The sequence below is a fragment of the Aquimarina agarilytica ZC1 genome, from assembly GCF_000255455.1.
GTDB classification, from domain to species: Bacteria; Bacteroidota; Bacteroidia; order Flavobacteriales; family Flavobacteriaceae; genus Aquimarina; species Aquimarina agarilytica.
The window spans coordinates 11,289-68,959 of record NZ_JH621264.1 but is presented as its reverse complement, the minus strand read 5'-3'; the positions used below and the strand labels follow the sequence as shown (position 1 = coordinate 68,959).

General features: G+C 32.7%; 36 protein-coding genes (1 of these 36 only partly in view). 7 read left to right on the top strand and 29 right to left on the bottom strand.

The genetic code is table 11. The features are described from left to right. The 5 genes from KQA_RS0211430 to KQA_RS0211410 all read right to left on the bottom strand — a co-directional run. Positions 1-285, bottom strand: the beginning of a protein-coding gene (locus KQA_RS0211430) for a hypothetical protein (protein ID WP_010181243.1). Its footprint begins 561 nt before the window's first position; only the first 285 of its 846 coding nucleotides appear in the window; it begins with the start codon at positions 283-285; the stop codon falls past the left edge of the window. Further along, positions 272-2,212, bottom strand: a complete 1,941-nt coding sequence (locus tag KQA_RS0211425; RefSeq protein WP_010181242.1) for an AbiJ-related protein — start codon at positions 2,210-2,212, stop codon at positions 272-274. The genes KQA_RS0211430 and KQA_RS0211425 overlap by 14 nt, the downstream gene beginning before the upstream one ends. A 123-nt stretch (positions 2,213-2,335) precedes the next feature. Continuing rightward, complete coding sequence (locus KQA_RS0211420; protein WP_010181241.1) at positions 2,336-3,454, bottom strand: PepSY-associated TM helix domain-containing protein; 1,119 nt, start codon at positions 3,452-3,454, stop codon at positions 2,336-2,338. A gap of 84 nt (positions 3,455-3,538) precedes the next feature. Next, positions 3,539-4,906, bottom strand: a complete 1,368-nt coding sequence (locus tag KQA_RS0211415) for a DUF4374 domain-containing protein (RefSeq protein ID WP_010181240.1) — start codon at positions 4,904-4,906, stop codon at positions 3,539-3,541. An 11-nt stretch (positions 4,907-4,917) separates the two neighbouring features. Next, positions 4,918-7,245 (bottom strand): TonB-dependent receptor, encoded by a 2,328-nt coding sequence (locus tag KQA_RS0211410; RefSeq protein WP_232285894.1) that lies wholly within the window; start codon positions 7,243-7,245, stop codon positions 4,918-4,920. Between the two features lie 168 nt (positions 7,246-7,413). Between KQA_RS0211410 and KQA_RS0211405 the strand changes: the two genes are divergently transcribed. Beyond that, entirely contained in the window at positions 7,414-8,412 is a 999-nt protein-coding gene (locus KQA_RS0211405) for a helix-turn-helix domain-containing protein (RefSeq protein ID WP_010181238.1), read from the top strand. 262 nt (positions 8,413-8,674) lie between these two features. On the opposite strand, the gene KQA_RS0211400 is transcribed toward KQA_RS0211405, so the two are convergent. From KQA_RS0211400 to KQA_RS20280, 10 genes are all read right to left on the bottom strand, one after another. Further along, positions 8,675-9,514, bottom strand: a complete 840-nt coding sequence (locus tag KQA_RS0211400; RefSeq protein WP_010181237.1) for a crotonase/enoyl-CoA hydratase family protein — start codon at positions 9,512-9,514, stop codon at positions 8,675-8,677. After that, the gene (locus KQA_RS0211395) at positions 9,511-10,629 is read right to left on the bottom strand and encodes a heparan-alpha-glucosaminide N-acetyltransferase domain-containing protein (protein WP_010181236.1); all 1,119 of its coding nucleotides are present in this window, start codon (positions 10,627-10,629) and stop codon (positions 9,511-9,513) included. The genes KQA_RS0211400 and KQA_RS0211395 overlap by 4 nt, the downstream gene beginning before the upstream one ends. Positions 10,630-10,654: 25 nt before the next feature. Further along, a complete protein-coding gene (locus KQA_RS0211390) occupies positions 10,655-13,033 on the bottom strand; it encodes a GNAT family N-acetyltransferase (RefSeq protein ID WP_010181234.1) in 2,379 nt (792 codons plus the stop codon). A gap of 11 nt (positions 13,034-13,044) precedes the next feature. After that, positions 13,045-15,477 (bottom strand): GNAT family N-acetyltransferase, encoded by a 2,433-nt coding sequence (locus KQA_RS0211385; protein ID WP_010181231.1) that lies wholly within the window; start codon positions 15,475-15,477, stop codon positions 13,045-13,047. Between the two features lie 14 nt (positions 15,478-15,491). Further along, positions 15,492-16,685, bottom strand: a complete 1,194-nt coding sequence (locus tag KQA_RS0211380; RefSeq protein WP_232285893.1) for an MFS transporter — start codon at positions 16,683-16,685, stop codon at positions 15,492-15,494. Further along, complete coding sequence (locus KQA_RS0211375; protein WP_010181227.1) at positions 16,685-18,016, bottom strand: lysine N(6)-hydroxylase/L-ornithine N(5)-oxygenase family protein; 1,332 nt, start codon at positions 18,014-18,016, stop codon at positions 16,685-16,687. Before KQA_RS0211375 ends, KQA_RS0211380 begins: the two co-directional genes overlap by 1 nt. Positions 18,017-18,031: 15 nt before the next feature. Next, positions 18,032-19,537, bottom strand: a complete 1,506-nt coding sequence (locus KQA_RS0211370) for a pyridoxal phosphate-dependent decarboxylase family protein (protein WP_010181225.1) — start codon at positions 19,535-19,537, stop codon at positions 18,032-18,034. 359 nt (positions 19,538-19,896) lie between these two features. Further along, positions 19,897-20,463, bottom strand: coding sequence for a hypothetical protein (locus KQA_RS0211365; RefSeq protein WP_010181223.1), 567 nt, complete (start codon positions 20,461-20,463; stop codon positions 19,897-19,899). A 249-nt stretch (positions 20,464-20,712) separates the two neighbouring features. After that, positions 20,713-21,465 (bottom strand): hypothetical protein, encoded by a 753-nt coding sequence (locus tag KQA_RS0211360; RefSeq protein WP_029209567.1) that lies wholly within the window; start codon positions 21,463-21,465, stop codon positions 20,713-20,715. 166 nt (positions 21,466-21,631) lie between these two features. Further along, positions 21,632-21,790, bottom strand: coding sequence for a hypothetical protein (locus tag KQA_RS20280; protein WP_157366665.1), 159 nt, complete (start codon positions 21,788-21,790; stop codon positions 21,632-21,634). 192 nt (positions 21,791-21,982) lie between these two features. Between KQA_RS20280 and KQA_RS0211355 the strand changes: the two genes are divergently transcribed. Continuing rightward, entirely contained in the window at positions 21,983-25,282 is a 3,300-nt protein-coding gene (locus KQA_RS0211355; RefSeq protein ID WP_010181219.1) for a carbohydrate-binding protein, read from the top strand. Between the two features lie 312 nt (positions 25,283-25,594). Here the strand turns inward: KQA_RS0211355 and KQA_RS18910 are convergent, their stop codons facing one another. From KQA_RS18910 to KQA_RS0211310, 9 genes are all read right to left on the bottom strand, one after another. Beyond that, on the bottom strand, positions 25,595-27,325 hold the full coding sequence (locus KQA_RS18910) for a SulP family inorganic anion transporter (RefSeq protein WP_010181217.1): 1,731 nt from the start codon (positions 27,323-27,325) through the stop codon (positions 25,595-25,597). A gap of 48 nt (positions 27,326-27,373) precedes the next feature. Beyond that, positions 27,374-28,381 (bottom strand): LacI family DNA-binding transcriptional regulator, encoded by a 1,008-nt coding sequence (locus KQA_RS0211345; protein WP_010181216.1) that lies wholly within the window; start codon positions 28,379-28,381, stop codon positions 27,374-27,376. Positions 28,382-28,508: 127 nt separating this feature from the next. Next, the gene (locus KQA_RS0211340; RefSeq protein WP_010181214.1) at positions 28,509-30,242 is read right to left on the bottom strand and encodes a hypothetical protein; all 1,734 of its coding nucleotides are present in this window, start codon (positions 30,240-30,242) and stop codon (positions 28,509-28,511) included. Between the two features lie 12 nt (positions 30,243-30,254). Next, positions 30,255-32,228, bottom strand: coding sequence for a RagB/SusD family nutrient uptake outer membrane protein (locus KQA_RS0211335; RefSeq protein ID WP_157366664.1), 1,974 nt, complete (start codon positions 32,226-32,228; stop codon positions 30,255-30,257). Positions 32,229-32,236: 8 nt separating this feature from the next. Then, positions 32,237-35,623, bottom strand: coding sequence for a SusC/RagA family TonB-linked outer membrane protein (locus KQA_RS0211330; protein WP_232285891.1), 3,387 nt, complete (start codon positions 35,621-35,623; stop codon positions 32,237-32,239). Positions 35,624-35,866: 243 nt separating this feature from the next. Next, complete coding sequence (locus tag KQA_RS0211325) at positions 35,867-39,169, bottom strand: VCBS repeat-containing protein (protein WP_010181208.1); 3,303 nt, start codon at positions 39,167-39,169, stop codon at positions 35,867-35,869. A 55-nt stretch (positions 39,170-39,224) separates the two neighbouring features. Beyond that, positions 39,225-40,718, bottom strand: coding sequence for a hypothetical protein (locus KQA_RS0211320; protein ID WP_010181207.1), 1,494 nt, complete (start codon positions 40,716-40,718; stop codon positions 39,225-39,227). Between the two features lie 5 nt (positions 40,719-40,723). Then, on the bottom strand, positions 40,724-42,514 hold the full coding sequence (locus tag KQA_RS0211315) for a RagB/SusD family nutrient uptake outer membrane protein (RefSeq protein ID WP_010181205.1): 1,791 nt from the start codon (positions 42,512-42,514) through the stop codon (positions 40,724-40,726). An 11-nt stretch (positions 42,515-42,525) separates the two neighbouring features. Further along, the gene (locus KQA_RS0211310; protein WP_010181203.1) at positions 42,526-45,819 is read right to left on the bottom strand and encodes a SusC/RagA family TonB-linked outer membrane protein; all 3,294 of its coding nucleotides are present in this window, start codon (positions 45,817-45,819) and stop codon (positions 42,526-42,528) included. A gap of 408 nt (positions 45,820-46,227) precedes the next feature. Between KQA_RS0211310 and KQA_RS0211305 the strand changes: the two genes are divergently transcribed. Continuing rightward, entirely contained in the window at positions 46,228-47,805 is a 1,578-nt protein-coding gene (locus tag KQA_RS0211305) for a solute:sodium symporter family transporter (RefSeq protein ID WP_010181201.1), read from the top strand. Positions 47,806-47,892: 87 nt separating this feature from the next. Here the strand turns inward: KQA_RS0211305 and KQA_RS0211300 are convergent, their stop codons facing one another. Next, entirely contained in the window at positions 47,893-48,462 is a 570-nt protein-coding gene (locus KQA_RS0211300; RefSeq protein ID WP_010181199.1) for a YceI family protein, read from the bottom strand. Continuing rightward, complete coding sequence (locus tag KQA_RS0211295; RefSeq protein ID WP_010181197.1) at positions 48,443-48,808, bottom strand: hypothetical protein; 366 nt, start codon at positions 48,806-48,808, stop codon at positions 48,443-48,445. The genes KQA_RS0211300 and KQA_RS0211295 overlap by 20 nt, the downstream gene beginning before the upstream one ends. Positions 48,809-48,872: 64 nt before the next feature. Here KQA_RS0211295 and KQA_RS0211290 point away from each other — a divergent pair, with 64 nt between their 5' ends. Further along, positions 48,873-49,763 carry a DUF5777 family beta-barrel protein gene (locus tag KQA_RS0211290; protein ID WP_010181195.1) on the top strand — a complete coding sequence of 297 codons (891 nt, stop codon included), beginning with the start codon at positions 48,873-48,875 and terminating at the stop codon, positions 49,761-49,763. A gap of 178 nt (positions 49,764-49,941) precedes the next feature. Here KQA_RS0211290 and KQA_RS0211285 read toward each other — a convergent pair whose 3' ends face one another. After that, positions 49,942-50,505 (bottom strand): TetR/AcrR family transcriptional regulator, encoded by a 564-nt coding sequence (locus KQA_RS0211285; RefSeq protein WP_010181193.1) that lies wholly within the window; start codon positions 50,503-50,505, stop codon positions 49,942-49,944. A gap of 194 nt (positions 50,506-50,699) precedes the next feature. On the opposite strand from KQA_RS0211285, the gene KQA_RS0211280 reads away from it, so the two are divergent. Further along, positions 50,700-51,152, top strand: a complete 453-nt coding sequence (locus KQA_RS0211280; protein WP_010181191.1) for an RNA methyltransferase — start codon at positions 50,700-50,702, stop codon at positions 51,150-51,152. A 209-nt stretch (positions 51,153-51,361) separates the two neighbouring features. Here KQA_RS0211280 and KQA_RS0211275 read toward each other — a convergent pair whose 3' ends face one another. Further along, the gene (locus KQA_RS0211275) at positions 51,362-53,926 is read right to left on the bottom strand and encodes a carbohydrate-binding protein (RefSeq protein WP_010181188.1); all 2,565 of its coding nucleotides are present in this window, start codon (positions 53,924-53,926) and stop codon (positions 51,362-51,364) included. Positions 53,927-54,158: 232 nt separating this feature from the next. On the opposite strand from KQA_RS0211275, the gene era reads away from it, so the two are divergent. Continuing rightward, a complete protein-coding gene (gene era / locus KQA_RS0211270; protein WP_010181186.1) occupies positions 54,159-55,046 on the top strand; it encodes a GTPase Era in 888 nt (295 codons plus the stop codon). A 133-nt stretch (positions 55,047-55,179) separates the two neighbouring features. Further along, positions 55,180-56,490: a ribosome biogenesis GTPase Der gene (gene der, locus KQA_RS0211265; RefSeq protein ID WP_010181184.1), complete on the top strand. Its 1,311-nt coding sequence runs from the start codon at positions 55,180-55,182 to the stop codon at positions 56,488-56,490. Positions 56,491-56,552: 62 nt separating this feature from the next. Here der and KQA_RS19620 read toward each other — a convergent pair. Then, positions 56,553-57,671, bottom strand: a 1,119-nt coding sequence (locus tag KQA_RS19620; protein ID WP_010181182.1) for a sulfatase-like hydrolase/transferase, incomplete at its 5' end; no start/stop codon positions are given.

Genomic DNA, 57,671 nt, shown 5'->3' with positions numbered 1-57,671 from the left:
ATCCGTGGTTATTTCTACTTTTAATTTTTGAAAAGGCTTTGTTCCATATTTATAAAGCTTTAATAAATCTTGCTTATCCCTACCAGTATAACCAATTGGGTTGATTAATGCTAATTCTCGATTACTAAATTTATCATCATAATTATTAAATAGCCTTTTAATATTAGGTTTAAGTTTTTCTATACGTAATTTGTAATCAGGATCTGAAGAAGAATTTCTTTTTGAACTTAGCACATCATCAAAAAAATCATGAGGATTTATTAAAGAATGTTTAATATTTTTCATCAAATAGACTTTTTAAATAAATATCTGCGTTAATACTCAAAGGGATATCGTTATTTTTCAACTGTTTTTTAATATCTATATATTTTAAACCATCAGATACCATTTTCTTTAAAATTGTTTGATATTGCTTAGGAATACTTTTATTTCCAAAAACCTCTGAAGTAATTACAGATAAATTTTCACCAAAAGATTCTAATCCAATTTTTCTAATTGAAGAATAATCATTTTCTCTTTCAATGATAAAAACGTTCTTAGAAATAATTTCACGAATAATGAGGGGCGAATGAGTTGTTATAATACAATAAGATTGAAATTCTTCTACAAGTTGATAAATTGTATTTATTAATTGCGAAATAGCATTAGGATGAAGATGAGTTTCTGGCTCATCATAAAGTATTATAGAATCAAATCTGATATTAGCAATGATCTCTGTTATTATATATAAAATTATACTTTGTCCAGAGCTTAACTGTTTCCTAATTTTTGTAAATGAATCAATATCGAATTTGTAAATTTCTGGTTCAGGAAGAAAATTATCTTCTTTTTTAATGAATTGATTTATGATTTCTATTTCTAAAAAATTACTTAAAACATCAATCCATTGGCTTGTCCTACCTTTCTCATCTATCTTTTTTCTGGTATTATGAAATCTTAATAATAATGCCCTATCAGATAATTCTTCTTGTTTGTCATTTTTTAAGCCACAGTAATGATAATTAAAAGAAGCTGATTTAGAGGGTATTTCAAAACTATCAAAAGCACTATAAGATACTGCTATAACATTACTAAACAAAGGTGTTTTGGGTTTGAAAGAACTATCAATCTCATTACTAATGTCTAAGGGTAATGATGTGATAAGTTGAGTCTTTCCAGTACCATTTTTACCTATTATAGCAAAAACTCTATCAAATGAATATTTAGAGTTTTTAAAATCAAATTCTATTTCAATTGTGTTACTAGCAAATTTGGGGGAAAAATAATATGTAAAAGAATATAAATTAGAAAGATCATAGTTATAAACTTCATATTTCGCTTGTCGTAATAACCTTTCAGCTTCATTACTTCTAATTAAACACGAATTAAAATTATCTTTATTCTCAAATTTTTCCAGTTTTTCAATAAAAAAAGCAGAGTCATTTATAGCATATAAAATACTTTCGAATTTGTTTCCAAAATAATTACTAAGTTCTTTATAATAAAAAATACTTTGCCCTAAGGAACAAAAATTTATCCCAATATTATAAAATGGACTACCTAATTCATCTATAGTATATGGGTTATTTATGTGTACTATTCTTAACGATCCAAAATTAACTACTTCATCATTTTCATAATACAACAAACTAAAACTCCCCCAAACACCGTAATCATTCCATCTATCATTATAGTCTAACAAAAAATAAGGGGAATTTTCTGGTGTATTTATCTTTTTTTTGTGTTTTGAAACATAGAATGGAATTTTATTACCTAAAGAAGTGTCTAAGTGATTATTCTTATTTGACAGCTTACCTAATTCATATACTGGGATACCATCTTTATTATCAATAAAATTATAACTAAGATTTTCTTTTTCTAAATAAGGCTGAATTAAATAAACATAGTTCATTACTCCATCTTTAGTTAATCTTATATCGGGGTGAATTAGATTATTAAGAAAAAGTTCATACACAGAATCTTCTCCTAATAAATTTAATCTTTGAACAAATAGGTATTCATATTCCCAATCTTCATTATTGACTATATGTTGGTAGATATCATCATAAGCATTAGTAAAACGGATATCGGTCGAAGGCATAGATTTTAAATCCCAAATGGATTCTAAAAAAAACATAATGCTATCATCATAATAAAAGTCACTATTAAAGGGTTTTTCTTGCTTTAAAACCAGTTGTAAAATCTGGTTTTTTATTTGAATGCTTAGTTTCATTTTAAACCTAATCTTTTTGTAGTGAGTCTTTAAAAAAAATATTTTCTCTAATATAATATTCTTCTAAAAACCTTACAATTTCAATATGACTTGCAAGTAGTGGGTGGTTCAAAGTTTGTTATCTTATTTAAACTTCCTGCCATACCAAAGCAAAATTCCACTCATAGGTAAGGAAGCACATATTAAGCTTGTAAAAAAGGCTATAAACTTTCCTAAAATACCACCTATAGAACCTATGTGTATGTCATAATTCATACGTATAACTTTATCTGCAAAATCTGCATTTTCGTATTTGCCATAAATACTATTAGTTTCAATTTCTTCTAATGTATTTTGATCGAAAAATAGATAGTCCATATTGTAATATAAGCCTTCAGAATTACTCATTTCTACCAATATTGAAGTACTATCATTAGCTGGATAATGGAGCTCAAAAGTTTTGGCTTCTTTATGTTTTTTATATAATTGAGGTATCAGCTGATCATAAGTATTTTGATTATTTGCTGTAACTATGTTTTTACTGTTTGGAGTTACAAAACGAGGATCTTTATTCCCTCCCGTAGCTTTATAGGCTATAAAGTAAAACCAGTTAAAAGCCATTACACAGCCTGTAAAAGCAAAAATTAATGAAAAAGAAGAAACATAAAAACCAACAATGGTGTGTAAATCAAAATTCTTTCGTTTCCAACGGGTGGTTTCTTTCCATTGAAATTTAAAACGTTGCGCTCTATTTTTTTTCTTTTTGGGCCACCATAGAAAAAGACCTGTAATTAATATTGTAAAAAATAGTAATATCGAATAAGACACTACTCTGGATCCAATTGCTTCTGGTAACCATAATCTCATATGCCCCTTCAATACAAAAGCAAAAAAACCAGAATCGTGATCTATACGTTTCAGAACTTCACCTGTATAAGGGTTTAAAAATAAACTTTGATAAAAAAGCTTAGGGGTGGCTTCATAAAAAATTACTTCTAAGGCTTCATTTTTAGCACCATAAACCACTCCATGGATTTCTTTATTTGGAATCTCTTTTTCGGCAATAGCCTTAATTGTAGATGCTGATAAAAAATTCACTTCTCTAGAAGTCACATTTTTATATGTGTCACTAAAACCTTCGATTTCTTCTTTAAAAACCCAAAGGCAGCCTGTAATAGCTACTATAAAAAGAACTACACCTGTTACTAATCCTAGAACTTTATGGATTTTTAGAATGGTTTTACGGAGGTTCTTTTTTTTCATAGTAAGAATTAAAAATAGAAGCAAGTACCATTAAAAAGGCACTTGCTAAAATTATTGATTGATCTAAGTCTATGTTTAGGTGTTCTAATTTTGATTATCAATTTTAAAGATTCCTTTAACATACAATCCATTAATCTTTGCACCTTTTGTAGCTGTTGCTGTTGCTGGATCAATAATGTATATGTGCGCTTCTCCATCTGCAACTGTAGTGGCTCCAATACCAATAGGATTACCAACACGTGCGCTTAAATAAGCTTTACCATCTTCTACAAAAAGAGGTGCTGTATACCTATTTGCGTGTGCCGAAATACCTTGAACATCAGTAACTGTTTTGTTATTAAAATCGATTATTGCTAATTTGAAAAAAGGACCTTGCTCAGCAAAAAACGCCCATTCAGGTAAACTATCGTCTTTAATAATTCTTGCTAATGCTTTCCCATTACCTATGTAATCCATCCAAAATATTTTTCCTCCGTTAGGTGCATTTTCAACATCAAAAAAGTAATCTTTATCAAAGTCTGTACTTCCATTCTTTATCCTTATAATTCCAGATGGTTTAGTTCCGTCTGCTTTAGCTCCTTTTGAAGATGCTGCATAAGCATAAATATCTCCTGTCTCTGTTTTTTCTATTCCTGTACTGTGACCATTTATACCTAGTACACTTAATCGGTCATCTTCAATTAATTTATCAAGTTTGAAACTAGGGTAATCAAATACAGCTATATAAGCCTTATCTGGAGCAGCCTGATTGTATTTATTATCTGGAAATAATTTATGATAAGAAACAAACAGTTTTCCATTTCTTAAAACCATTCCAGTTACCCATGGTAAATAAGGAGGATTTTCTAAAGTTCCATCTCCTAAATTACTATCGATAGGATGTTCAACTGTTTTCTGTAGCTTACCTGTCTTAGCATTTACGATATAAAAAGTACGATCTGGAACAGATGTAAACATAGTTCCGGCTTCATTTGTAGGAGCAACACCACTTAATTCAACCCCTATTAAGGTTTCATCATCTACAGCTGAAAAATTATCAAGAGTAGCTTGGTAGGTAAAACTAGAAACCTCTTCTAACTCACCATTATTGTCAAGTTGAAAAGCTATTGCCTTTTTATCTTCAGAATAACCTGGAGAGAAAACAGTATTCCCTGCTTGGTGAAAAAACCTCCAAGCTTTTAATGGAGTACCTTTTCCTTCTATTGATATTTCTCCTTTGGTAAGAGATTCTATATTGGGCAAACTTAATATATAGTCTACTGAATTAGAACCTCCTATTGGTAAGGCAGAAAAACCTAAAACATACTTAGAAATTTTATTTCCTGCTATAGGTGGTGTTTCTGGTGGATTACCATCATTTATAATTTCACTTTTTTCGTCTTCACAAGCTATAAATGCTACAAGCAATAATGAAAACAACATTGCTTTTTTTGTTAATTCTATAATTTTCATGGTATTAATTTTTAATTGTGTACTTGTTGATTTTGAAAAAGGTTATGTCTGAATTTTATAAAGAAAGCCCTACCTGGTTTTTGTATTGTAAAATTGTCGTAAAGTCTTCCGTTTGTGAGATTACTTATTAGAAATGATATATTGTACCGACCATCTTTTAAACTGTATGAAACATTCAAATTATGTGAAAGCTGTCGAGGTATAAATAATCGTTCTTCTGAATTACCATCTGTAAAAGACTGAAAAGGAAACTTTTCTACATAAAAACTATTTAAATTTATATTGAGAATATCTGAACTCTGAAATAGCTTTTTGAAATTATATGCTAAACTAAAATTCCCAAAAGCAAACGGAATATTGGGAATCCTTTGATCTATGTTTTTATCTTCTATATATTGATAGGTTACATTTCCACTAACAGATAATTTATTAAATATTCTAATTAATATTTCTGTTTCAAAACCTGTATTTAAAACTTTTGATAAATTGATGTATTGAGCTACATTTCCTCTGGAAGACAGGAATAATAAATTATTTGTATCTCTTCTAAAAAAATTAGTATCTAAATTTATCTTAATAAGCCTATTTGAATAATTAAATAATAGCCCCGCATTTGTGTTTTTACTTTCTTCTGGTAATAAATTTGGATTAGCAATTAAGTTATTACCATCTCCAAAAAACTCATACCCTTCTGGCACTCTAAGCGTATTTTCATGTGATAGTTTTACTTGAAGTCCTTTGGTAATTTTATAGGAAGAAGCAAATCCATAACCAAAATCTTTGTATCGATTTTTAACAATTGAAAATCGAGTATCAATATTATCATTAAATATATCTTCGTCTACACTTTTAGTATTAATAAAAAAACTTTTGCCAAAAGCTGTTAGCTGTAGATTTTGGTTGAAAAGATTAAATGTATGAGAAGCTCCTATAATATGTTTGTTAATTTTATGTGGAGTTTTAAAGGGTGTTGTAAAAGCATTTAGTGGATCATTACCGCTTCTTTCTAAATAGTTATAAGTATAGTTAATACTTGAAGTATTATTCTTATCCAATTTATAGGTAGAAGATGTATTTATTAGTCTTCGACTATCATCTAAACTTAAAATACTTTTAGAACCACCTCTTTCTCCTCTTGTCTTATCGTTTCTTATGATAAACTCACCAAACCAATTGTATTGCCTAGATGATGTATCAATATTTACAGCTTTTATACTTGCAAGTTCTCCGTATGCTTTTATTTTTAATTTTCCATTTAATAATGAATCCTTAAGGAAATTAATTGATGCTCTGAATACCTCTTCGTTTCGTTCCACTTCACCAAAAGGGATTTCAGGATCCTGAGAATGCTGAATCTCATTTTCATTAGCTGCAGCTGTAATCCCCACAAGAATTTTATCGGCAAACTTTTTATTAATAAATCCTACTCTAGCCTGTATCATTTGCGATTCATAGGCGTCATGAAAACGTTTCGCTGTTTTTTTTCTCAATCCCGTATCGTTGCCTAACTCATCACGAATAGCAAAACCTTCTTTTCCGAATTCATTTCCATTTATGGTATAATCATTATCTGAATAATTAAAAAATGATGAAAGCTGGAATGCAAATCCTTTATCGGTATAATAATGCCCATTTAATGTGGCGCGATGTGTGTTAAAAGAGCCTATATCGTAAGAAACGTCCAGAAAGTTTTTTTGATCTTGATTGGTAATAATATTAATGGCTCCTCCTAAAGCGTCAGCACCTAAAAACAAAGGAACTACACCTTTGTAAACTTCAACACGATCTATTAAAGTGGCAGGGAAATTATTGAAACTTAAAGCAGTACCAAGATTGTCCTGTGGAATGCCATCTACAAAAAATTTCACCTGATTTCCTGAAAATCCATTAAGCGAAAAATTAAATTCAGAACCAAGCCCTCCGCTTTGTCTAATGTTAATCCCTGGTATCTTTGCTAATACGCTATTAATATCTACACTTACGTTTTTAAGTTGTTTTATTTCTACAGCTTCTACTTCAAAAGCTTGTTCTTTAATAAGATCTACTTTTGTTTTTCCATCAATCACAACTTCATCTAAAGCAGTAATATCTTGTTGTAAAACGATTTTCAAAAAATTATTAGAAGAGGTAACTTGAAAAACTACATTTTTACTTTTATAGCCGATAGCTTTAATTTGAAAGGTGTATTTCTTTAATTCTAAATTTTGAAAATTAAACTTTCCGTCAAAATCACTAACTGCATAGTTGTTTTGTTGCTCTAAAACCTGAATTGTAGCACTTGCAATAGGTTGAGATTTTTGATCTAAAATCTGCCCCTTTAATACTGTTTGACAAAACAAAAACAGAGGACTTAATAAAATAGTTATAAATATTAACCCTTTGTTAATTTTCTTGTTGTTAAGGCACAATTTTTTAAAAATCATTCGCTTTAAATAAAGTATTATTTATATTTGATCTAAATAAATACAGGTACAAAATTAAGCCCTATAAAAGGATAAAAATGACGTATGCAGGATAAAAAAAGACGTAATAATTACAATGCTACACTCTTAAAATCTGAAAGAGATTGTAGGGGTTTTTGGTCCTCTTTACTGTTCGAAATTAGCGCTACATCCACTTGTGGTATTACTCATAAAAAGTATCGGTTTAAAGAAGCTTACGGTAAAGGGTATTTTGAGTTTTATACGTTTGACGGATTGTATTTAAGTGTTACTGATGTAAATCTTGTAAAAGACATCAATGTATTAGGACATAGAGCATACAATACACTTGAATTATCTTTTTTATTAGAAGGAGAGCAAATAATTACCCTTGATAATAATTTTGAAGATTTAATTTACGAAAGTGAAGAGTGTTACTTATTATACATTTCTGAAAATTCAGGGGCAATTTCCTATCATAAGAATAAACCTTTTAGAGAAGTTAAAATTCGAATGGATGACAATTTTATTAGTAAGTATAATTTAAATGGAGCATATGATCTCAAAGAAAAATTCACACTAAGTAAGATAAAAAACTTTTCAACAACAATATGCTCCAAAAAACAAAGCATACTGTCTGAAATTTTAACTGATACTAAGGAAGGCCTGTTAAAAAGACTATTCTTAGAATCAAAAGTTTTAGAGCTACTCACTTTACAACTTGACACTACCGAACGATCTTTAATTAAAAATATAAATAGAAACACGATTAAAAAGATGTATGAAATTCAGAAAATCATTCTTTCTGACCTTTCTACTCAACTCTCTATACAAGAATTGTCTCGCAAAGTGGGTTTAAATGATTTTGTAATAAAAAAAGAGTTTAAGCGTATTTTTGATCAAACGATTTTTGAATATGCTTCAGATCAACGTATACTTCTTGCCAAAAAATTATTAAAACATAGCAAAAAACCCATTTACGAAATTTCAGAAACTGTAGGGTATAAAAATGCAACTCATTTCTCCGCTTTCTTTAAAAAAACAACAGGGAAAACTCCTAAAAAATATAGGGATGCCTTGTTATAGAAAATTTCAAAGTTTTCTCTTGTTTTACTTTTATTGCTTGCGGCAGAAAAAAATCACATATCTTAATTACGCTTTCCTAGTAAACTACCTCGGAGCAAGCCCACGAGGCATTCGTTTGAAACAAGCTTTCAATTTCGAGGCAAGCCTAGAGGTATTATACCCTTTGGCGGTGCCGATAAAATTCCTAAAATTTATACAAAAGAAATATTTTGTTGTAGTTGGTTTGTTAATATGAACATGAAATGTCTGATTAACCTTAAGTTTAATGTATAGTCATTGCCTTAGATTTTCTTAATTGCGTATTGCCGAGTATTTCCATTCTTCGCAAGTCAAACTTTTTTACTTTAAAACAAGCTTCCACCCAGATATCAGTAATTTCAAGAAGTTCTTTTTTATGTAACGGGAATATTTTCTTTGTACATAAAGCATGATGATATTCAAAATTAAAATGTTCATTTAATCTTGATACGAAATTGAATGCTGCTAGCTCTCCTTCTTCTTCTTTTTTAGAAAAGACAGTATTTATAAGCCCTAAAGATTTTAAATAATTGACTTCAAAAATACGTCCACTTTTTAAAATTTCTGATGCATCACCAGTACTTAGTTTTCTGTATAATAAACTATAAGCACCCATACCTGGGAAAAGATTAAATTTATTTTCAGGTAAACCAAATTGCGCATCATCCACAGCTAGGATATAATCATGAGCTAAAGCACATTCAAAACCACCTCCGTAAGCTTTCCCTTCGACCAAAGCAATGGTTAACACAGGAAGATCGAAAGAAGTGTAAATATTATAAATAGCATCAACACATAAATGCGCATATTGTCTTAGGTTTTCAATATTCCCTGATTGAATATTCTCAAGAAAAAAAGGCAGATCTCCACCCATATTATAAATACCTTGATGTTCGGAGCCTGAAATGACAAATTTTAAAGGACGGTCAGGATGAGAAAAGTATTCTTTTACCCACGAACAAAATTCTTGAAACTCTCCGAGTCCGTTTAAACAGAAATTAGGCATTCCAGTATTTTTTATTTTCCAAAATAGCGTTTGCTCTTTAGGAAAATATTCCAGATTAATACAATGAAACTGTCTCATCCTCGTAGTGTTTTTAAGACTAATTCTTCTTTTTCTCCTTCAGATAGAACTTTCTTTTTTGGAAAAAATAGCTTATCCAAAATGAATTTCTGAACAAGAAGCGTTACCCCAATTGTAAGTGGCAGTAGTGCTAAAATTCCCATCACTCCATATTGCTGATATCCAAAAATGCTCATTCCCCAACAAATAAAGGTCCATTGAATTATGTAAATAGTAGTTACCCGCTTGCTACAATAGAAGAAAAATTCGAATACCTTATTGTAGCTTATTTTAGTCACCACAATATTTGCTATCCAAAGTAACACAAGGTTAAAACCTGCCAAGTAAATAGTCCCTCCAGGCCCTAAGTGAAAATAATCTCCAAAATGATATTCAAAATTATACACACACAAACTTCCTCCAACAATCATAAGTAGTACACCTGTTATTCCCATTCGCTTAAACATATACTTAATACTTGTGTTTTTTTCTTTATACCATAATCCAAAAAACATCCCAATAAGTATAAAAGAAAACCATGGAAAAACGGCGAAATAAACCGTCCATTCTGCTCCCCATAATAAATCAAAGATGTAGTCAATTCCTGTAATACCAGGACGGTAACCGTGTACTATTTTTGTGGTAAGCACAATTACCAGAGCTATAGCTAAAGGCACATATTTATTTTTAGAAAATCGATTAATTACTCCCATAAACAGTAACGATACTCCTGCTAACTGTAAAATATCACCTGTTCGAAGCATATACATCATATTACTAAACGTAGCCGGAGCTTTCCAACCATAAGCCTCAATAAAGTTATCGGGTACCATCCCTATAGCTGTGGGGATTACAAATTTTAGAAAATTCATAAAATATCCCATTGCTAAAATATACCCTGCTCTTTTTATAGAAAGTATAATGCTTTGGTTTCTTGATAAGGTAAATGATACTCCCATAGCAATTAAAAACATAGGGGTTCCCTTTCCTATAAAATGAATGACTTCTCCCAACCAAGTGTTTGATTGTGTGGGCACATTGGCATACATCCAAAGGGTATGAACGATAATTACCATTAGTACACTAATGCCTCTTGCAAGATCAATAGCAAGAATTCTATTTTGTTTGTTTTCCATGATATTTAATTTTTAAACCCTTTACCTAGTTATGTTGTAGTTGAGGTTTTGGTATACGAAATTTTGTTAAAGGATTTTTTAAGGTTCCGTGAAGTTCTAGACTTTCTATAGGATCTGCTAAATCCAGCATTTGTTTGGTGTTTTTGAGTTGCAATCTATTTAAGCAACAGCGATCGAATTCTGATGCAAACAAATCGTATTGTTCATATTTAGATTGAAATTCGGGATGTGCTTCTTGATAGTTTTTAACACAAATAGCTACTTGATTCCAAAATTCATCTTCTGTACACGAAGTATGTTTGTGAAGTATTGCTGATAAAAACCTAAAGAAGGAATCAAATACATCGGTAAAAATAGAAAGCACTTTCATTTTATCTGAAGTTTTTGTGAATAAACGATCTACATGTTTTGGAAGCACCATATCTTCATTAAATACAATAACTTCTTCTGTAATATCTTTCATTAAAACTTTGACAGGAATATGATTTTCCATGACCATAATTAGGTTTTCGCCATGAGGCATAAATACAAGTTCGTACTTATAAAAGCAGTGTACTAATGGAGCTAGATAACAATCCAAATATTTACTAATCCAAGCACTAATAGTTAACTGGGACTTATTAATTAAATGTGAGATCAAAGCACTGCCTTTAGTATCTACATGAAGGAAAGACGCCATTGCCATTAATTGCTGATTGGATTCAATTTTACTATGAGGACTTTCTCTCCACAATGCCGAAAGCATTTTATTATGTGCACTTGATTTTCCTAAAGCCTCAAAAGTTAAGTTTCGATAACCCACTGTGGCGACTTCTCCTAGCATGGTAAATTTCTTTTCTAATAAATATGCATCATTTTCAAATAGGCTCGTAATCCATTTAGTAATGGGAGGTGTACTTTGCATATAATAAGGAGACAACCCCCTCATAAAGCCCATATTTAATATAGAAAGCGCCGTTTTAGTATATAGTTTTTTAGGATTTGAAATATTATATAACGTTCTTATAGACTGTTGTGCAGAAAATAAATCATTACTTTTTCCTAGATAAACTAAATCAGAATTAGCAATATCAGTTGCAAAAATGTGAATTAGTTTATTATTCCATTGCCAAGGATGTACAGGAATAAAAATATAGGATTCAATATCTAAATCTAATGATTCAAGTCTATTATTAAATTTGGCAATTATTTTAGCACCAAGCTCATTATGCATTAATGTATTGTATGTATAACCTTCTATCGCACTAAAAGTAGTTCGGTCTTTTTTGCCTGCCAGCCAAATAATCTGAAATGATTGATCGGCTTCTGGGGCATATTTACCGTATTCATCTATATTAAAACCAATACGGCCGTTATTTGCTACAAAGCACGGATGTCCTTCTGTTAAGGCATGTTCAATTTCTTGGAAGTCTTGATTTACTAATTCTTCAGATGTATATTTTTGGTGTTTATATTTATAACATGCACTAGAAAGTGTACTTGAAATTTCTTCTAAATAAGTTGGTAACATAGTTGTGGGAATACCTAAAACCTCTTTAAATTCAAGAATGAATTCTATAGCATTAACAGGAATAGAAATTTCGTTTTTTTCTTTTCGCAATGTTTTTTCATCTACCTCCCAATGATCTAAATATAGTCTTTCAGCTTCAAAAAAATAGGTAATATCGGTATTCTCAACATCTAATTTGTAGGTGTTTTTTTTAGTAGTAGAGCTAATTAACTTTGGTTGTAAGAGTAGCTCATGTGAAAATTCGCTAATTGCCTTTTTCACCAAGCTTTTATTCACTTTGTTCCAAATTTTAGCTTTCAGATGATTTACTTTGGGCATCTCCGCTTCTTCATTATTTGAAACTTGAATAAGCGCATTCCTATAACTATTGCGATCACAAAATGCTAATGCTGCTTTTTTATGAGGTAATTGAATTTCTGAATGATACTTAAACCCTGCTTTTTTATTAAGCACATGAATTTTATCATTATTTACATCAGGCTCAACTACTATTCTTTTAATAGCAATATCACTAAAAAAGTACTCTAAAATGGTTGTGAAAATATACCACGTAAAATGGGGTATTTTCCGTTTAAGTGGGGCCACTAAAACATGCATACCATAATCTCCTTCTCTACAATCATAGTACTTAGCTATTTCATCTTCGGAAGCTTTATATTTTTCCATTAAGAAAATAGGGCGATTTTTATACATGCCTATAAATGCTTTATGATCGTTTGATTGTCTTAATGCTTCGTATTCTTTGCATACTTCTTCAATAGTACTTTTTTGCATTCCCCAATATTGAGCATAAGGCAATGTTACCCAACTATGAAGTAATAAAGCATCCTTTTTCAGATCCAGTTCTCGTAACTGAATTTCTCCAAAACCATCAATAATTTTCGAATAAACCATTACGAGATATTTTAAATAGGTTGTTTTACTGCTCCTTCTTTTCTGAAAGAAGCAATAGGGTTTCTTAATATTCCGGCAAATTGTAGTAAGGCCACAGGATCATCTAAATCTATCATTTGTTTATTATCGTTAAGCTGAAGTCTATTAAGACATGAAAGATGAAAGTCTGGAGCAAATAAATCGTACTGAGCAAACTTAGCTTTGTGTTCAGGATAACGATTTTGGTATTCGTGTATAGTTGAAGCTACTAATTCCCAAAATTTATCTTCTGAAAAATTAAGATGTTCTTCTAAAATAGCCGACATAAAACGAAAGAAACCATCAAAAATATCTGTAAAAATTGAAAGTAATTTTACATCTTCAGGAACTTCAGCATACATCCGTTTTAGATGTGGTGGTAAGCTTACTTCGGGACTTAAAATACAGGCTTCTTCAGTAATATCTTTAAGTAAAATTTTAACGGGAATATTATTTTCCATTACCATAATAATATTTTCGCCGTGTGGCATAAACACTAAATCAAAATGGTAAAAACAATGCAGTAAAGGGCTTAAATAAGCTTTAAAATAGTTGCGCAACCAATCCTCTATTGATAATCCAGAAATAGCTATAAATTCAGGCAACAAGGCATCTCCTTTATCATCAATATGTAAAAACGAAGCCATAGTGACAGGCTTTTCATTTTCATTAATAGCAGAAATAGGACTTTCTCTCCACAACGAAGCTAACATTTTGTTATAATCATTGTGTACTCCAAATTCTTCAAAATAAGGGTTGACATAGCTTACAGAAGCAATTTCACTCAACATTCTAAATCCTGTTTCTTGTATAAAAGGATCGGGGTACAATAGTTCTTCTAACCAAACAGCCATTTTAGGAGCAGTACCTAAATAGTAAAGTGGTAAGCCTCTCATAAAGCCCATATTTAAAATAGACAAGGCTGTTTTTGTGTAGAATTTGGTAGGGTAGGAAGTGTTGAATAACGTACGTATAGATTGCTGTGCCATATACTGATCTGGGCCATAGCCTAAGCAAACTAAATTTTGAGTGGCAATTTCTGGAGAAAAAATATTAGCGAGCTTATTAAACCATTGCCACGGATGCATCGGAATAAATAAATAATCTTCAGGATTTAAGCCTTTATTTTTCAATACTGTATTAAAAGTATTAATCGTATCTGAGTCTAATTCTTGTTTTATAAGTGTATCGTATGGTAAATTTTCTAAAGAGGCATACACTGCTTGACTCTTATGACCTGCTAACCATAAAATATGAAATGTGTTTCCCGCTTCAGGAGCATATGATCGATAATCACTACTATCAAAACCAATACGTCCATTGTTAGCTATAAAACCCGGGTGCCCTTCGGTCATGGATTGTTCTATAGTTTGAAAATCGGCATGAGCTAATTCTGAAACCTCTGGATTTCCTTTAATAACCTTAAATGCGCTACCGTAAAGTGTACTAATAATTTCTTCTAAGTAAACAGGCATTTTTTTAACATCGATACCCAATTGTTTTCTGAATTCTTTAATAAAAACAATAGCATCTAATTGTACAGCTATTCCTGATACCTTTTTTTGTAAAGAATTTGTTTCGATTAAAAGGTGCTGTAGCGCTAAAGGTTTTGCTTTAAATGTATAAACTGTATCAGCATGGTCAGCGTGTAAACTATAACTTTTCCAGCCATTAGCTAATACTTCAGTTATAGTCGGTGTAATAAGCAATTCGTGACTAAATTCACAGATTGACTTTTTAATTAAAGCTCTATTTACGGTTTCCCAAACTTTAGGTTGTAAGTGAGCAATAGATTGCTGTGGTGAAACCGAATTGTCTAATGTATTCATAGTGCTTCGTTTATTTATTTTAGATATTTTTTTTAGTTTTTGATACTGTGTTTTTTCTAAAAAAGCTAATTGTGCTGTTTTATGAGGAAGTTCTACGACTTTATCCAGTTGAAAACCGATACGCTGACACAACGCAAACATTTTTTTATTTCGAATATCGGGTTCTACTAAAATCCGAGAGATTAATGGATTTTGAAAAACAAAATCCATTATAAATGAGAATAAATGCCACGTAAAATTGGGTTTTTTATCATTAGAAGGTGGCGCAACGATTACATGAATTCCACAATCTCCTTGTTGAGGTGTATAATATTCATTAATTAGATCGTAATTAGGATTATAACGTTCTAAAACAAAGGCAGGTTGATCTTTATAGGTGCCTATAAAAATATCATAATGCTTTCGTTGTGAGAGTTGTGTATATTCTTTTTCTACTTCAGCTAGTGTAGCATTTTGCATTCCCCAAAAAATAGCATAATCACGATTAACCCAATCGAGAAGCATTTCACTATCCGTCGTAACATTAAAAGCACGAATACTTAAGTTTCCAAACCCCTTCACAGACTGATTATATAAGATATGCTCTTGTTCTTTCATTTATACGTTTTTCACTAATTATTTGGAAGTTTTTTTAAGGAGAGTAAATACTTCCTTGTTTTAGGAATAGTTATTTTAACTTTAAAGAGAAGTATATATGCCAGTGTAGTCAATAGAAACCCTATAATTGCGATTAAAAAAGGAATTTTTAACCCTTGGTTTTCGACCAAAATTCCTACAGAAAAAGAAGCTATTAGGACTCCGAAGCTTTGGCAAAAATGTACTTTACTGTAGTCTAAAGCATAAGATTCAGGAGTACTTACTTCAAAGAGTAATACATCAAATTGTACTACTCCTTGAAAAATAGCCCATCCATAAATTATACGGCCGATAATAACTGTCGCTTCTGTTGGAATTCCTTGAAATATCAATCCGATTACTCCTAAAAGCAATACTGAAACTATACGTTGCCCCTTAGATTGGTTTCTATTATTTAACCATAAAGCTATTAATGCTACAAAACCAGGTATGGCATAGATAAGCCCTGAAATTAACTTACTATCGAATACTGAGATGTTTTCCCAATATCTAGAAAAGAAAGGACGAATTAAGAAGTCACTGAAATACAAAATCATCGTAATTAAACCTACCTTTAGAATGAAACCTTTAGGCATTAATTTTTGATCAGTATCTGTTTTCGTTTCTTCTACTATTATGTTAGTGTTGTAACGTTTACTTTTTAGCAAATAAGAACTCATTCCCATTTGAATAAAATCACCTAAAGCCATAAATAAAAAGATATTACTGGCATCAATTAGATCTACTGTAAGTCCACCAATTACAGCTCCTAAAATTCCGCCTAAATGTACTACGACCGATAAAAGACCAATTGTGGAAGGATGTTCTTCTTTAGTAATTATTTTTAAAATATAAGGGTAGACTAGTAAGTAACTCCCTTTAAACAGAATCATGATTAGTGATACCGTCCAAAAATTAACATAAGAAGTAGTCCAGAAACAGTATAATGCTAAAAGCCCAGCAATGAATTGTGTATAAATTAAAATATTTAGCTCTGCTACTTTCTTAGAAACGTATGCCCAAAAAGGAAAAGCAATCATAACCATAAAACAAATAGCACCAAAGTAATAACCTACGTGTTTAGGATCGGTGATTCCAAAACGAGCCTCAAAAAACTGGGGATAAAAAGGATGTAATAAGTAATCACTCACTACAGCTACTAAGGTCATTATGATAAGTAGTTTTTTCATTAAAGAGATTGTGGTACTTTAATTTCTTCTTCTGCGGTAACCCCAAATTGTTGGAAAGCAATACGCTTTTCTATGGCGTAATGATCCTTTCCTGTTATTTCCTTAATGATATAGGAGTTACGATAACATGCCATTCCTAAATCGGGAGTAATAAATCCATGGGTATGCAATTCTGCATTTTGTACAAAAATTTCATTTCCTTCTACATCAATACTGTAATTACGGTTCACATCATACCTACCTTGATCATCCCATTTAATTCGATCTATAATACTACTGATACAATGGGGTTGCTGGTAAGCATAACCTGTAGCTAAGACTAAACCTTCTGTTTTATATTGATAGTATTTGTCTTGTTCTGTCTGATGCAATTCGAGGTAAAAGCTTTCTAATGCAGGGTCGTAATCTACTTTTCTTAATTCTGAATTTGTACGGAGATTAATTTTTACATCACTTATTAATCTTTTAGCATACATAAGGTCAAAAATTTCACCTATTAAATCCTCATTGATTCCCTTATATAAATTCTTCTGATTTTTGTTTAATTGATCTCTTTTCTTAGCAGGTAAATTGTAAAAGTAGTCCACATATTCAGGAGAAGTCATTTCTAGCGTAAGCTTAGCATATTCCATTGGAAAAAAGCGAGAGGAACGTGTAATCCAATTTAATTCATAACCATATACATCTATTTCTTGTAAGAGGTCGTAAAAAATTTCAGCGGCACTTTGACCACTTCCTACAATTGTAATGGACTTTTTTTGCTGTAATTGTTCCTTATTTTTTAAATAAGATGAAGAATGAACTGCTGTTTTCTTCAAATTTTTACAACACTCTGGAATATAAGGCTGTGTACCTGTTCCTAAAACAATTTTTTTCGTTTTAAAAATACTTTTTTCAGCAGTTTTTGTATTCGAAACGATTACTTCATAATATGCGCCATTTTCATTGTATACAATTTCTTTAACCTCTGTTTGAAATTGAATATTTGATAGATTTTTAACTACCCATTGGCAATACTGATTGTACTCGTTACGCAGTAAAAGAAAGTTTTCTTTGATGTAAAAAGAATAAATTCTCCCTTGTTGTTTTATGTAATTTAGAAAACTATAAGGATTTGTAGGATCAGCTAGTGTTACTAAATCTGCCATAAAAGGGATCTGTAGTGTAGTGTATTCCATTAGCATTCCTGGATGCCAATTGAAACGTTCGCTTTTATCTAAAAAAATACCATTTAGATTTTCTATAGGCTCTGTTAAGCAAGCCAAGCCTAAATTAAAGGGACCTACGCCTACGGCAATAAAATCTAGTATTTCATTTTTATTTATTTCCATCGTTTATGTCTTTCTTTAGTTTGAGGTTCTGTATTCTTTGCCTTTTTCTTTGATCATATCAATAATCTTTAAAAGGTCTTGAATGGTAGAAGAGGGGTTAAGGAGTGTGAATTTTAGGAAAGTTTTTCCTTCATATTTAGTGCTTGCTACAGAAGCTTGACCTGTTTTAAAAAGTGTGTTTTTAATATATAGGTTTACGGTATCATGCAATTGATCATCTTGAATGCCAAGTACTTTATACCGAAAAACAAGCGTACTTAATTCTGGTTTGTGAATTAATTCAAAACAAGCATCATCTTTCAAACTATGGTATAAATCCAAGGCTAAAAAGTGTACTTTTTCTAAATATGAAGCTAAAGTACTTTCGCTAGTCATTTTTAAAGTAAACCATAACTTTAAAGCATCAAATCTCCTTGTTGTTTGTATTGATTTTTCAATAAGATCAGGACATTCTTCATTTCTATTTTCTAAAGGATTTAAATAATCTGCGTAGTACGAAACATATTGAAAATGCTGTTTATTTTTAGCTAAAAATGCACTAGAACATACAGGTTGAAAGAAAGTTTTATGAAAGTCTACAGTTATAGAATCAGCAAGTTCCATACCTTCTAAAACTTCTTTGTGAGTCTCAGTTAATTTATAACAGCCTCCATAAGCACCATCGATATGAAACCAAACACCTTCTTCCTTAGCTATTTTTCCTATGACTTGAATAGGGTCAAAACTTCCAAAATCAGTAGTTCCTACCGTAGCAACTATGGCTATTGGAATATTCCCTTTTTGCTTTTCTCTCTCTATTTCGAAAACTAAAGAAGAAGTGTCCATTTTCATTCTTTCATCAGTTTTTATAGGAATAACAGCATCATATCCCATACCTAATAAAGCGGCATTTTTCTTCATGCTAAAATGAGCTTTCTCTGAACAAAATATTCTGAATTTACTTACTACTTCTGACCATCCGTTTTGCTTAATATTTACTCCAAAATTTTTATATGCATAATGATCTCTAGCCATTAGCAAAGCCATGAAATTAGATTGTGTTCCTCCACTTGTGAAAACCCCATCAGCATGGCTATCATAACCTATAATAGTATTTATCCACCGAATCATTTCTTGCTCAATTAGGGTAGCGGAGGTACTCTGATCCCATGTTTCAACAGCTGTATTCACTGCTGAAGCAATCATATCTCCAACTAATGCTGGAATGAGAACTGGACAATTTAAATGTGCTACGTAATTGGGATTATGAAAAGAAATAGCATGATCTAAGTACAATTCCTTTATTTCACTAAGAGCTTCATCTAAACTTAAGGCTATTTCTGCTTCAGCTTTAATCATTCTTCCTTTTGATCGAAGATTGGATGGTGTCTCACCACTATAAAAGTTGTTGTTTTCTAGAAATGAGTCTATACAGCGGGTAGTTTTTTCGATGTACTTATTATAAACCTCTTTAGAGGCAGTACCAAAAAAAGAATCAATTGTAGTTGCTTCTTTAAGAATAGTTTGAGGCTGTGCTAACATTCTGTTTTTATTTAATCTAAATAAGTTTTTTGCAAATTTAGATTAGATAAAAAGGAATTATATGACGAAAATGGGATTAAAAATGACGGGGATTGGTTTTTGGGTATTGAATAAATATTTATGCAAATAATTAAACAAGATTAGAAAAATTTATGCGGTTTGGATTGTAGAATAGTTAGTGATTTATTGAGTAGGTAAAATATAAAATTTATAATTTGAATTGATACTTAATTATATATGTAAAAACACTCATTACAAGCAAGTTATCCTGTTGTGTATTTAGAAAAAGTTGTTCAGGCTTCTAAAAAGGATGTAAATTGAAGTCCATGTTATAATTATGAAGCTCTTATGGCTTAAACTCAGATATTAAAAGAAATATCTTCTCTTATAATTTTTTCTTTTAATTTTAAATATCTCTTAGTAGGTCTATCGTTATAATATTTTTTGAAATATTTGGAATATAATAGTTCCTTGCACTTATTGATATTAAAATTAGGGCCATATATTTTTTCAATATGTCTCCATTTTTTTGATTTTATTTGTGATGAGTACATTCCATTTGGGACTGCAGATCTATGTATGAAATAGTCATTTACTAAATAAAGCTTTCTACATCTCTTTAGTGTGAAAGGGCATAAAAAGTAGTATATACTGCCTTTCCCTAGATTTGAAGGGACTGAGACTAATTTAATATCGTAACTAATGGTATTTTCTTTAGATAAATAGCTTATGGTAACTTCAGGAGAGATAGTACTACTGATATTAACAGCTATTTTCACCTTGGCTAAATTAATTCCATTAACTTCCCAGCTTATAATACCAGATTTGTGTTGATTGGATTTTAAATAATTCCATTTTTTTAGATCAGTTATATTAATGATTAAACAATTGTCGAATATTAAAGGGTGTTTTGTAAGTTTTGGCATGGGATTTTTTCTTTGAAACCTAAATCTTTAGAGAATGTTAATGTTTTTATTTAAAACCGATTAAGAATTAGAATTTTGTCTTTTACTAACTACATGCTATTTGCATATATCGTTAAACTAAATTTCCAATTACTAGCTACTAGTTTAGTCTAAAAATAACTAATGCTAAGGCAGATAGCCTTGTATAATACCATACCCCCCCCTTGCACAAGCTCTAGCCTATAATATCCATTTACTTTTTTTCCATTATTAAAGTCTCTTCTTTTTACCAATAATAACCGACCTTATAATATCAGTTTCTACTACAACTACATGTTTATTTTTATTCAATCTAAGCCTTCCTGCTAAATAAGGAAACGTTTTCTTGATGAAAGAAATATCCTTGTACGTTATATCTGCTTTTATATTGTCAATAAAGTATTTACTAGTATTTCTCACCTCCAATAAGCCTGATTTTTCTGCACATTTCTTGTATTTGTTAGCTGTAGAGTTACTTACGCCCAAACATTTTGCTATATAGCTAATTGGTATTGCATAAAACCCTTTAGGATAAAAATAGTGGTTCGTATTGGCATCGCCTATTTTAGACACCGACCTTCTTTTTTTCTCCGAAAAGCGTTTTACTTTCATGTAATAAGTAATTAAAGCAGCACAACAAAATTCCCTTAATGATATAAAATTATTTAGTTCATATATTACAGCTGATTTTGTAACTAGATTTAATTTTTTATGTAAATTTTTATAACTAGTTATTCGGTATGATTTTCTTTTATTATTTACTGTGATCCATCCTTTTTCAATAAGCCATTTGATAGCATCTCTAGTCCATCTTTCTGACATTTTTAAATCTTCAGCCCATTTCTTGTATGCTTCACCACTGTATTGAATATAACCGCTTGAATTATGCTTTAAATATATATATAAAGCTAAATGATTAACTCTTCTGTTAACCAAAGCATACTTACATAGCATTATTGGGATCGTAGTGTAGATAGGCTTCATTTCTTAAATACTTAATCGGTTTGATTTATTATTTAATGGAAATAAGCCAGCTTCTTCTAATACTGGTTTTAACTCATAAATTTTCTTGAACCCTAAATAAATTTGGTTCGAGAACTCTCCTGTTCCCGCTACTGCTTAAAGCCTTTCATTTTTTGAAAGGCTTTTTTTATGCGCTAAAATTAGTTTTTATAGGTGTTTGATTATTCAGATAAAAATCAAACAAGCCTGTATTTAAGATTAATTCTGGAGCTACTTTACTATAACTAGACTCAATATTCACTTTTATAAAATAATTGAGTCTTCTCCTGTTTCTATTGCTTTTCATTTAAAAAGCTTTGTTGCCTATAGTTAGTACATTTACAGTACTAAGAATAATTTGTAAAGCCTAAAACAAAATTCACGCACAACAACTCTTAATATCAACATGTTAAAAATTAATTTTCACTGAAAACGGGGTAGTCTTTGGTCAACTGATTGTGTAGTTTTATGCTAAATCATAACTCTAAATAAAAACATTATGTTAGGTATTAAACAAATACTGCTCACCTTGTGCTGTTTATTTTTCGGAATACAATCATGGGCTCAGATACGATTGGGAAATAATTCAAACACCAACGGCATTCCAGATGGTTGGAAATCAAATTTGATAATAAACTTATCCGACAAATACACCAATAACTCAAACCAGCAAGAGGAACTAACAATTCAAAATTTTTCATTTTATGCCCGTCAAAAAGCGGATCCAATCACCCCTTTTGTGGGCATTTTATTTTTCGATGCAAATCGTATACAAGTGCTTTCTATAGGAACTACCAGATATTCATCTGCATATAATGTAGGTCAAAACACATTTCCATTTGCAAATGGAAAGGCGAAAAAAATTTATTTGAATCCTGGAGAAACAGTAGTAACAGGTTTTTTAGATGCACGCTCAGATGGTTCTGGCGGAAATATTGGTGCAGTAATCCCATTTGACAGATCTGGCAACACAGACAACATTTGGTATGTAGGCGAACCTACAGGAAACCAATCCGGAAGCATAAAGCTTTTCCATAGAATTAAATACACCGATGGACAACAGCTTAACCTAAAACGAAACTACCATTATAACATTACTTTTAAGGTAGCTCCTGCTATAGTTCCTCAGGTATCTCTTATACAGTGGTTTTCTGAAGAAACTATTGCTATGGCACCAGGTGAAGAAGCCTTGATGTCCATAACACTATTCCCTTTTGAAGGAGCTGATATTAGCAGAAGCTATACCACCTCAAATTCAAAAGCTGTAAAATTTACCACAGACAATGGCCATTACCAAATAGTAAAATATATTAATGATACACCTATAACTGTTACGGGAGCTTCTATTGCAAATCCTGAAATGGCATTTACAACCACTATAACTCCTGTAAAGAGAAAGCCAGTATACTCCAATAGTGTCCCTTCAGATAATATGATTTCAGCATCAAATTTTGATTATGGTAATAAAGGCACAAGCTTTTATGATACTAACACTCTAAGCGCTAATCAAGTTGAAAGAAAAGCGGTTGGCACTCGTCAACGCACATCTCCTAGTGGAGGTTTAGATGTTACAGACATAAAAAATGGCGAATGGCTGGAATATACGCTAGATTTTAAAGAAGATGGAAAATATAATATGGAACTAACATATTCGGGAACTAATGGAGGCCTAGTAACTATATACAATCAGACTACAGGCACAACCTCTAATCGTACGCTGCTTCCAAACACTGTTTCAAATCAAGAATACTCCTCAAAATCTATATCAATAGGAACCGCTAATAAGGGTAAAAATATTTTACGTGTGTATTTTGATCGTGGTCAATTTCATTTTAGTGGCTTTAAAATAGAAAAAGAAATAACCGAAACTGTAGAACTCAGCGATTTTAGTCCATACATAATCAAACAAAATATACAAGAAGCTGGTTGGTACAACCTCACCTTAAAATTGGCGGCACCATCTGGTGGCGGATTGTTTGTAGACATCCCCAACAAAATAGGTGGTGGCACATCTAGTTCCTTCACCCTACCAGAAACAAATTCTCCCTCCGATTTTCAAACAGTAAGCTTTCCCATTGGAAATTTACCTAAAGGAGAAAATGAATTTCGATTATTTTATGATGGAACCTCTTGTTTACTGGGAGAATACAAAATAGAAAGAATACCCACACAAAATAAGTCTACTAGACTAGGAAACACAAGTAGCGCTGGAGGCACTTCTGATTCTTGGGATTCAAATTTAGTGGTTAATACTTCAGATAATTATATAAACAATACAGGAATGCAAGAAAAAATTGAGATTAAAGATTTTTCATTTTATGCTCAAAAAAAAGGAGATCCTATTACTCCGTTTGTAGGCCTTTATTATGGCGGTGATAACATTCTAGTTCTTTCCATAGGAACCACTAGAACATCCTCAGAATATCGAATAGGAAAAAACACCTTCCCCTTTAAAGATGGTGGCGAAACTGTTTATTTGAATTCCGAAATTTCTTTTTTAAGAAACGGTGATATCGATTTTTTGGGTAGTCAAATTGTAACTGGTTTTTTAGATGCCCTTCCAAATGGCTCAGGGGGAGGTAATGGATCTGTTATTCCTTATGATACTAAGGGTTCTACTGATCAAATACTATATATAGGTTCTCCCTCTTCTGAAGAATCAGCTGTGATATATCCGTATCGCGAAATAAAACATACCTCTGAAATTATAACACAACTAAAAAGAAACTATCACTACAACATTTCTTTTGACATTCAAACAAATACTATTATGCAACTTTCTCATTTGAAATATGCTAATGATGATTCTTCTAATGATCCCAATAGGATTATTCATGCTTACGAAGGTGAAGAAGGGCAATTTGACATTGTTCCAAGACCCCTTGATTTAAATAAAAATGGGAAAGTTATTTACGCTTCTTCCGAACCCAATCGACTACAATTCAACTCTAACGTAGGACATTACAAAGTTTTAAATTACGGAGATGGTTCTCCAATAGCAGTACGCGCATTTGCCGAAAGTAATCCGGATATTTTTGTTACAGAACTCGTTTACCCTATTCCTGCTAATGCACCAAGTCTTCCTGGCACTGTAGAGGCGGAAGATTTTAATGAAGGTGCTAATGGCAAAACTTATTTTGATAAGACTCCAGGAAATACAGGAAAGAAATACAGAACCAATAGCGATGTTGATATTTTTGACTGTAGCGAAGGTGGTTATTCTGTAGGCTGGATGGATAAAGGTGAATGGCTGAATTATACGGTTTTTGTATCAGAAAAAGGAACGTATAACGCAAATGTTCGTTATTCCACAACAAGAAATCGAGGAGCTATTCGTATAGAATTTGATGGCGTTAATAAAACAAATACACTAACATTAACTAATACAGGAAGCCCAAACACCTATAAAACAGTCACATCAAAAGAATTCTCGTTAGATAGCGGTATTTATACGGTAAGAATTTATGTTGAGGATTTTGGGATTAATATCAATAAAGTTGATTTCCTTTTAGAAGGAACTTCTGGTCAGAAATTATTCAATGTTGTTACTACTGAAAATCTGGATTTAGGAATAAAAATTTATCCTAATCCAGCAAAGGAATTTATTATTATTGAAGGTGGTACTTTTAATAAAGCTTATCGAATTTTAAATCTTAACGGAAAAGTGATAAAAAAAGGAATATTAGAAAAAACGAATTCTATTAATTGCGAAAGTATTCCAAGGGGAATGTATTTACTTGAATTCAGAAATGTCGAAAATCAGGAAATTATTCAAATTGAAAAAGTGATGTTTGAGTAATACGATTTATAAAAAAATATTTCGCATATATCTCGTTTCATTTTTACAATTCATACGTTAAAAAATGAAATAATAACTATGACAGTTTTATTTCCCTTCAAGCATCAACTGGCTTATCACTATCGTGCTGCCTTGTCTTTGACTTGCAAAAAATAATTCAACATATTTATACGAAAATCAGAAAAAAGGGACACTCAAATTTTGTTCTCACCACTACTTAAAGCCTTTCAAATACGAAAGGCTTTTTTTTATAAACTAAAGTTAGCCATCATATGCTCTTCTTTAGATTTCTATTCCACACTTCTTAAGCCACTAAAACAAATCCTTTAGCCATTTTAACACATTAAATTTACGCTCATTAAACTGCATGGTTAATGATTCGTCACAGCTTATGGTTTCCATATTCTCATCAATGTATTGAATCGTATCATTAATATCCATAAACTGTCGGGCTACTCCTAATGTTTCAATAAAACCTGAACGAGTTAAAATATCCCTCACTGGCCCTATCATTCCACTAAAAAGAAGTTCCACGTCTTTCTCGGTAAGTTCTCTATATAAATCTTCGAGTGTATGTAAACCCGAACTATCAATCGCGTGAATATTGGTAGCATGTAGTATCACATATTTTGGTAATTCACGACGTTTTTCTAGTAATCGATAAATGGCTTCTTTAAAATAATCTGAATTCCCAAAATACAATTGATCATCAAAACGAATAATTAAATAATCTGGGTGACTTATTCCATTTGGAAATCGATTTAAATTTCTGTAATAATCGGTTTCTGGTATTTTGACTAATTCGGCAATATGCGGCTTAGAACTGCGATATTGCAAAAATATAAATGATAGCAACACCCCCACTAAAATACCCATCTCAATTGTATGCCCCAAAGTAACTACGAAGGTGACTAACATAATTGAAAAATCATCAAAACGAATTTTAAAATAGCGCTTAGCTTCTTTTATTTTTATTAAACTCACTACGGAAACTAAAATAATTGACGCCAATACTGCCTTTGGTAAGTAATATAATAAAGGAGTTAAAAAAAGTAACGACATTAAAATTATAAAAGCCGTTAGTAGTGTTGACACTTGAGTTTTTGCCCCTGCATCTTCATTAATTGCGGAACGACTGTAACTCCCCGAAGCTAGATTCCCTTGAAAAAAGGTTCCTAATACTTTTGATAATCCTAAAGCTATTAATTCCTTATTGGCATCAACCGTATAATTTCGATGCTTCATTTGAAAAGATTTTGCAATCCCTATACTTCCTATATAACCAATAATGGTTAAAATAAACACTGTTGGCATTAATTGCTTTATAAGTCGCCATTCAAAATTTGGCATATATAATGAAGGTAAGCCCTTGGGAATATCTCCTATGATGGCAATACCCATGGCATTAAAGTCTCGAAAATAACTTATTGCAATAAAAACCACCAATAAAACTATAGCCGACGGAAAGCTTTTTTTCCATTGACGCATTAGCACTAAAAACAGCAGAGAAACTCCAGATACTAGTAAAGTCGGTATATGGGTTTGTAAACTATTTTTACACACATACACCACAGAGGAAAATGTAGACATCCCATTAGGTACTTCCATACCTAAAATACCTTTAAGTTGTGATGCTATTATAATAAATGCTGCTGCAGAAATAAAACCCGAGATTACAGGTTGTGCCAAAACACTTACCAAAAATCCCATGCGCAAAAAACCCATAAATATTTGTAATACCCCCACCAACAATCCGGTCAAAAGTACTAACTCCACAAAGTAATCCGAAAATGGAGTAGCAAGCTTACTAATCCCCGTCATTAACAAAATTGAGGTTACCGCTACTGGACCAATACTCAAATGCCTTGAAGTCCCTAAAAAGGCATAGATCAACAAAGGAATTAACGCCGAATACAACCCATAAATTGGAGGAATACCAGCCAAAAAAGCATATGCTATGGCCTGCGGTATTAAAATAACCCCTACAGTTACCCCTGCAAGCATATCATGTTTTGCTAAGCGCTTAGAATAATTGCTTAGCATATCCAGTAAAGGAAATATGTGTTTTAGCTTTTTTATAGGCTTATTTATCTATTTTGTAGATCCGCGTTTTACTATACTTGTAGTAATATATTTTGTATCTGGCAAGTACCTGTCTGCACGCAACTCTAATTTATCAATTAGTATTTTTGTTGCAGTTTTCCCCATACGTTTAGCATGTTGAGATACAGTGGTTAATCCAGGGTAAGAATGTTTAGCCAATAAACCATTACTAAACCCAATAACAGAAACTTCATTTGGCACATTTAAGCCTAACATATTAGCTGCATTTATAGCGCTTACTGCAGATGGTTCATCCAGACCAATAATACCATCAAATTGATGCTCTTTTAAAAAATTAGAAATTTCAACTAGGAAATCACTATTCTGTCTTAATTTTAGATAATGCAGTTCGCGTCCTTCAATTTCAAAAGCTTCTTTTACTCCTTGCAAACGCGCTTTACCCACACTTAATTTATGAATACCAGAAACTACACCAATTTTCTTACATCCTTGTTTTACAAGCACTTCAACTGCACTCTTAGCAGCTTGGTTATCATCAACAACTACCTTATCACAATATACTTCATCCGATACACGATCAAGCATTACGATAGGAATATCATCCTTTAAAATCTCGTTAAAATGCTCCACTAAACCTTTTGATTGTGTTTCTTGCGAAATCGCTAAAATAAAACCATCTACACCATTGTATGACAGCATATCTAAATAATCTACCTCCTTTTCATAAGATTCATTAGTTATTACTGTAATGATCTTATAGTTATTTTTAGAAGCTTCCATTTCAATACCCAAAAGAATTTTGGCAAAGAAATTATTTAATATATCGGGAATAACTACACCGATACTCCTTGTTTTGCTACTTTTTAAGCTCACCGCCAAAGCATTAGGCTTATAATTATGCTCTTTAGCTAATTTTTTAACTCGGTCAATAGTTGCTTGACTTATTTCGGGATCATTTTTTAATGATTTAGAAATTGTTGAGATGGACAAACCCAACTCCTGTGCTAATTGTTTTAAGGTGACTTTTTTTCGCATTAAGGGGTCGTTTTAATTTAATAGTAAAGATAAGAAAACCCTGATATACTGTAATACTTAAAAAACAAAAAAGCGCAAAACCTAAGGTTTTGCGCTTTTTGATATAAAATTAAAGATAATTTATCTTTTATCTTCCGTCGTCTACTACTCTAATATCTAAAGCATCAATAAAAAGTTTTGCTGCCCCATTACGTTCTCTAATAACTGGCACAAATTTACCAGAAGGACCAGGCCCATCTACTTTTAATTCTTTTGAAACTAAAACCCATTTATTCTTTTCTAATCCGGCTAAATCTTCATCAAAACCAACCCATGGGTCTAAACCTGTAAAGAAAAAACCAACTTTGGAATCTACTCCTGTACTAATCGAACTATCATCGAGATATACCCAAAATGATACTAAATAAGTTACTTCTGTTGGACCTACAAAAGAATCTAAACCATCAGCAGTATTGTCTTCAGCCAGTCTGTGTATGCCAAAATCACCACCTAAAGCTTCTGTTGTAGAAAACAAACCACTTTTCTCTCCAGTAAGACTTTTCTCAGAACTTATCTCAAAATTATCAAGTTGCGTCGCCCATGGATATTGAATATTCCATCCATCCTCAAAACTTGATAATAAGGAGTTAGAAACAATATTAGATCCTGTCATAAACACCTCTGAATTTTCATAAGCACTTACTATAAATTCACCATCTGCCGTTTTTAAATCCATAGAATTATATGATAATTTAACATTATCCATTACTATTGAAGGTATACTTTCAGATAAAGTCAACAATATATCATTAGAATTATCAGGATTAATTGAAATATTTTCAACTTTAATTGATTCGACAATAGACTTTAATTCTGAGTTAGAAATTTCATCAGCTTCAATAGACACATTGAAATTATCACTATTAACCACTGAAATATCCCCTAAAGGCTTTGCATATGTTATATTAATCTCAGAACCATCTGCAGAAAGTTTAATAGGATCTTTACCAACACGTCCTGGTACAATCAAACTAGAAACATTAACTTTTAATGATGACATATCTACATCTTTCAATGGATAGTTTCTGTTAAGAACTAACTTTATAGTTTCTTCAACACCTGTAACAGGATATACTACATTAAATTTTCTTCCTATATCATTAATTACACTTACTTTACTTATGGGATTTCCTGATTCATCTAAAATAGTATCTCCCTTATCATCAACAATAAATCCTCCACCAAAGTCCCAATCTAATACAACTTGGTTTTCACCATCAATATCTGCATGAGTTAACCCTAACTCAGATATACTCCCTGCAGAAACGCTTATAGGTAGATTTACTGTAGCTTCGGTAGGTGAATTTATTTTAGAAACCACTCGATTTCTTATTTGAATTTGATTAAATGCTCTTTTAACAGTCCCATCTTTAAATGTTTCCGTCAAAATTATAGGAAAACCTGTAACCTCTCTTCCACTTACTGTTATATTTCCTCTATTAAAAACATAATCTAAAGGTTCAAATGAACCTTCTTGAGTTACAACTTCAATATTTAAACTAGGGTCTGATTCATCTTTAGGCTGAGGTATATTCCAAACCCTTTTTGCTACTAATTCATCAGAAGACTCACTCGATATAAATACCTTATTACCTACATAGACAAAACCAACCTCGGGCAATCCTGAATTATCAACTAATCCAGAATTCCTATCAATTGTAATCGTATTTTGTGGATTATCATCTGGATCAAATTCAATTTTAATAACAGTGTTTTTTCCTTCCGGTCCAACTGTCTGATCTAAAGGTGCCTCTTCACAACCAACAATAAATAATCCTATTAGCACACAAAAGGCACTTAATTTTCTAACTATTTTTATCATAACATAAGTATTTTATAAATCAAAACAACCTGCAGTGGCATTTCCTCCGCCATACAGACAATTCTGTTTTAAATTAGGATTCAGTGAAATTTGCTCTTGAGGGATTGGCCAATGTGTATGCCTTTCTAAATTAAAAGCTGCCCTCACAGGTAATTGATTCGCAGAACCGCTATTTACAGAGTTAGCATGTAACTTACTTATAACCTCTTCTAATTTTCCCGTTCTAATTAAATCATCTTTTCTCTTACCTTCATAACAAAGTTCTTTATTCCTTTCTAATAGAATTCTATCTAACAATTGATCACCAATAATAGTATCTGGCACTAAAAAAGCATCTCTATCTACTTGAACTCTATTATTTGTAACTGCATTGTCAAGAATTATTCTAGAAGTACCCGCTTCAGAACTAGTAGGTAATGTGTAGACAATTCTATTTTCAGAATCTCCAGATCCTTTATCAGGATCAATTAAATCAGGGATTCTCTCTAATTTAAATTGATTTAAAGATCTAGAAATTACCATATTTACATATTCTCTCGCTTTGTCATCTTGACCTAATGCAACAAGCGCCTCCGCCTCCATTAATAAAACATCAGCATACCTTAAGAAAGGAAAATCAATAGTTCCATCACCACCTGGATTTGGATTAGGTAATGGTTTTATATATTTAAACGGGCTCCATCTATTTGTATCTAAATTTCTATCAGTTAAATCTTTTAAGGGATTTGATTCAGATGTCCCTCTTGCAACTTGTGCTATAGCATCAAAATTTTTACGAGCAATATTGTGCACGAATCTTTTATCTGAAACAAAATTATCTACACCTATTAATCTTACTTCATCAACAAAGTTTAATGCATCTGCAGTCATAAAAACCTTATCTTGATTTGCGTTGTCAACAAAAGGTAAAGGCAGGCCATTACCATTCATATCTGGATTAAGTATATTATCTGTTATAAACCCTGGGTCATTTCTTAAATATTCTAATGCAAAATTAACATTAGCTCTATATGCTCCAAATGATCCTCCATCTCTCAGGTTTCCTTCCCCTAAAAAGTCACCAAAATCACTTCCAACATTACTATTAGGACCATCATAACCTACTGAAAAAATCACTTCATTATTGGTTTCATCGGCAAAAACGTCTGCATATTCAGCTTCAAGCACAAAAGAACCGCTTTTGATAATATCACTAAATAATTCTTCAGCTTGTTCAAATCTTTTTAATCTAGATACAGGATTTCCATTTTCGTCTATACCTCCTTCTACACCACCATATTCTTTTGTGGTAGTCATCTGTAAATAAACCTTACCCAAAAGTGCTTGAGCAGCTTCTTTTGATGCTATATCTGCACTGGAACCAATTCTTGAATTCCCATTATTCATTGCAAATTCTAAATCTTTAATAATTTGCAAGTAAACCTCTTCTGCTGAACTATTAGCTACATTTGCATCAGATTTAACTGTATCAAGTGCCGTATTTTCATCAATATTCTTACTAAGAATTATAGGAATATCACCCCAAATTTTCACCATATCGAAGTACAACATTCCTCTTAAAAACAAAGCTTCTGCAATTACCGGATTAGCATCTTTCGACTCCGGAGAAAACTCATCTATTTGTCCTAAAAAAGCATTTATCTGCTTGATGGCTATATAAAACTCAGTCCATGTCTGCCCTATCAAAAGTGTACCTGCTTCATAATCATATGAATACAAAGGATTATATTCAACCGGAAACAATGTCCCACTATGCGTATCAACTCCAACGTCTGACCATGTTCCTAATAGCCCCCCTTGCCTATATAAAGCATTAGACCTTAATGATGCATATATACCGGGTAACCTCTGTGTCTTTAACTCATTGAAAGTACTAAATGAAGCTGAAGTTGTATTGTTTTCAGATGTAATATCATCACAGCTATTCATGGTAATGCTTAAAACAACCCCACTAATACATGTAATTAATTTATTTATTTTCATCATTTTTTTTTTTAAAATGTCCCTTTAATTCCGATTCTAAAAGTTCTTGCTTTTGGATAAGCATCAAAGTCAACTCCTTGTGTTAATCCTGAGTTAGTACCTCTAGATACACTCACATCAGGATCGTAACCTGAGTAATCACTCCATACATGTAAATTGTCTGCAGCTCCATATATACGTAAACTAGATAAACCTATATTTTTTACGGCTTCTAATGGTAAATTATATCCTAAACTAATGTTTTGCAATCTCAAAAAAGAACCATCTTCTATATAATCAGATACCGTTGCAAATCCCTCTTGTCTTAAACGACCTCTTAAACTATGCACACGGGTTTCTGTATTACTAGGAGTCCAACGTTCTCTTGCAACACCGTACTTATTAGCAAATTGATTAGTATTAAAACCAGGAAGAAGATTTTTATTGTAGATATCATTTCCATACTTCCAATTCAATGCCACTGATAAATCCCATGATTTGTATTTAAAATTATTAGTAATTCCACCAAAATGATCTGGATTAGCATCACCTATAATTGTTAGATCAGACTCATCTATTCTACCATCTTCATTTAGATCTTTTAACTTTTGCTGTCCTGGTCTGTTTTTTGCTCCAGCTGAAGCAACTCCATCCTTTAGTGTGTAATTAACTCCATCTATAGTAAAATCACCCCCAAATACTAACAAATTACCCGTACCATCCTTTGTATTAGTTCTATATAGATTTGCAGACTGTTCTGGAGTCAAATCTTCAAATTCCTCAAAATCACTGTATTGATAAACTCCATCACTAACAAAACCATAAATAGAATTTAAAGGAGATCCTTCTCTAACTATAAAATCATTTGAAACTGTTCTAAACGCAGATGAAGAAACTAAAAATTCATCTCTAACTCCACCTAATGACACCACCTCATTCTGAATAAAACTTATATTAAAATTTGTACTCCATCTAAAATCTCCTGTATCTACATTAACACTACTCAAAGAAAATTCATACCCAGTATTTTCTACTTCACCTGCGTTTTCTAACACAAAAGGAAATCCTGCTTGGCTCGCAGTAGGCTTTTCTAACAATAAATCTGTTGTATTTTTAAGAAACCAATCTACACCTATATTCAATCTATTATTAAACAAACCTATCTCTCCTCCTAAATCATATTGCGTTGTAGTTTCCCATGTTAAATCAGGATTCGAAACTCTTCCCAAGAAAAAACCATTCGCTCTACTTCCATTTCTTACACTTGCAGCATTGATGGAATTAGGATTTCCTCTGAAAAACAAATCCCTATCAATATTATAAGAAGTTCTTGATTGAAAAACTCCAATTTTATCATTTCCAGTTTGGCCTACACTTGCTTTAAATCTTAGATTACTCAAAAACCCTACATTATCAAAGAAAGACTCTTCAGATGCATTCCAAGTCAAACCAACTGAAGGAAAGAATCCCCACTGTGTTGATCCAGGAAAAAATCGTGATGACTTATCTCCCCTAGCCGCAGCACTTATAACATATCTTTTATCAAAAGAATAATTAAAACGAGCGAAAATTCCTAACAAACCATTCTCTTGTCTATCGCTTGTCGCCTCAAAATTAACTCCAGCAGCTAAAGCATCTAAATTAACAGAATCACTTGCAAAATTTGTCGATCTAGTCGTCTGTATTCTTGTTTCACTTCTAATAATACTCGACCCTAAAACCGCAGCAATTTTATGCTTTCCTCCTAATAATTTATCATAAGTCAGCGTATTATTATTTTGATATCTAGCTTGTGAAAACTTATTAAGAACTGCTAATCCTCCACCTATAAACTGTCCTAAACCAAATGAGCCTGGAAAAAACACTCTTCCATCATTATTGTAGGTATTAAACGAAAGAGAACTTTTGAATTTCAATCCTTCTACTAATTTATATTCCAAATAAGTTGAAATAAAACCAAATAATTCTTCTCCTTCATTAATCGTTTTGTTCACTTGTAATACTGGATTAATAATAAACCTTCCATTAGCTCTTGTTACAAAACCAGTTTCATCTCTTTGTACCCCACTCGCTCCTTCACCTTGTCTACCTGTATCAAATCGACCTTGTACTGGTGTAGCCAAGGCTAAATTAGTAATCACACCAAAAGCACCACCTGTACCAGAAGCATCTGGTGTTGCCGAAACAATTCCGGATCTATCTGCTCTACCTCCATTCACCTGAAATCCAACCTGTAATCTCGAATTCACATTTCCACCAACATTAACGTTTGACTGAATTCTCTTGTAATCAGTATTTTTAACAATCCCTTCTTGATCAGTATAACTTAAACTACCACTAAACCAAAAATCAGAACTACCCTGTCTTGCTGAAATACTATACTTATTAACAATAGCTTCTCTAAATATCTCATCTCTAAAATCCCTCACATTAAAACGACGTAAACCATCTGGACCTACAGCATCCAATGCTAAATCTCTTCCATTATTATCCCTAAAAGCTGTTTGCTGAAAACGAGTATCTCTATTTGTTGGATCAAAAGGAAACGCTTCTCTAAAATAATCAACATACTCCTGAGCTCCTAACAAATCAATATGCTTAGAAATTGTCTGAACTCCTGTACTCGCATTAAAATCAAATGTCAATCCAGTATTCGATTTACCTGTTTTGGTCTGTATAATAACAACACCATTAGCACCTCTTGAACCATAAATTGAAGTTGCACTCGCATCTTTTAAAATTTCAATCGATTCAATATTATTTGGATCAATAGTAGATAAAGGACTTGATTGCGCAGCGCCTGTTTCATCGCTTCCTCCCACACCTATAGGATCACCATCTATCTCAACCCCATCTACAACATATAGAGGCGCACTACTTGCATTAATAGAAGTAGCACCTCGAATTTGTATTGTTGCTGCATCACCAGGTCCACCTTGTGAAGTTGTAATTTGAACTCCTGCCGCCTTACCTTGTAAAGCTTCTTCAAAAGAAACGGCTTGCACCTTGTTTATATCCTCAGATTTTAACGAAACTTGCGAACCTGTTAGTTCTTTCTTTTCCAATGTACCATAACCAACTACAACAATCTCAGAAAGATTATTAACATCCTCGACAAGAGACACGTCAACCGTTGTGTTATCAGTTACTTTTACTTCCTGAGTTACATAGCCTACATACAAAAACTGCAACACATCACTTTCTTCTGCTTCGATGGCATATAACCCATCAAAATCTGTTACCGCCCCCACGGATTTGCCTTTAATAGTTACACTCACGCCAGGCAAAGGTATACCCTCGGCGGTAACCGTTCCTGAAATCGTTTTAGTCTGAGCCGAAACAAAACCGAAACTCAATAACATAATTGAGGTAAACAGTATGGTTTTTAACAGACTAACTAATCGAAAGTTGTTTTTCATAGTTTAGTTTAAAAATTTAATTCGTAAGACACGAAACTAAACATTTAATAAGACTATTTCAAAAAAAATGATGTTAATATTAAAAAAACATCACTTATATTGGCTACTGCATTACATAGATATTAACATCTTTTCAACAATAACTCCCTCAACTACACAAACTTAATTTTCCTACAAAACAATAAATGACTATAACAATTTCGTTAAAATATTTTTGAACAATCACAAAAATAGCATTACTACCTATTTTTCAAATGAATAGAATTTCATTTTTCTATTATTAATACCTATTAAAACCGACGCTCCTTTTTTATTAATAGTTATAGCCTCTAAAGATTTTACATTGTCACTCACGCTAAAACCACTATTAGAATCCAGCACATCAAATTCTCCTTTCATAGTCGCTTTAGCTTTTAACATTAAACCTTGGGAAGCATCTGACGGAGTAGTTTCTAATTCCACCCCAAAGCGATTACCCGCTAACAACACCTCATTATAACCATCCTGATTAAAATCAGCTATTAAAAAATCATTCACCGTTGAGAATTGGGCTTCGGTTGGTAAGCGGCTTATTTCGTATTTATTGGCTTCACTTTTATTTTCCACATATACACTTTCAAACATGTTCACTTGTAACTCCTCCCCTTTATTATCTCCTAAAATTGTTTGTATATCTGCTTTTGCAAAATCTGCAAATGTGGGGATTTTTTGAGCCAAACTTGGAATTTGTTGTGTTGCACATTCTTTACCTCTGACAGGAACTGTTTTATTATTTATTTTTTTAGTCAAGAAAACATCAAAAGTTCCATTTTTATCATAATCAGAAGCCACCACTCCAAATGGCTTTTCCTGTGATGCTTTAAATTTATAATTCAAACCTAAATTCCCCACAAAAAAGTCCAAATCCCCATCTTTATCAAAGTCATTAACCTCAATACAATTCCACCAACCTTGTGTATGTTCAAAACCAAATTCACTTGTCTTATTTTTGAATACACCTTCTTCATTTGCAAAAACTGTTATTGGCATCCATTCTCCAACTAAAATCAATTCATTTTCACCATCATTATTCAAATCAACCACAGCAGCATCAGTCACCATACCTAACTTTTTTAGTTCGGGTGCTATTTTATCTGTTACATCAACGAATCGAGAATTTGTATTCTCTAAAATATAACTTTCAGGCGCACTTGGATACTTCCCTGGCACATGACGCCCCCCTACTAACAAATCCAAATCACCATCTTTATCCATATCAAAAGGAATTACACAAGATCCACTTGATCTTATTGGTATTTCAAATTCAGACTTCCTAAATACCCCTTTGCCGCTATTTATATACAACCTGTCTCTATAAAATTCACTCCTCACTTCCTCTTCATTACCTCCACTTACTATATACAAATCCCTATCATTATCTCCATCAACATCAAAAAAAGTAGCGCTTACATCTTCATGATGTTTATCCAAGTCAAAGGCTAATTGTTCTTTTTTTTCAAATATCCCTTTTTGATTCTGAATAAATAAAACTCCTGATTGCCCCATTGCTCCTCCCGCAAAAAAGTCATCCAACCCATCTCCATTTACATCTGCTACTTTTATCACTGGCCCTTCTTCCGAAAGTTTATGGGGTAATAAAATTTGCTTGTTATAATCATCATAATCATTTTCTGCATGTTTGTAATCAATTCCTAAATGCTCACTGGATAATTCTTTAAAAATTTGATCTTTAGATGCTTTTTTTGATTTTCTAAAAATTGCTTCCTTATAAAAAATATCCAGTTGCCTATTCGCTCCTACTTGATGTACTAATTGACTTTTTCCATCGGGCCATTTTACCAATAGTGAATCTATTTTTTGAGCAACACCTAAACCAAAATGAATAATAGGCTCCACACTAGACAAGTAACCTCTAACTGTTTTAAATTCTTGATACTGTTTTTTATTGTTATAGAAAATAGTTGCCTTAGCACCCAATCCGAAAGGATTCTTTTTAGGGCCTTTTAACTTTATTCTTAAAAAATTATTTGAAGCTGTTTCTGAATTATTTTTGTATACAAAAGCTTTGTCATCTATATTATTTATTACAATATCTAAATCCCCATCATTATCCAAATCAGCTGTAGCCATTCCGTTAGAAAAACTTGGTGTAGCCAAACCCCATTTTTTAGCTGACCTATCAAAACTTAAGTCTCCATTATTTTTAAATGCATAATTGGATAGTTTTTCTGAGGGATATAGATTTACAATTTCACTTATAATTTGTGCTTTAGGCTTTGTAGCTGTACTTGGATCTGAAGTATAAGCATCAAATTCTTTTTTTACATCTTTATTCCAAATATCTCTTTTGTAACCATTAGTTACTAATACATCCCTCCATCCATCATTATCCAAATCTGCCCCCAAACAACTCCAACTCCAATCGGTTTGCGCCACTCCTGCTAATTGCCCTATTTCTGAAAAAAAGCCTGATGCCGAATTGAGCTGTAATACATTATGCATGCTCTGCCTATGTATTCCCGACTTTAACGCCTTTGCGTAAGCATCCACTTGCATGGATGGCATATTTACTTTTGACCTGTAATAATCTTCTGGGGACATATCAAGCTCAAAAATATCTTCCAAACCATCATTATTCACATCAAAAACATCAACCCCCATACCATAATATGCTACATGGTTTGTATGTTCCCTTATTGATTCTTCGAAAACTCCTTTTCCCTTATTTTTATATAAGTAATCATTTTCATTGTAATCATTAGCCACATAAATATCAATATTCCCGTCATTATCAAGGTCACTAGTAACTACGCCTAATCCATGCCCAAAATTTTTAGTTATTCCGTTTAATTCTGATTGTTCTGTAAACTGATTATTGTTATTTATATATAATTTGTCTCTGTAATTTGGAAATGTATTTTCGCGCCCCGCTAACACCTGCTCAAAGCCAATAAAAAAATTAGCGGGCCTATTCATTACATATAAATCCAGATCATTATCATTATCTGCATCAAAAAAACTAGCCATCATTGAAAATCCAGCATCTGCTATATGATATTCCTGTGCCTTTTCCTCGAATTGCCCATCGCCTTTATTTATATATAACAAATTTGCTCGCTGCTTTTCATCATCTTTCCACCCCCCTTTACAAATGTAAATATCAAGTAAGCCATCGGCATTCACATCGGCCATTACCACTCCATTATGCCACGAAGTTTTATTTTTGATTCCGGCTTTTTGTGTAATATCTTCAAATACAAAACCTCCTTTGTTTAAATACAGTTTATCTTCAACTTGATTTCCTGTAAAATAAATATCCGAGAGCCCATCATTATTTATATCTCCTACAGCTACTCCCCCTCCGTTATATGCATAATTATATACGCCAAAAAAATTATTATAATCCTCGGTAATATCATTTGAAAAATGAATCCCTGTTTCTTTTGCCTCTAAAGTCGAGAATAACAAAACTGCTTCTTTTTTTTTGTCAGTCATACAACCGAATAAAAAAAGAGCACCAATACCTAATAAATATGTTGATTTCATAAATAAAAAAAAGGAGTTGCTTTCACAACTCCTAAATTTAAGTCTAACAAATTAATTATTCTATAATTCTTATGGCAATATTGTCAATTAAAATACTTGAGGGATTTGCATCTTGAGAAATCAATTGTATATAAACTCCCGACCTAAAATCACCTGAAATTTTATTAGATAACTCTTTTGTCAAAGTATTCCATTCTCCATCTGCTTTTAAACCACAACAGTTCACATTATTAAAGGCTTTAAACATATCCGAAAATTTACCATCTTCATACAACCTAAAGGTAACTTGCGTGGTTCCGGCAAAATCAGCAGGAATTTTATAATCGAAACTTAATTCTAATCTTTGCCCTTCCTTTACATTCAAGGCATCGGCAAGACCTACGGTAAAATTATTTCCCTGTTTAAAACCTGAAACGCTTAACGCTGAATCACTATCATTCCCCGGTGACACAAGACCTAAAACAACATCTGCCGCATTATTTCCTGGGGTTCCTATTTCCCACTCTAAGACTCCCCCTTCAAAGGAAATATCTTTTTCTATTAAATTAGGATCATACAACATCACTTCTTTATCCATAAACGATTCTGAAACCGCATTGACACCATCGGTGGAACTTAAGGTGGTTATTTCATAGGATAACGTAGCCATTTGAGAATTCTTAATATCCGTTACAGGTTTTAATAATACGCTCTGTGGACTTGACTCGCTCACCATCACACTTTCCAATGGCACTTCAACACCCCCTACCTTTACATTAAAATTACCCAAACCTTCTAATGTTTCTGGATCAAGTGCTCTTGAGAAGCTAATCACAATCTCAGCGTTTTCATTTTCTGTCAACGATTTAAATTCAAGCGGCTTGCTACTTGGTATTACTTTATACTCAAAAAATGTTTCTTCCCCATTTTGTGGAAAAAAAGGAATTTTTAAATCGCCAAAAGGCAATGCTGAAGTACCCCTAAAATTAAATTTAAACTCCCCTATGTTATTAAACGTAATTACAGGATTCTTTTCACTTGAAAAAGCGGGCGTTTGACCTGGAAATTTCCAAGCAAATTTTTCTAATTCCCCTGTAGTCTCTTCAGTAAATTGAACTTCGGTTCCTGCCTCAATTACAAATATTTTTGACGCAACATCAAACACAAAACCTGTTGCCTCTGGGTCAGTTGGCTCCGATTTAATTGTTCCTTCAACTTTACCTAGTATTTGTAGTTTTTCAAGGGTTTCTTTTCCGCCACTTTTTAAAACAACATCAAGCTCACCTTCTTTAAGGAATTTTACTATAATTTTTTCACTTGTATTGGTTCCTTCAATAAAATCAACACTCCCTTCTGGAAAAATCCATTCCCGACTATCTGAGTCAATAGTTCCATCTAAAAATTCTACATCAAAACCAATACGCGATTTTAATGTTCGATCATCTGACTCAACAATCCCTGTAATTATAAATGGTGAAGCTACTGCTCCTTCGGGCACCTTAAAATCATCTCTAGTAGTACACGAAAATAATAGCACTACCACTAAACTGTATAATTTAAATTTCTTCATAACTATTATTTTCTTAATTCTTCAATTGCTGGTATTGGAAAATAAATTGCTCCATTGGGATCACTTACTATATTTTGAGCAGCTGTTTCAAATTCATTTTTAGCTCCCCAATGCACATACTCATAATTATTCAATTCTTCAATACGGGCTACTAAGTCTGGCCTTCGAATAAGATCCTGCCATGAAATACCTCTGCCTTCAAAGGCAAATTCCAATATCCGCTCTTCATCCCATAAATGCTTTAAAATATTTTCTGCATTTAAAGCCCTAATAGGAAATTCTTTAGGGTTTATTACCCCCGTAGTCCTGTTATTTTCTACTTGCATGTAAGTTCGAGGTGCTCCAAATAAAGTTTCTAAATCAATAACACCTGCTCTTTTCCTTATCCTATTAATATACAAAACTGCTTCATTTACATTTCCAGAACCTTCAGCTTTATCTCCACTACCGCGTAACAATGCTTCTGCATACATTAAATACACATCGGCTAACCTCATCAATCGTTCATTGATTGCAGATACGGCAACTGCAGGTTCATTGGCTAAATTCCAATTTGTAAATTTCCTACATATAGAATTTGAGGTTCCTTCACTTAAATTATCCTCTCCTAATTTTAAATCCAAATTATAAAACTTGGTATTATCACCCACAAAAGCAATACTTGAGTTACACCTTTTTGAAAATCCAGTAAAATTTTCTGGTGATTTATTAGTTACATCTCCATCAATATAATTTTTAGGATCATTTTCATCAACGATATCACTTTTAAACAATTCTGTTATAAAATTTGACGTATGGGTAGTACCCCAACCTCCATTACCCCAGTTAAACTGGTAACCTCGGGTAGTTGTTTCATTTACCGTTGCTCCTTCTCCTCCTCCAAAATTAGGTTGAACAACCGGAGGAGAATCTGAATAACCTACCTCAAAAATTGACTCTGAATTAAATTCTCCTAATGTATTTGTATTATCAACAAAATTTTCAACTAAACTATATTCATCTGAATCGATAACACTTTTAAATTCTGCAGCAGCTTTATCAAATTCATTTTCATATAAATATACTTTACCCAAATATGACACTGCTGCCCCCCAAGTTGCTCTACCTATAAATTTTTCTTCCCATGGATCTAGTTCAACCGACACTCCCGAAACAGATATCATTCTATTTCCTTTTAGTAATGGCAAATTGGCTTTAGCAAAATTAAAATCATCCATTACTTGTTGCAACACTTGACTCCTTGGTGCATTATCATATTGTTGGGTTTCTTGAATTGTATTTGAACTCACAGTAATTAAAGGAACCGAACCTTGGTTATAGGTTCTCATCAACCAAAAATAAGCTAGGCCTCTCAAAAAGTGAGCTTCACCTAATAAGGTTTGCTTTAAACCAGGAGTTAATACACCTTCTTGTAAATTATTGATTCCGGCAATACTCAGGTTTGCTCTATCAATCATTAAATACAACTTACTAAAAGCTCCTAATACAATACCTCCATCGACACTAAATGACAAATTATTTAATGAGGCTATATCACCCGTTTGATTAAAATGAGGTGCTTTAGCCGTATGACTCATTGCCTCATAAGATCGCGTGGCATTACCTCCACATATATCGGCATCTTGCATAGCGCCATAAATTGCAAATACACTTGCTTGGGCCGTACCCCTATCGGACACAAACGAATTTGCATCGGGAGTATTTACATTTTTTGGCTCTAAAAATTCCTCTTCATTACAACTGACTAATTGAATACATACAAACAATACAGTTATACTTTTTATTATTTTTTCCATAACTAAATGTTTTAAAAGCTTAATTCTAATCCAAAAATTCCTCTAGCTGATACTGGCTGATTCCCTATATCCAAACCTCTTGTTGCTAAACCATCCCCTCCTACTTCGGGATCAAAGCCACTATAATCAGTGATGGTTAATAAATTTTGAGCAGACACATAAATCCTACATTTTGTAATCCCAACATTCTTTAATACCTTATTAGGCAATGAATAGCCTAACTGGATACTTCTTAATCGTATAAAATCTCCATCTTCTAAAAATAAATCAGAAGCTGAACTCACATTTGGATCACGACTTCCATTAGTTCTTGCTGCTGCAATGGTTGAATTAGGATTTGCTGCTGAAAATTGATAGGCAATATCTCTATGGTTTGCAAAAGCATAGGTTAAATTTTTGGGTCCATTAAACACCTTATGCCCAAAAGAACCAAACCATTGCATTGAAAAATCAAAATTCTTAAATTCGGCATTAAAATTTAATCCTGCCTCAAAATCAGGAGTATTATTTCCGGCAAAAACACGATCATCATCATTAATAACACCATCGCCACTATCCAACACTCCATCTTGTCCGGCTTCAAACTGTACATTCCCTTCGGCATCCAACACAGGCTGTCCATTCACATCTACAACTGGTTTTAAATTATCCTCTGTTAAACGATCTACAAATCGTACATCCCCTAATTTAAGTTCATTTGATTTTTTTCCTAAAACATTCGAAACCTCTCCTTGGTAAGCTTCTAAATCTTCTTCATTTGTTATGATCCCATTGGTAGGAATTAAGAAAAATGCCCCTGCTCTATATCCTGGCTTAATAAATGTAACAGGTGTAGATACCACACTGTTATTAAAAGGAATGGGGGTACCTCCTTCAATCAAATCTGTTGATGTACCACTTAGTCTTAAAACTTCATTATCATTTTGCGTATAGGTCCCGGTTACTCCCCATTTAAAAGCTTTTTTTCTGTTTTGATAAGACACCGCTAATTCAATACCCTTATTTCTTAACTCTCCCGAGTTAACTACTATTGTTCCTCCATTTACTCCCCCAGATGGTGGTGTAGGTATTCCAAACAATAAATCCTCTTTATCTACTATATAATAATCCGCACTTAAACTAAACGCTCCATTAAACAGCCCCAAATCTAATCCATAGTTTTGGCTGATACTTGTTTCCCATTTTAAATCTTTATTCCCTATACCTGTTCTAGATGCACCCAATTCTGATCCTCCATTAAAAACAGGGTTTTGATTAGAGCCTAATGGACTCAAAAAAAGAAAATCTCCAATACGGTCATTTCCTACTCCACCATAGCTTGCTCTAAATTTTAGATTTGAAATTTCACTCAATAAATTTGACTCCGAATCAGCAATAAAAGACTCTCTACTTGCTAACCATCCTGCAGAAACTCCCCAAAAATATCCTACCCTATTTCCTGGTGCAAATTTACTCGAACCATCTCTCCGTCCATTCGCTAATAATAAATATTTCTTATCATATTCATATTTTAAACGCCCAAGTAAACCTGTTGTATTCGTTGGAAAAATATTTTGTTCTGACCGACTGGTTATTGCTGCATTAGAAATTGTTTTTTGTTCTGGACTTAAAAATGTATTCCCTTCTACTCTTAATTCTTCCCATGTACGTTCCTCTGCAGATGCACCAACTAAAAGCCCTACTCTATGAGATCCAAAAAACTTATCATAATCTAAGGTAAATTCTCTTAAAAATGATTGATAGGCTGTATTGTAATTTTGGATGGTGGCCTCTTGAGTTCTAGATTCATCAATTAAACCCGTAAATTCCGAAAAAATTTCTTGCTTTGGTTGAAAAAACCTTGACTCATTTGTAGTTCTGCTCCCCCCTAAATTTAATTTGGCTTTTAGGTTTTTTAAAATAGAATATGTAATACCGATATTAGATCCAAATACAAATTCATTTCTTCGGTTATCTTGAGCAAATTTCCTCGCTAAATTCCCTATAGGCGCATCAAATGTTTCATTAATAGTACCATCTGTACCCAATCCAAATGGAGCTATCACATTTGTTTTCCCTATTTCAAAAGGTCTTGTATAAGGCGCTAAAACCAAAGCATCCCCCAAAAGTCCCCATGGTGCCAATTGTCTCTTTCCAAAAGACACATTCATAGAACTCCATACATTGAACTTACCTTTATTAAATCCAGCATTCCCTCGTAGAATTGTTCTCTCGAATTTAGAATTTTTAAATTTACCTGCCTGCTTGAAGTTATCTAATGAAAGATTATAATTAATATCTTTTCCTGCTCCAGAAATCCTAAGGTTTGCGTTAGTTAATTGTGCTGTTTCTCTAATTACAAAGTCTTGCCAGTCTACATCGTATTTCAACGCATTTCTATTTCTTTGTAGTATTGAAAAATATCTTTGATTCGGTGTATTATTATCGTGTATTGTTCTATGTATTAGAAAAGCTTCACTTGTATTAACCACATCAACTTTAGAAGTCACCCTATCAAATCCTGTATAAGTAGTAAAGTCTATCGACGTTTTTCCCTTCTGTCCTCTTCTTGTTTGAATTAATATAACTCCAGACGCTGCTCTTGTTCCATATATGGCTGTAGTACCTGCATCTTTTAGCACCTCTATACTTTCAATATTATTAGGACTAATATTTGGATTATTATCAAAAGGAACTCCATCTACAACATACAATGGTGTTAACCCGGAAGTTGTTGGATTTTGTTGATTTAAATTAGGATCTCCAGGAAATGCACCTGCTCTGTTAGAGGAAATGGTATTCACACCTCTAATTTGTACAACGGGACCTTCGCCAGGCTCGCCACCTGAATCTAATATAGTTACTCCGGCTACTTTTCCTTGTAATGCTTGCTGGAAACTAGAGGTACTAAACTTTTTTACCTCATCACCGTCCACCGATGATATCGCTCCCGTAACTTCACTTCTTTTTTGACTACCATAACCCACAATTACCACTTGGCTTAAATCGGTAACATCTATTTCTAATACCACGTTAATTTTTGAATTATTTCCTACCTGCATTTCTCGAGACTGGTAACCAATAAATTCATAAATTAATTTATCTCCAACATTGGCTTCAATAGTATACAATCCATCAAAATCCGTTACCACTCCTTTATTTTTACCCTTTAATTTTACAACCACCCCCGGCAAAGGTCCATCGGCACTAGAAACTGTTCCCGAAATCGATTTCGTTTGTGCTGATACAAAACAGATATTTAGCCATATTACAATTGCAAACAGCAATTTTTGCTTACGGCTAATTAAATAGAAGATGTTTTTCATATTTGAATTAGATATTAAGTTAGTTCTACCAGCACCAAACTTACACCTACAATTATAGTATTAATAATATATATGCTTTATTAGATACAACATATGATTAAAACATTTAAAATATTATCAAAAATTCATAAAAAACACTAATAAATTACCACATCACAAAATTAAAATATAACACTACACAATAATTAAAACACTGAATTAACAATGTATAAAAATCATGTTCAAATTTCTCTAACCTCTTTTTAAAATCCAAAAACACAAATTAATAGTAGAGTTCCTATAGATAAATTAAAATGGGGTACTTTTTTCATTTTTAACCATTTGAGCTATAAAATTATAAACTAAAACGATTTTTATTATGATAAATAATGATATTTTAGCTTTCATTTAAAATTTACACACAAAACTATGGGGATAATTTCTTTTATTGGGTTCACTTTACTCGTTGCTGTAATTGCATGGTGGTCAACCCGAAGTACTGATGAAAATTCATCGGATGGCTATTTTTTAGGAGGACGAAGTTTAACTGCTGGTGTTATTGCTGGTTCATTATTACTTACCAACCTTTCAACCGAACAAATTGTTGGCTTAAATGGAGACGCTTACTCCAATGGAATATTAGTAATGGCTTGGGAAACTTTAGCCGCTATTGCCATGGTAATCACTGCCGTTTATTTATTACCTCGATATTTAAAAGGGGGAATATCCACCATTCCTACTTACTTAGAAAGAAGGTTTGATGTTACAACCAAAGCCATAACATCTGGACTATTTTTAACTGGATATGCCATTGTATTACTTCCAATTGTTCTTTACACAGGTTCAGTAGGAATTAGTACTATGTTTGACTTTCCTTCATTATTAGGTGTTAGCGAAATACAAGCCATTTGGATTACCGTATGGGGTATTGGAATTATAGGATCTATTTATGCCATTTTTGGTGGTTTAAAAGCCGTAGCAGTATCCGATACTATTAATGCTATTGGATTATTAATTGGAGGACTTTTAATTCCTGCTTTTGGTCTTATGTCCATTAGTGATAATGGAAGTATTTTAAACGGTATTACGAAATTAATGGCCGAGCATCCCGAAAAGTTTAATGCCATTGGAAGCAATGAATCTGCTATCCCTTTTTCTACGATTTTCACTGGTATGATGTTGGTTCAATTGTTCTACTGGGGTACCAATCAACAAATTATTCAACGTGCTTTAGGTGCAAAAAACTTAATTGAAGGACAAAAGGGGTTGATTTTAGCTGCTTTCATCAAAATTTTAGGACCTATTATTGTTGTACTTCCTGGAATTATTGCTTTCCACAAATATGGAGGGAATTTAAGCAGCTCTAGTTTGGCCTATCCAAAACTTGTTGCCGATGTACTTCCTACTAGCTATGTAGGCTTTTTTGCTGCCGTTTTATTTGGAGCCATTTTAAGCTCATTTAACTCTGCACTTAATAGTTGTGTTACCTTGTTTGGTATTGACATATATAAACAATTCATCAATAATGACGCAACCGAAAAACAAGTAGTAAAAAAAGGGAAAGCTTTTGGAACCGGACTAGCTATTTTTGCGATGTGTATTGCTCCTTTTTTACATTATGCCGGTAGTATTTTTGGATACCTACAAACAGTAAACGGTGCTTATAGTATTCCTATTTTAACTGTTATTGTTATTGGGTTTTTAACCAAACGAGTTCCTGCTATAGCTGCAAAAGCTGGATTAATTTTTTCTTTTTGTTTTTATGTGATATACATTATTCTTTCTAAAGGTTTAGAAATGGATTTACCTCACTTTTTACACATCCAAGCCATTACTTTTGTTTTAACTGTGATCATTATGCTAGTTATTGGTAAACTTAAACCCAGAGCTACTGACTATATTCAACAAGACACTAAAGATGTGGATTTAACTACCTGGAAATATGTTAAACCTGTGGGCATAGCTATTTGCATTATCGTAGTTAGTACTTACATCATATTCCAATAAAAAACTATTTATAGTAATTGACACCAAAAAGCCAGCTGAGTAGCTGGCTTTTTGGTATTTTCATGTGTAATAAACAGTATAAATTTACTACTCCATTACGAGCTCTGCATCAATAACTACCTCAACTTCTTCGGCAATTTTATAAAACATTAATGAAGGTATTTTTATATTAAAATCCTGCAAAAATAACTTAAAACTAGATTTTAGATTAAAACTTGTTGCTTTCTTAATCAATTTTACAGGAATCAACAGCTCCTTTTTTACACCGTGAATCCTAAACTCTCCTAAAACATCAAATGCCGATGACTTATTAAAAAACACCTCTAAATTATCAATTTTAGCCTTAAAACTTGCCGTTGGATATTGATCACTTTCCATATAATTCTCATTAAAATGCTCTTGCATTAATGTATTAGGAAAGCTAAAATCTCTTATTTCCAATAAAGCAACAAGTGCTCCATCATTTGGTCTTAATATTACTTTAAGTTTTTTGTTTATTGCATGTATAGGCTCTAAAGCTGTTTTAGCGGCATCAAACTTTATACTACCTAATGTAGTTTTATAGGTTTCTTGCGCAAATAATACACTACAACCTATTAGAGTTTCTAATAAAATAAAAACGAATAAGCAGGTATACTTACTTCTCCAATTTACCATCCTTAATCCATTGTTCAAATGTTTCTACAAATGAGGAAGATAATGCTCCTTCAGATGCTGGTGGCATAGTCCCATTATTTATCCTCGCAAACATTTTATCCGCATTGGCATTTACTTGATCAAAACTAACAAAAATTGCCCCTGCTGGGGCACCAAAACGAGTAGGCATACCATGACATTTTAAACATCTACCTTCAACTAATGGTTTTATGTCATTTTCAAAGGTTAATTTAACTGCCGTATCTGGAGTATCTGTGTTTGGCATGTCCTTAAGATCATCTTCACTTTCACCACTACAACTCATCAAAAAAAAGGCACCAATTAACGAAAAAAAGAATAATTTCATAGTTATTTATTTTAAGGTTTAAGTTTTAGTCAAAAAATCGACTTATCCTTACAAACTAGCAAGTATGAAATTTATTGCATTTTCCCTAATCCTCATTATTAATTTACAAGTTTTTTCACAAGAAGATCTTCTAAAATCATTAGAATCCACAACTACTATTTCTAAAAAGATACCCATTAGCTCAACATTTAAAAGCTATAAGCTTATTAATTTTGAAACTACTAAACTTGTTCCTAAACAACACTTAGATTTAATTATTGCACATCGCTTTGGTAGCGTTAAAAACGGAATTGATGATTTATTTGGTTTAGATCAGGCATCGACCAGAATTCAATTTATTTACGGACTAACTGATGCCATTAACCTTAGCTTTTCGCGAAGTAAATTTGAAAAAACTTATGACCTTGCCGCTAAATACAAATTAAAAAGTCAAGAAAAACATGGGTTTCCTATTACAATTGTTGGGTATAATTTAATTGCTGTAAATACAGCTTTGGATAAAGAACTCTCTGTTTTACCCAAACTCAGCTTTGAAAACCGTTTAAGATATGCCAATCAACTCATTATATCTCGAAAAATTAACCCTAAGCTTTCGCTAGAAGTTATACCCACCTTTTTTTATGATGGATTAGTCCAAAACCCAAATCAAGAAAATGCTCAATTTGCTATTGGCATGGGAGGTAAATATCAAATTAGTAAACGTTTTGGTGTTATTATGGATTATGGATCGCATTTAAATAGGACGAAAAACACTAACTTTAACAATCCATTTTCCATTGGAATGGAAATTGAAACTGGAGGCCATGTATTCCAACTCCACTTCACTAACGCTCAAGGGATGTTCGAAAATGCTTTTCTGGCCAATGCCAATGGAGATTGGAGTAATGGCGATTTCTTTTTTGGATTTAATTTACATAGAGATTTTAACTTTAAACCCAAATCAAAAAAACCTTAATAGTTAAACATGTTACTTTTACGCCTACGTTAAACCCGAATTATGCATTAAAAAATCTATTACGTCTGCGATTTACTTCAAATACTATTGTATATCTCAGCCTCATGACAAAGTTTCAATGCATAATTCGGGTTAAACTTTACTTTATAGATAAAATCTACTTAATCAAAGACCTATACTATTTCACAATACGTTCGCACAATGCCTTAGCAGTGGCAATAGGCCATTTTTCATTATGCAAAAAACTTTCTGATATAGCGCCTTCGTACAATACATAAACCTGTTTTGATAAAATTTTACACTCCTTATCTGTTAAATCAGGTTTATTTGTCGCAATTAATTCTTCTAAAAAAAGTAAAAAATTTTCCTTGTGTTTTTGTATAGCCGATTTTAATACTAAGTTATTTTTAGGGATATCCGAAATTGTTTTAATGCGCCAGCACCCATTGAATTCATGAGAATCATACAAAATTTCTAAAAAATCAAAAACACTGATTACGCTATGATTTCCAAAAGATTTTCCTTCTAAAAATTCACCAATATCTCTTAAAAATTTTTCATTCTTTTTTTCTAAAAATGCTACACAAATAGCCTCTTTCGATTCAAAATTATCATAAAAAATAGGCGCTTCAACTGATACTTTTTCAATAATCTCAGTAATACTTGTTCCGCAGTAACCATTTTTATAAAATAGTTCCGATGAAACTTCAATAATATGTTGCTTTATTTCGTGGGGGTTCATAATACTAATATAAATAAAAAGTCAAGAGATTTTATCTTAAAAAAAGACAAACATTATTGCTTTCCCTAATTTTAACATTCTACTAAAAATCACTACTTTATTTTAAATAAAACAATCATTTTAACATCGCTTTTATTTGAAAATTCCATGTTATGGAACTCATTTAAAAAACTATTTTTGCAAAAAAGTTTGATATGAGTACAAACAATCTTGAAAATGAATTTTTTGGAATTGGCATTCAAAATGGTAAAACTCCAGAAAATTTAGGAGTACTTTGGCGTAGTGCTCAAAACATGGGAGCTAGTTTTATTTTTACTATTGGTAACCGTTATGCCAAACAAGCATGTGATACGCATAATGCTGTTAAGTCCATGCCTTATTATCACTATGATACTTTTGATGATTTTTTTAAACATTTACCTAAAGGCGTCCGCTTAGTTGGTGTTGAACTTGATGATACCGCTCAAGATCTTGAAACTTTTGAACACCCCAGAAGGTGTGCTTACCTACTTGGAGCTGAAGATCATGGCCTCTCAAAAAAAGCTATTGAAAAATCTCACTTTTTAATTAAATTCAAATCAACACTAAGTCTAAATGTTGCCGTTGCCGGAAGTATTATTATGTATGACAGGGAGGTTAGAGGTTAGAGGTTAGAGGTTAGAGGTTAGAGGTTAGAGGTTAGAGGTTAGAGGTTTAAATAAACAAAAAACTCAATTACTCTCCCTTTCTTTTTTAAATAATTATAAACACTAAACAAGCAATTCAAAATAAATTCCTTTAACTTGTTAAGTTCTGTTGTAGCAACTGTCAACTGTCAACTGTCAACTGTCAACCATCAACTGGCGACTTAAAAAAGTTACAACTTGATTAACTTAAATGAAGCTCCAGATTCCATATCACTTACTAGATACATCCCTTTTGACAAATGAGAAACATCTAATTGATTGATTTCTTTTTGAAAAAAAGCGGTTATTAATTGTTTCCCAGACAAATCATATATCGCTATTTTTAATACTTTCTTTTTTAATTTTATAGTTAACAAATCCGATGCAGGATTTGGATATAAAGTTGCACTTGTTAATTCAAAATCTGGAATTGATAATGGAGTCGCCTCAGTAATAGTTATCTTATTAAGGTTCAATAAAAACATAGCTGCTCCTTCAAATTCAAATATCAAATTTTGATCACCTTGCTCTAATAATATTTCTTTATTTATGGTGATCCACTGTTGCCATCCTCCTGTATTTCCTACAACAAGACTGCCTAAAACTTTATTATTACTCCTAATCCTAATAGTCCCTCCTACTGAACCAGAAGCCACTCTAAAGTCAAATGAATAGGTTCCACTTTTTTTAACATTAACCACGTACTCCACAAAATCATTATTATTTATAAAACCAAGGTTTAAGCCTCCTCCTGTATCAGAAGTCGGTTCTGTTTGCACACCTGCTTGCTTAGTAAAACTTTCTGCTTCAATAACTCCCGGAATAAACTGTTTTTTTACCTGACAAACTTCCCCAGGCAAATTATAACACCCATTCCCCGAGGGCCCTTTTTCAATATCCCAGTCCACTCCAGCTACCCAAGTATCTCCCAACTCGTAAGCTCCAACATCGGGATTTTTTCCTTTAAAATCATCTGTTATCCCACTAATAACCCTTCCAAAATCGATAGCCTTTGCATTTGGTTTTAATCGATAATCATTGGCTGCCCAATTCACATAAGAATCCTTATCAACTAAATTATTTTGTTTGTCGGACTGAGGCTCCCATGTTGCTTCATCTTCCTGCCCTCCAGCACTAGTCCCTTCCTTATCGGTGATATTATTCCAAACTTTAACATTAGTAAACTTTGTGCCTGCTTTATGCCACGCTCCCATTGTAGCTATATTTTTTGCGAATGAATTATTATACACATTAATATTAGTCCCATTCCAATTGATTTGTACACTTGTCCACTCTGTATTCCAAACTACATTTCGGTAAACATTTACATTACCTGCATCATTATCCAAATAAATTCCCGCAGCTTTATTGAGTTTTCCTCTGGATTCGGCATCATGAAACCAGTTATGATGAATTTCCATATTTAAATCGGAACCAATAGTATAAATCAACGCACAATCATCGGCTATTAAATTACTTTTGGACACATCATTATAAGCAATAGTTGAGTTTTTTGTAATAATTTGAATGGCATCTCTACCTCCATTTTTTATTACATTTTTACGAATCAAACAATTTGAAACTCCTCGTGACAAAACTGGAGCATTATAATCTCCTAAATAATTAAAATCATGTATATAATTATTACTAATTTTTGTGCCATTTCCTTGATCATAAATTCCTGATCCAGCGCCATAAGCAAGTTCACATTGTTCAATACTATTATTTTTGGCATTCCATTTTATATGAACACTTCTGCAATCGGCAATAAAAGATTGAGCAACTCCTCGGTAATAATCCCCATGAAAACTACTCACTTTGTACAATCTATTTCCTGTACCATCCAATTCAATACGCCCACCTAATACGGCTAAATTATGCACCTCCACAAAATTCCTTTTATTCAAATCAATAGTGAGTTGCCTGCGTCTCATACTTATCTGGTCTTTGCTTGGTTGCCCTCCTCCGGCATGTACAAATACCGTTTTTGTGTTACTATCAAACCACCATTCATTTTCATAATCCAAAGCGCCTTTTACTCCTTCTAAAAAAAAGTCTCCCCCATCGGCTGGTGGGTGTGCCTCTATAATCCAATCATCTTTTTTATTTACTGTAAAATTAACTCTTCCAGAACTTCCTCCTGTTATATATTCGCGCCATGTGGTCCAACCAGATCCACCTCGATCTCCATAAAACATAATATTCCCTCCTGTCCAATCTATATTCGGAATATCCTTATTCAACAAAAAAGCATTTTTTAAGTTGGATGAATTAGAACCTCCTTCACTACGCATAGAATTTAACGAAAATGGATCTTGATCTGTATTATTGGGCCAACGTGCTAAATCCATTACACTGCCATTATTCATGAACATGTTATAATCTTTCAAATCCCAATCTACCTTGGTTTTATATACTGCCCCTGTATCCAACTCCCAATCGGTTAATAATTGCATTGCAGATACAATTACTTTTTCATTCTCACTTGCCTTAAAAATTATTGGATTTCCGGCATTCCCCGAGTTTTTGGGCTTAATAGTTTCAAAGTAAGTTCCTGCTCCAATAATTACCACATCACCCGCTTGAGCTACCTCTGCTGCTTTAGAGATACTCAGATATGGAGCGGCCTTTGTTCCCGCATTAGCATCATTCCCTTTTTTAGAGACATAAATATTTTTGGATACCCCCAAAAAGAAATTACTTAAAAACACTATGACAAAAAAGCATTTTAAATTCAATTGAAAAAAGCGAATCATAAAAATTAATTTTCCCTAAAATAGCAAAAGGATTTTCTTACACCTGTTTAAAACCGCTCATTTGTAGTCTTTTTCACTAATTATTTACACAATTTCGACAATAGGTTTTTATTAATTGCCAAATAACTGCTGGCAAATTATCATTAATTTAATTTAACACACCGTACACCTCAATTCTTATTCATTTAAATAAACTCAAAAACCCCTACCTTTGCAGCACAAATAATTCCCCATGGAAAATCACAAAGCTGGATTTGTAAATATTATTGGAAATCCTAATGTTGGAAAGTCTACATTAATGAACGCTTTAATAGGCGAAAAACTATCCATTATCACCTCCAAAGCACAAACTACACGTCATCGTATTTTGGGTATTGTGAATAGTGACACTTTTCAGGTAATTTTTTCTGACACCCCTGGAATCATCAAACCGGCCTATGAGTTACAACAATCCATGATGGATTTTGTAAAATCTGCTTTTGAAGATGCCGATGTACTTATTTACATGGTGGAAATTGGCGAAAAGGAATTAAAAGATGAACAGTTCTTTAATCGTATCAATAGTTCCAAAATCCCCGTATTGCTATTAATTAACAAAATTGACAAATCCAATCAAGATATTTTAGAAGAGCAGGTTACTTACTGGACAGAAAAAGTACCTAATGCCGAAATTTTACCTATTTCGGCACTGGAAAAATTTAATATTCAAACCGTTTTTGACCGTATTGTAGCTTTACTACCTTTTTCGCCTGCTTTTTATCCTAAAGACCAATTAACAGATAAACCCGAACGCTTTTTTGTTAACGAAGCCATTCGTGAAAAAATCCTTTTACACTACAAAAAGGAAATTCCTTATGCTGTAGAGGTGGTTACCGAATCCTTTGAAGAAGATGAAAAAATTATTCGGATTAATGCCGTAATCATGGTGGAGCGTGAAACTCAAAAAGGAATAATCATTGGTCACAAAGGAAGCGCTATTAAACGTGTAGGACAAGAAGCTCGCCAGGATCTAGAAAAATTCTTTGGGAAACAAATACACATTGAACTTTTTGTAAAAGTTAATAAAAACTGGCGTAGCAATCAAAATCAATTAAAACGCTTTGGTTACCAACAAAAATAAGTGTCATTGACACTCTTTTTATTTAATATTCAATGCAATCTCTACAGTTTTACTACTTAGTACTAAATACCATATACTTTGTACTAATTACTAAAATAAGATGTACTTTTGCACAAAATTTGAAATCCTCAGTATGAGTACAATAGTAGCTATTGTAGGTCGTCCAAACGTTGGAAAATCTACTTTTTTTAATCGATTAATTCAGCGTCGTGACGCTATTGTGGATTCGGTAAGTGGTGTTACAAGAGATCGCCACTACGGAAAATCCGAATGGAATGGTCGTGAATTTTCATTGATTGACACCGGAGGTTACATAGTAGGGAGTGACGATGTTTTTGAAGCCGAAATTGACAAACAAGTTGAACTTGCTATTGACGAGTCCGATGCCATTATTTTTATGGTAAACGTGGAGGATGGAGTTACTAGTATGGATGAAGATGTTGCCAATTTGCTTCGAAAAGTAAAAAAACCTGTGCTCTTAGCTGTAAACAAGGTGGATAATGGTATGCGTTTAAATGATGCCATGGAATTTTACAACCTTGGTTTAGGTGATTACTTTACCATTGCAAGTATTAATGGTAGTGGTACTGGTGAATTATTAGACGAGTTAATTAAAGTACTTCCCGAAAAGGAAGAAGATAATCGCGAAGATGAGTTACCACGTTTTGCTGTAGTAGGTCGTCCAAATGCTGGTAAATCATCATTTATAAATTCCCTTATTGGAGAAGAAAGAAATATTGTAACTGATATTGCAGGAACTACTCGAGATGCTATTGATACGAAATACAATCGTTTTGGTTTCGAATTTAATTTAGTGGATACCGCCGGTATTCGAAGAAAGTCTAAAGTAAAAGAAGACCTAGAATTTTATTCCGTAATGCGTTCCGTTCGTGCTATTGAACACGCCGATGTATGTTTATTAGTTGTTGATGCTACCCGAGGTTTTGATGCTCAAGTACAAAACATTTTTTGGTTGGCAGAACGTAACCGAAAGGGCGTGGTTATTTTGGTTAACAAATGGGATTTAATTGAAAATAAAGGAAGTAATACGCCTAAAGAATTTGAGGCTCATATCCGTAAACAAATTGCTCCTTTTACAGATGTTCCTGTTGTTTTTATATCTGCTTTGACCAAGCAACGTATTTTTAAAGCTATGGAAACGGCTGTAGAAGTCTATAAAAATCGAAGCAAAAAAATAAAAACTAGTGTAATGAATGAAATTATGTTACCTATTGTGGAACATAATTCGCCTCCTGCATACAAAGGGAAGTACGTAAAAATCAAATACTGTATGCAGTTACCTACACCGCAACCACAATTTGTGTTTTTCTGTAATTTACCACAATACGTTCGTGATCCTTACAAACGTTTTGTTGAAAACCAATTACGTAAGGAATTTGATTTTAACGGTGTACCAATTAGTATTTACTTCCGAAAAAAATAATTTTCTCTAGAAATTTATATAAAACAACCCCTCATGAATAGTACTCATGAGGGATTTAATAATTAATAATAATCCCAAAAATCATAGTGCTCTCCTTCAATATTTTCTTTTTTATCCCCTAATGCTACAGCTCTTTTTTTCATTGCTTGTTGCATTTCCTTTACCACATTTTTATATTCTGGAAAAAAGGATAAATCCTGAGTCTCCCAAGGGTCTTTTTTCACATTAAATAGCTGCGTTACTCTGGATCCCGTATAATATTCTCCTTTTTCTTTAGAATAATTTTTAGCTCTTACATATTCAATAAGTTTAAAATCCCCTTCGCGATAAGCACGTTGAAATTGCCTATAGGCATGATACGTACTCTCCCTATGACTTTGTGTTTTCCCCTCTAATAAAGGCACTAAACTTTTCCCCTTTACGGAAGAAGGAATAGCCACACCAGATAACTCACAAATAGTAGGAAATATGTCATGGATATAGGTGAATTTTTTTATGCGTGTTCCTTTTTTCTGAATTACTCCTCCCGAAAGAATAAAGGGTACATGCACTCCATCTTCGTCATAAATATTTTGTTTTCCCATTAAACCATGATTTCCAACCGCCAAACCACTATCACCAGCAAAAACAATTAATGTATTTTCATAATTCCCACTTTTCTTTAAACTTTGAATTACTTTTCCTATTTGAGTATCTAAATGCGTAATGGCCGCATAATAATCGCTTAAATGTTTTTGAGCCACTCCCTTTGTTCGGGGCCAAGGAGCCAAAGCTTCGTCACGCAAGTACATATGTCCATTATCAAAGGGATGCTGTTCCGCATATGACGGCGGCAGACTCATTTCGGCTTCAGGGTAGCCTTTTTTAAACTTTTCAGGAGCTTGCCTTGGATCATGTGGCGCATGGAAAGCCAAGTACATCATAAAAGGCTTTTTTTTCTTGTATTTTTTTATGAATTTAGAAGCACTTTCTGCAAAAATTTCGGAAGTATGTGGTCCGTCTTTTTCAGTACCAAAAGGACCTTTTTTATCGGTAGCAGCTAATGGTCGTTCCTTTCTATTTCCTTCTTCATCAAAAGAAATTAAATAAGCATCTTCTTTTTTAAATTCCCCTTTGGTATCCCAATCCCAAAAAGGCATTCGGAAATGGTCTACTAAATACACTCCAAGCCCCATAATTTT

What these genes read in the sequence shown, in the direction of transcription:
- KQA_RS0211335 (WP_157366664.1), bottom strand. Translation starts at nt 32,228, where the DNA reads ATGATGAAAATAAATAAATTAATTACATGTATTAGTGGGGTTGTTTTA.
- KQA_RS0211275 (WP_010181188.1), bottom strand. Translation starts at nt 53,926, where the DNA reads ATGATTCGCTTTTTTCAATTGAATTTAAAATGCTTTTTTGTCATAGTG.
- KQA_RS0211360 (WP_029209567.1), bottom strand. Translation starts at nt 21,465, where the DNA reads ATGAAGCCTATCTACACTACGATCCCAATAATGCTATGTAAGTATGCT.
- KQA_RS20280 (WP_157366665.1), bottom strand. Translation starts at nt 21,790, where the DNA reads ATGAAAAGCAATAGAAACAGGAGAAGACTCAATTATTTTATAAAAGTG.
- KQA_RS0211385 (WP_010181231.1), bottom strand. Translation starts at nt 15,477, where the DNA reads ATGAAAGAACAAGAGCATATCTTATATAATCAGTCTGTGAAGGGGTTT.
- KQA_RS0211280 (WP_010181191.1), top strand. Translation starts at nt 50,700, where the DNA reads ATGAGTACAAACAATCTTGAAAATGAATTTTTTGGAATTGGCATTCAA.
- KQA_RS0211415 (WP_010181240.1), bottom strand. Translation starts at nt 4,906, where the DNA reads ATGAAAATTATAGAATTAACAAAAAAAGCAATGTTGTTTTCATTATTG.
- KQA_RS0211380 (WP_232285893.1), bottom strand. Translation starts at nt 16,685, where the DNA reads ATGAAAAAACTACTTATCATAATGACCTTAGTAGCTGTAGTGAGTGAT.
- KQA_RS0211340 (WP_010181214.1), bottom strand. Translation starts at nt 30,242, where the DNA reads ATGATAAAAATAGTTAGAAAATTAAGTGCCTTTTGTGTGCTAATAGGA.
- der (WP_010181184.1), top strand. Translation starts at nt 55,180, where the DNA reads ATGAGTACAATAGTAGCTATTGTAGGTCGTCCAAACGTTGGAAAATCT.
- KQA_RS18910 (WP_010181217.1), bottom strand. Translation starts at nt 27,325, where the DNA reads ATGCTAAGCAATTATTCTAAGCGCTTAGCAAAACATGATATGCTTGCA.
- KQA_RS0211395 (WP_010181236.1), bottom strand. Translation starts at nt 10,629, where the DNA reads ATGGAAAACAAACAAAATAGAATTCTTGCTATTGATCTTGCAAGAGGC.
- KQA_RS0211355 (WP_010181219.1), top strand. Translation starts at nt 21,983, where the DNA reads ATGTTAGGTATTAAACAAATACTGCTCACCTTGTGCTGTTTATTTTTC.
- KQA_RS0211370 (WP_010181225.1), bottom strand. Translation starts at nt 19,537, where the DNA reads ATGTTAGCACAGCCTCAAACTATTCTTAAAGAAGCAACTACAATTGAT.
- KQA_RS0211400 (WP_010181237.1), bottom strand. Translation starts at nt 9,514, where the DNA reads ATGAGACAGTTTCATTGTATTAATCTGGAATATTTTCCTAAAGAGCAA.
- KQA_RS0211330 (WP_232285891.1), bottom strand. Translation starts at nt 35,623, where the DNA reads ATGAAAAACAACTTTCGATTAGTTAGTCTGTTAAAAACCATACTGTTT.
- KQA_RS0211305 (WP_010181201.1), top strand. Translation starts at nt 46,228, where the DNA reads ATGGGGATAATTTCTTTTATTGGGTTCACTTTACTCGTTGCTGTAATT.
- KQA_RS0211405 (WP_010181238.1), top strand. Translation starts at nt 7,414, where the DNA reads ATGCAGGATAAAAAAAGACGTAATAATTACAATGCTACACTCTTAAAA.
- KQA_RS0211285 (WP_010181193.1), bottom strand. Translation starts at nt 50,505, where the DNA reads ATGAACCCCCACGAAATAAAGCAACATATTATTGAAGTTTCATCGGAA.
- KQA_RS0211290 (WP_010181195.1), top strand. Translation starts at nt 48,873, where the DNA reads ATGAAATTTATTGCATTTTCCCTAATCCTCATTATTAATTTACAAGTT.
- KQA_RS0211295 (WP_010181197.1), bottom strand. Translation starts at nt 48,808, where the DNA reads ATGAAATTATTCTTTTTTTCGTTAATTGGTGCCTTTTTTTTGATGAGT.
- KQA_RS0211390 (WP_010181234.1), bottom strand. Translation starts at nt 13,033, where the DNA reads ATGGTTTATTCGAAAATTATTGATGGTTTTGGAGAAATTCAGTTACGA.
- KQA_RS0211420 (WP_010181241.1), bottom strand. Translation starts at nt 3,454, where the DNA reads ATGAAAAAAAAGAACCTCCGTAAAACCATTCTAAAAATCCATAAAGTT.
- KQA_RS0211345 (WP_010181216.1), bottom strand. Translation starts at nt 28,381, where the DNA reads ATGCGAAAAAAAGTCACCTTAAAACAATTAGCACAGGAGTTGGGTTTG.
- KQA_RS0211310 (WP_010181203.1), bottom strand. Translation starts at nt 45,819, where the DNA reads ATGAAAAACATCTTCTATTTAATTAGCCGTAAGCAAAAATTGCTGTTT.
- era (WP_010181186.1), top strand. Translation starts at nt 54,159, where the DNA reads ATGGAAAATCACAAAGCTGGATTTGTAAATATTATTGGAAATCCTAAT.
- KQA_RS0211365 (WP_010181223.1), bottom strand. Translation starts at nt 20,463, where the DNA reads ATGCCAAAACTTACAAAACACCCTTTAATATTCGACAATTGTTTAATC.
- KQA_RS0211300 (WP_010181199.1), bottom strand. Translation starts at nt 48,462, where the DNA reads ATGGTAAATTGGAGAAGTAAGTATACCTGCTTATTCGTTTTTATTTTA.
- KQA_RS0211375 (WP_010181227.1), bottom strand. Translation starts at nt 18,016, where the DNA reads ATGGAAATAAATAAAAATGAAATACTAGATTTTATTGCCGTAGGCGTA.
- KQA_RS0211320 (WP_010181207.1), bottom strand. Translation starts at nt 40,718, where the DNA reads ATGAAGAAATTTAAATTATACAGTTTAGTGGTAGTGCTATTATTTTCG.
- KQA_RS0211315 (WP_010181205.1), bottom strand. Translation starts at nt 42,514, where the DNA reads ATGGAAAAAATAATAAAAAGTATAACTGTATTGTTTGTATGTATTCAA.
- KQA_RS0211325 (WP_010181208.1), bottom strand. Translation starts at nt 39,169, where the DNA reads ATGAAATCAACATATTTATTAGGTATTGGTGCTCTTTTTTTATTCGGT.
- KQA_RS0211425 (WP_010181242.1), bottom strand. Translation starts at nt 2,212, where the DNA reads ATGAAACTAAGCATTCAAATAAAAAACCAGATTTTACAACTGGTTTTA.